Genomic DNA, 56,972 nt, shown 5'->3' with positions numbered 1-56,972 from the left:
GTGACCTACGGGCTGCTGGGCACGATGATCGTGATGCTGGCGATGCTTGCGCAGCCGGATCCGTGGATCGCGATCCCGATCCTCGACGACATCGTGCACTTCTCGGTCCGCTGATCCGGACGTCCGGTAATCCCGACGTCCGATAATCTCTGACTTCCCGTCAGCTTCTGTCGCCCGCGGCCGCGCGCGACACCTCGGCTCGCTCCTCATGCGGCGGCCGGACGGCCATCGGGTGGCAGACTGGGCGGGTACGCGCACGGCCGGTGATCCGGGACGCATCCGTGCGGCTTCCGGTCTGGACCGCGATCCCGGCTTTCCGTATCCCCCCTGTGAGCCGGAGACGCGGATCCGGGGGACCGGCACCAACCTGGGGGACGAGGGGGACAGATGCCTCGCTGGAAGGCGCTACCGGACGAACTGGATCCGCAGATCCGCGAGTTCACCAGCCAGCTGCGCCGTCTTGTCGACCGCAGCGGGCTGAGTCTCGCCTCGATCGCGGACCGTACCGGCTACAGCAAGTCGTCCTGGGAGCGCTACCTCAACGGACGGCTGCTGGCGCCGCGTGGCGCCACCCAGGCGCTCGCCGATGTGACCGGCACGGAGGTGCGGCATCTGGCGACCATGTGGGAACTGGCCGAACGGGCCTGGAGCCGCAGTGAGATGCGTCACGACATGACGATGGAGGCGCTCCAGGTCGATCAGGCACGCGCCGCGCTGGCGGAGGCGGAGGCGGCCGCCCCGGCCAAGGGCCGCCGGTGGGGCCTGGGCCGCGACCGGGATGCCGAGAGCGAGCCGCTGGTGCCGCCCGAGGGCGCGGTGGGCGTCGCCCCGCAGCATCCGGTTGCTGGAACCGCTGGAACCGCTGGAACCGCTGGACGTGCTGGGGCTGCACCGGTGGTGCCCGAGGAGGCGGCCGTGCCGACGGATCCGGGGACCACTCGGCTCAGCAGGCAGGCGATCGCCCGCGCGGGTGATGCCACGGGCACCCGTGCCCTCGACGCCTCCGCTCCCGCGGTTCCCGCCCCTCCCGTGGCTGCCCCCACGGGGCCGCCCGTCACCGTCAGTCCCGGAGTCGGTCCTGGTCCCGGTCCCGGTCCTGGTCCCGGAGCAGGGCGCGGCAGACGCGGACCCGGCCGTGGCAGAGGCGCGATGGCCGTCGGTGGAGCCGCTGCCGCGCTCGTCGTGCTCGCGACTGCCGTTTTCGCCCTCGATCTCACCGGTGAGGACTCCGCCGCCGAATCTCCCCCGCCTTCCCCCGCCGCGAAGGCCCCGAAACTGCCCGCAGGCGTCAAGTGCACCGGGGCGGACTGTCACGGCAAGGACCCGGAGAAAATGGGCTGCGGCGGCCAGCACGCCCGCACCGCGGGGACGGGCATGGTCGGGCCGAGCTTGGTCGAGGTCCGCTACAGCAAGGTGTGCGGGGCGGCCTGGGCCCGGATCGCCGGGGCGGCCGACGGCGACATGCTGAAGATGTCCGGCGAGAAGCGGACCACGAACGTACGGGTGGAGAGCGCGACCGACGCCTACACCTCGATGGTGCCCGTCAGGAAGCTGACGCGGGCGCGCGCCTGCGCGACGCTCGCCGTCGGCACCGAGGGGTGCGTCAAGGGCTCCCCGGCGGCGTCCAGCGACACGCCGTGAGCCCCGGCCGTAACCGTTTCGAGATTTCCGGCATGCCCGGCGTGATATCGGGGCAGGCGTCCCACTAACCCCCCACGGGTGTGGCAGCACACCCGGGCAGTCGCCCGTCCGTCCCCCCTCCTTGAGCGGGCGGCTGCCCATGGTGATCGCCCGTCCGATAGCCTGGCGGTGGGGTCTCTTGATGTAGAGAGATCTTCGCGCAGTGGCATGTCGCCACGCGTCAGCACAACGCCCCAGAGCCCAGAGCCCGGGTCCCGTTCCTGGGGAGACCCACCGCCACCGTCAGGTACTACGGAGACCGCCATGACCCGCACTCCCGTCAATGTCACCGTCACCGGCGCCGCCGGACAGATCGGCTACGCGCTGCTCTTCCGTATCGCCTCCGGCCATCTGCTCGGCGCGGACGTGCCGGTCAAACTGCGCCTGCTGGAGATCCCGCAGGCCGTGAAGGCCGCCGAAGGCACCGCGATGGAGCTCGACGACTGCGCCTTCCCGCTGCTGCGCGGCATCGAGATCACCGACGACGCCGAGGTCGCCTTCGACGGCACGAACGTCGCCCTGCTGGTCGGCGCCCGTCCGCGCGCGAAGGGCATGGAGCGCGGTGACCTCCTGGAGGCAAACGGCGGCATCTTCAAGCCGCAGGGCAAGGCGATCAACGACCGCGCGGCGGACGACGTCCGGGTGCTGGTCGTCGGCAACCCCGCCAACACCAACGCGCTGATCGCCCAGGCCGCCGCGCCCGACGTACCGGCCGAGCGCTTCACCGCGATGACCCGGCTGGACCACAACCGCGCGATCTCGCAGCTGGCCAAGAAGACCGGCAGCGCCGTCTCGGACATCCGGAAGCTGACCATCTGGGGCAACCACTCCGCGACGCAGTACCCGGACATCTTCCACGCCGAGGTCGCGGGCAAGAACGCCGCCGAGACCGTGAGCGACGAGCAGTGGCTGGCCGACGAGTTCATCCCGACCGTCGCCAAGCGCGGCGCCGCCATCATCGACGCCCGCGGCGCCTCCTCGGCCGCCTCCGCCGCCAACGCGGCCCTCGACCACGTCTTCACCTGGGTCAACGGCACGCCGGAGGGCGACTGGACCTCGATGGGCATCCCCTCGGACGGCTCCTACGGCGTGCCCGAGGGCCTCATCTCGTCCTTCCCGGTCACCTGCGCGGGGGGCGCGTACGAGATCGTCCAGGGCCTGGAGATCAACGACTTCTCGCGCGGCCGCATCGACTCCTCCGTCAAGGAGCTCTCCGAGGAGCGCGACGCGGTTCGCGGTCTCGGCCTGCTCTAAGAGCCAGGACGCCTGCGGCGGGTACCGGCCACGTGGCCGGTACCCGCCGCAGGCATGTGAGGCAGTCCGTGCTGTCGTGCGCCGTCAGTACTGGAACCCGTCGGTGGCGAGTGTGATCTCCGCCGGGGTGCCGCCGAGGTCCATGGTCCGGCCGTACTTGACGGTGAGGTCCGATGCGTAGCCGCTGAGCAGCCGGTCGTCCTCCGACTCGGTGTTCGGGCTCCGTGTATAGGTGGCACAGCCTACGCAGGGATACCGGACACGGCCGCTCACCAGCAGTTACGTCGCATCTGGAAACTATCTGAAAAATGCACGGCATGTCCTGGTAAGGACGCTTAAATGCCAGTGAGGAAGGCCACTTATTGGCCTCGCCGGACATACACCTGCCCGACCAGGGCAGGGAGATGCTTCTGCCGCCCATCGAGAAATGGCGCGGCGCCGAACATCTCGCACATGGAAGGCAGAGACCGCGGTGTCCGTAAGAGAGAGCATTCACATCGACGGCGTGTGGCAAACGGCCGCATCCGGTGGCACGCGGGAGGTCCTCGACCCCGCGGATGCCACGACTCTCGCGGTGGTCGCCGAGGGTGGCACGGCGGACATCGACGCGGCCGTGCACGCGGCGCGCCGCGCGTTCGACACCGGCAGCTGGCCCGGCACCCCCGCCGCGGAACGTGCCGCGCTGCTGCGCCGCGTCGCCGTACTCCTCCAGCGTGACCGCGAGGAGATCGCGCTGACCGAGTCCCGTGACACCGGCAAGACGCTGGAGGAGGGCCGGGTCGACGTGGACGACGTCACCGCCGCCTTCCGGTACTTCGCGGACCTGGTGGGCAACGAGTCCGCCGGACGGGTGATCGACGCGGGCACCCCGGACGTGCACAGCGTCGTCGTGCACGAGCCCGTCGGCGTCTGCGCCATGATCACGCCCTGGAACTACCCCCTTCTCCAGGCCAGCTGGAAGGTCGCCCCCGCGCTCGCCGCGGGCAACACATTCGTCCTCAAGCCCAGCGAGGTGACCCCCCTCAGCACGCTCCGGCTCATCGGGCTGCTCGCGGAGGCCGGTCTCCCGGCGGGTGTGGCCAACGTGGTGACCGGCGCGGGCGACCCGGTCGGTGCCCGCATGGCGGAACACCCCGGAGTCGACCTGGTGTCCTTCACCGGCGGCCTGGCCAGCGGTACGAAGGTCGCGCAGGCCGCCGCGCCGACCGTCAAGAAGGTCGCCCTGGAGCTGGGCGGCAAGAACCCGAACGTCGTCTTCGCCGACGCGTGTGCCACCGAGGAGGGCTTCGACCTCGCCGTCGACCAGGCCCTCAACGCCGCCTTCATCCACAGCGGCCAGGTCTGCTCCGCCGGTGCCCGGCTGATCATCGAGGAGTCCGTACGGGACCGCTTCGTCGCCGAGCTGGCCGCCCGCGCCCAGCGCATCCGGCTCGGCCGGGGCACCGAGGACGGCGTCGAGTGCGGCCCGCTGGTCTCCGAGCAGCAGCTTGCCAAGACCGAGGCGTACGTGGCGTCCGCGCTTGCGGAGGGCGCGGTACTGCGCTGCGGCGGTGAACGCCCCGAACCTTCGGACGTGCGTCCGGCGACCGGCTACTTCTACGCGCCGACGGTGCTGGACGCCTGCCACCGCGGCATGCGGGTCGTCCGGGAGGAGACCTTCGGGCCGATCCTGACGGTCGAGACCTTCCGCACCGAGGCGGAAGCCGTCGAACTGGCGAACGACACCGAGTACGGCCTCGCGGGCGCGGTCTTCTCCTCGGACACCGCACGGGCCCGCCGGGTGGCCGGCCGGCTGCGGCACGGGACCGTATGGATCAACGACTTCCACCCGTACCTCCCGCAGGCGGAGTGGGGAGGCTTCGGCAAGTCCGGCGTCGGGCGCGAACTGGGCCCGCACGGGCTGGCCGAGTACCGCGAGACCAAGCACGTCTACGAGAACCTCCGTCCGGCACCCGTGCGCTGGTTCGCGGGATGACCGTCCCGTGAACAGCGGCCGCTCGCCCGCAGGTCACCGCAGAAGCTCACAGCCGGGCGGGCGTATCCGCTGCCGCACTCCGCGATTCGCATGTCCGCGCGCCGGGGTTCCCACAATCCGGCCGACTTCACCCCCAAGGAGCAGTACCCCCTATGGCCACCTATGACTACGTCATAGTCGGCGGCGGCACGGCCGGTTCCGTGATCGCCTCCAGGCTCACCGAGAAACCCGGCGTCCGTGTCGCCCTCATCGAGGGAGGCCCCTCGGACATCGACCGCCCCGAAGTACTCACGCTGCGCCGCTGGCTGGGCCTCCTCGGCGGTGAACTCGACTACGACTACCCGACAACGGAGCAGCCCCGCGGCAACTCCCACATCCGGCACAGCCGGGCCAAGGTGCTCGGCGGCTGCTCCTCGCACAACACGCTGATCTCCTTCAAGCCGCTCCCCTCCGACTGGGACGAGTGGGAGGAGGCCGGGGCCCGCGGCTGGAACGCCGAGGCGATGGACCCGTACTTCCGAAAGCTGCGCAACAACGTTGTCACGGTGGACGAGAAGGACCGCAACGCCATCGCCCGCGACTGGATCGAGGCCGCCACCACCGCTCTCGGCGTGCCCCTGGTCGAGGGGTTCAACAAGCAGCCGTTCACCGAGGGCGCCGGATTCTTCGACCTCTCCTACCATCCGGAGAACAACAAGCGCTCCTCCGCCTCCGTCGCCTACCTGCACCCGCACATCGAGGCCGGCGACCGTCCCGGCCTGGACATCCTGCTGGAGACCTGGGCCTACCAGCTCGAACTCGACGAGAACCGGGTAACGGGCGTGCGCGTGCGGACGAAGGACGGCGAGGAGCAGCTGCTGACGGCCTCCCGCGAGGTGCTGGTGTGCGCGGGCGCGGTGGACACCCCGCGGCTGCTGCTGCACTCGGGGATCGGCCCGGCGAACGACCTGGAGGCCCTCGGCATCCCGGTGCGGCACGACCTGCCGGGTGTGGGCGAGAACCTGCTCGACCACCCGGAGTCGGTGATCGTCTGGGAGACGGACGGACCCATCCCCGAGAACTCGGCGATGGACTCCGACGCAGGCCTGTTCCTGCGGCGGGACCCCGCCGTACCGGGGCCGGACCTGATGTTCCACTTCTACCAGATCCCGTTCACCGACAACCCCGAGCGGCTCGGCTACCAGAAGCCCGAGCACGGCGTGTCGATGACCCCGAACATCCCCAAGCCGCGCAGCCGGGGCCGCGTCCACCTCACCTCCGCCGACCCCTCGGTCAAACCGGCTCTCGACTTCCGCTACTTCACGGACGAGGACGACTACGACGCCCGCACCCTCGTGGACGGGATCAAGGCCGCCCGCGAGGTCGCGAAGGCCGAGCCGTTCGCCAAGTGGCTCAAGCGCGAGGTCTGCCCCGGCCCGGAGATCACCTCGGACGAGGAGATCAGCGAGTACGCGCGCAAGGTCGCGCACACCGTCTACCACCCGGCCGGTACGTGCCGGATGGGCGACGCCGACGACGGCCTCGCGGTCGTCGACCCCGAGCTGCGGATACGCGGGCTGGAGGGCGTCCGGATCGCTGACGCCTCGGTCTTCCCGACGATGCCCAGCGTGAACCCGATGATCGGCGTGCTGATGGTCGGGGAGAAGGCGGCCGATCTCCTCCGGTCGGATCCGACGACGGCACCGGGAGGTGTGGCGTGAAGACAACCGCCGAGAACCCTGAACAGCACTCCGAAACCGCGGCAGACACCGCCGTGGAGACTGCCGAGCAGTCCGCGACCGGTCCCGTGTTCTCCGTCAAGGGGTTGTGGAAGGTCTTCGGCCCGAAGGCCGAGAAGGTGCCCGGCAACAAGGAGTACCAAGGTCTGAGCGCCTCCGAGCTGCGCGCCAGGACCGGTTGCACGGCCGCCGTCCGCGATGTCTCCTTCGACGTGCACAAGGGCGAGGTCTTCGTCGTCATGGGGCTGTCCGGCTCCGGCAAGTCCACCCTGGTGCGCTGTCTGACCCGGCTCATCGAACCGACCTCCGGCTCCCTGGTGATGGACGGCGAGGACGTCCGGGCCATGGACGGGAACCGGCTGCGCGAGCTGCGCCGCCACCGCGCCGCGATGGTCTTCCAGCACTTCGGCCTCCTGCCGCACCGCAGCGTGCTGGACAACATCGCCTACGGGCTGGAGATCCAGGGCGTCGGCAAGCTCGAGCGCCGTGCGAGGGCCGCCCAGATGGTGGAGAAGGTCGGACTCGACGGCCTCGGCGAGCGCCGCCCCCGGCAGCTCTCCGGCGGCCAGCAGCAGCGTGTCGGGCTGGCCCGCGCACTCGCCGTCGACCCCGAGGTGCTCCTCTTCGACGAGCCCTTCAGCGCCCTGGACCCGCTGATCCGGCGGGACATGCAGGAGGAGGTCATCCGCCTGCACCGGGAGGAGGGCCGCACGATGGTCTTCATCACCCACGACCTCTCCGAGGCGCTCCGCCTGGGCGACCGCATCGCACTGATGCGGGACGGCGAGATCGTCCAGCTCGGCACTCCCGAGGAGATCGTCGCCCACCCGGCCGACGACTACGTCCGCGACTTCGTCCGTGACGTGCCGCGCGAGCAGGTCATCTCGGTGCGCCGCGCGATGCGCCCCGCGGTCGGCGGCGAGGCTGCGTCCGGCCCCGTGCTGGCGCCCGGTGCGCTGGTCTCCGAGGCGATCGAGACCGTGGTCCGCGAGGGCGGCCCGGCGCGGGTGATGGACGGCGACGAGCTGCTGGGCGTCGTCGGCGTCGAGCAGCTGCTCGCGGTGGTGGCGGGCCTCGACGAGGAGGCGCCCGCCCCGGACGGCCCGTCCCGCGCCGGGTCTCCCCGGGCCCGGACCGGCGGAGGACGCGAATGAGCTCCCCGGCCACTCTGGAGAAGAGCGCCGCCGCCACACCGGAATCCGCCCCCGAGGGCGGCCCCGACCGGGGTGCGCGGGTGCGGTCCTGGCTCGGCGTGAATCCGCGCACGGCCCTGGCGCTGGCCGCCCTCCTGCTGGCGGTCGTCAGCGCAGTCGTCGTGGGGGAGAGCAACTGGCCCTCCGCGTGGACGGTCGACGTGGAATCACCGCTGGACGATCTGAACGTCTGGCTGGTGGACAACCGCGACACCCACTGGATCTTCCTCTACTTCCTGCTGCACATCAGCAACACGGCGCAGAGCTCCGTGGACAGCATGGTCGAGCTGTTCGACTCGCTCGGCTGGATCGGCGTCACCCTCGTCGGCACGCTGGCGGCCTGGACCGCGGGCGGCGCCGACCTCGGCCGCCGCGCGCTGCGGGTTGCCGGCACCGCTCTCGGCGTCTTCGCCGTCTGCGGGCTGCTGGGCATGTGGGAGCCCACCATGGAGACGCTGGCGCTGATGACGGTCGCCGTCTTCTTCGCCGCGCTCGTGGGCGTGCTGCTGGGCCTTGCCTCCGGTCTCTCCGACCGCTGCGAACGCCTGCTGCGCCCGGTGTTCGACACCATGCAGGTGATGCCGGCGTTCGCGTACCTGCTGCCGTTCCTGCTGCTCTTCGGTATCGGGGTGCCGTCCGCGCTGGTCGCCACCATCATCTACGCCGCCCCGCCGATGGCCCGGCTCACCTCGCTGGGCCTGCGCGGTGCCGATCCGGCCGCCCTGGAGGCCGCACTCTCCCTCGGTGCCGGTCCCTGGCAGCAGCTGCGTACGGCCCGGCTGCCGCTGGCCCGCAAGGAGATGATGCTCGGCCTGAACCAGACGATCATGATGTGCCTGTCGATGGTGGTGCTCGCCTCGCTGATCGGTTCGGGCGGCTTGGGCGACAAGATCTACCAGGCTCTCGGCGACATCGACGTGGGCGACGCCCTCACCGCCGGTATCGCCATCGTCCTGATGGCCGTGCTGCTCGACCGTACGACCGCCGCCGTGGGCGAACGGCTGGACGCGGACGCCGCGCCCCGCTCCGGTTGGCGGGCGCGGCTGCGCGGCTGGCAGGTCTGGGCCGGTCTCGCGGTGCTCACCGGCCTGCTGTCGGCGTTCGGCTCCAGCATGTGGGCGCGGGCGTGGCCCGAGAACTGGACGGTGGACTTCGATGATCCGGTGAACACCGCCGTCGACTGGTTCGTCGCGCACCTTGGCAGCGGCATCCCGCTGCTGGGCGGAACCATCACCTGGGCGGACGGCTTCACCAGCTACGCGCTCAACCCGCTGCGCAGCGCGCTGCTCGCCACCCCCTGGTGGGCGGTGACCCTGGTGGTCGCGGTGATCGGCTGGGCCGTCGGCACCTGGCGCGCGGCGCTGAGCAGCGTGCTGGCACTGGGATTCATCGGAGTGATGGGCCTGTGGGACCAGTCGTTCGACACTCTCTCCCAGGTGCTCGCGAGCCTGGTGCTGACGCTGGTGTTCGGCTTCCTGATCGGCATCTGGGCCGCCCGTGTGGAACGGGTGGAGCGGATACTCCGGCCGGTCCTCGACACGATGCAGACGATGCCGCAGTTCGTCTATCTGATCCCGGTGATCGCGCTGTTCAGTCTCAGCCGGTCGGCCGGTATCGCCGCGGCGGTGGTGTACGCGCTGCCCGCCGTGGTCCGCATCACCACCCAGGGTCTGCGCCAGGTGGACCCGGCCGCGCTGGAGGCCGCCCGGTCGCTGGGCGCCACCACCAGTCAGCAGTTGCTTCAGGTGCAGCTGCCGCTGGCCCGCCGCGCGCTGCTCGTCGCCGTCAACCAGGGCGTGGTGCTGGTGCTCTCGATGGTCGTCATCGCCGCGCTCGTCGGTGGTGGTGCACTCGGCATCGACGTGGTCACCGGCCTGGACAGGGGCGATCTGTCCCTCGGGCTTCCCGCCGGTGTGGCCGTCGTCTGCCTCGGCATCGTCCTCGACCGGCTCACCCAGCCCGCCTCGCGCGAGCGCAGTCGCGGCTGAGCAGTCGCCCTGCCCCCAGCTCTTCTCCATTCCCCCAGAAAGGTTCCGGCACCTCCCCCGTCGGAACACCACAGCAAAAGAAGGCACTTTCCCTCATGTACAGAAACGCACGGATACGCAACTCACTCGTCGCCGGCGCCGGTGTCGCCGGGATGCTGGCGCTCAGCGCCTGCGGAGCGGCCGAAACCGAGTCCGGCGGCGGTGACACGGTCAGGCTCGCGCAGCCCACCTGGGTCGGCGCGCAGGCCAACGTCGCGGTGGCCAAGAAGCTGCTGGAGGACGAGCTGGACGCCAAGGTCAAGGTCCAGCAGCTGGGCGAGCCCGCCGCCTGGGACGCTCTGAACAGCGGCAAGGCCGACGCCATCCTCGAGGACTGGGGCGGGGTGCCCAAGAAGGAGAAGCTCTACATCGAGGACAAGAAGACCGTCGTCAAGGGCGGCAACCTCGGTGTCAAGGGCCACATCGGCTGGTTCGTGCCCAAGTACTACGCGGACAAGCACCCGGACATCACCGACTGGAAGAACCTCAACAAGTACGCGAAGGACTTCAAGACCTCCGAGAGCGGCGACAAGGGCCAGTTCCTGGGTGCCGCGCCGTCGTACACCACGCACGACAAGCACCTCATCAAGAACCTGGACCTGGACTTCAAGATCCTGCCCACCGGCAATGAGGCGGCGCAGCTCAAGGAGATCGAGCGGCTGTACAAGGCCAAGGAGCCGTTCCTCTCCTACTGGTGGGACCCGCAGTGGATGAACGCCGAGATCGACATGGTGGAGATCAAGCTCCCGGCGTACGAGGAGGGCTGCCTCGAGCCGGTCGAGAAGGCCGAGTGCGGTTACGACACCCTTGACCTGCAGAAGTACTTCAACGCCGACTTCGCCGACGAAGGCGGGGACGCGGCAAAGTTCCTGAAGAACTTCGAGTGGACGACCGAGGACCAGAACAAGGTCGCGCAGATGATCGCGGGCAAGGACATGGACCCGGACGAGGCCGCCGCGGAGTGGATCAAGGGCAACAAGTCCGTCTGGGAGAAGTGGCTCCCGAAGAAGTAACCCGCCTCACGCTGTCGAGCGCCGCCCGCGGCGGTGAACTGTGACAGAAAGTAGTGGACTGGTTTCCGGCGCCATCGCGCCGATCTGCCGTGACCGCCCCCGGAACAGATGATGTTCCGGGGGCGGTTACGATTCATTTCAGCAGTTCAGCAGTGTTGGACGCGCCCCAGCCACCATCCCCCACCCGATTGTCACGCACCTTCATGTCTGCCATATCCAGGAGTCGAGCCGCCTTCGCTGCGCTTGCTCTCCTCACGCTCAGTGCCTGCGGTTCCGTTTCCGGAACCGCTTCTTCCGGTGACGGCGAGGCCGTCACCCTGATTGCCCCCACCTGGGCCGGCGGGCAGGCCAACGTCGCCGTCGCCAAGTACATCCTGGAGAACGAGCTCGGCTACGACGTCTCCGTGAAGGAGATGGACGAAGGGGACGCCTGGAAGGCGGTCGGCACGGGCAAGGCCGACGCCCTCCTGGAGGACTGGGGCCACCCGGCCTTGGAGAAGGAGTACGTCGACCAGGAACAGACCGTCGTCTCCGGCGGTGACCTGGGAGTCAAGGGGAAGATCGGCTGGTACGTACCCGAGTACCTGGCGGACGAGCACCGGGACATCACCGACTGGCGGAAACTCAACAAGTACGCGGATCTCTTCGCCACCTCCGAGATCGGCGGCAAGGGAAGGCTGATCGAGGGCTCCCCGGAGTTCGTCACCCGCGACGAGGCTCTCATCAGGAACCTCGACCTGGACTTCGAGGCTGTCTATGCGGGTAGCGAGGAAGCCCAGATCCAGGAGATGCGGAAGCGGGCCGCGAAGAAGGAACCTTTCCTCACCTACTGGTGGCGCCCGCACTGGCTGGAGACCGAGCTGGAGCTCAAGGAGGTCCGGCTTCCCGCGCACTACGGCGGCTGCGACGCCGACGAGACGACCTCCGAGTGCGGCTACCCGGAGACCGAGCTGCAGAAGTACCTCAACGCTTCTTTCGAGGAGGACGGCGGCAAGGCGGCCGAATTCCTCAAGAACTTCCAGTGGGGCGAGGAGGACCAGAACGAGGTCGCGAAGATGATCGCCCGCGACGGCCTCGCGCCCGAAGCCGCGGCCAAGCGGTGGGTCAAGGAGAACCCGAACACCTGGGAGCTCTGGCTCTGGGGGCTCTGACCTCTTTCCCGCCGCCGCGCCGGGCCGTCGGTGCTCGACGGTTCCGGCGCGGCAGCGGGACGAGGCGGCAGCGGGACGAGGTCAGCCTTCGCGCAGCCGCCGCGCCAGGGTCTCGACCGCCGCCACCGCGCGCGCGTGCAGGTCGCCGCCGAAGGTGACGCGCGAGGCGCCCGCCTCACCCAGCTCCCGTACGCCCGGACCGTGCGGGCTGCCCGGCTCGCCCGGCCCGCCCGTGGCGCAGTAGGCGTTCACCGGCATGCCCGACTCCTGCGCGATCAGGCCCACATCCTTGGGCGGCGCCCCGATCGGGTACAGGCACTCCGCCCCCGCGGCGGCGTACAGCCGCCCCCGCTCGACCGCCTCGGCCAGCGGATCGGCGGCCCCGCGCACGTAGGTGTCGATGCGCGCGTTGAGGAACACCCGCCCGCCCGCTGCCGCGTGCACCTCCGAGAGCCAGTCGGCCTGCCGCTGCGGCTCCAGCAGCACGCCGTCCGCCGAGTCCTCGAGGTTGCAGCCGACCGCGCCCGTGGCGAGCAGCCGTTCGACGATCTCCTCGGGAGGCAGGCCGTAGCCGCGCTCGATGTCCGCCGTGACGGGTAGTCCGCTACCCACCGCACGGACGATCCTGGCCACCGCCGCGAACATCTCGTCGGCCGGAGCCTCGCCGTCCCGGTAGCCGAGGGACTCCGACACGCCGTGGCTAGGCGTCGCCAGACCCTCGAAGCCCGCCGCCGCGAACACCCGCGCACTGGCCGCGTCCCACGGGCCGGGCAGTACGAGGGGGGAGCCGTCGGCACGGCCCCGGTGGAGTGCGCGCAGCCGGTCGACGCTCACTCGGGCCTGCCGTTGACCAGGCTGGCCGGGGTGGTGCGGGTGGTGACCGCGAAGCGGTTCCAGGCGTTGATCGCCACGATCTGCGCTATCAGCTGGGCCAGCTCCGCCTCCTCGTACTGTGCCGCCGCCCGCGCATAGACCTCGTCGGGGACGAATCCGTCGGTCAGTACGGTGATGGCCTCGGTGAGGGCGAGCGCCGCCTGCTCCCGCTCGGTGTAGAGGCTTCCGGCCTCCTCCCAGGCACAGAGAAGGTCGATGCGCAGCTGGGTGACGCCCGCCTTGCGGGCGGCGGTCGTGTGCATGTCGAGGCAGAAGGCGCACTTGTTGATCTGTGAGGCGCGGATCTTGACCAGCTCGGCCACCACCGGGTCGAGCCCTTCCGACGCCGCGCTCTGGAAGGCGGACATGCCCTTGTAAAGGGCAGGCGAAGCCTTCCAGACGTTCATCCGGGGACCGTGTCCATCACTCGTCGTCATGATCCGAGCTTACGACCTGGTGCACGACAGCCAGCGGGCTCCCGGCATCAGTGCGACTCCGCGAACCGGTCGGTCGAGCGCGTCGGCGCGCTGCCCGCGGAGCTGATCGCCGAGCTGGACGAGAGGCTGCGGCGGCACCTGGCGCTGTGACCAGGGACCGCCTCGCCTCTCGCCCGGGCGGCGGGCGGCGGGCGGTCAGGCCGTCAGGCTGTGGTTCCCAGGACGGCGCGGAGCTGGTTCAGGCCCCAGTCCAGGTCCTCCTTGCTGATCACCAGGGGTGGCGCGATGCGGATCGTCGAGCCATGGGTGTCCTTGACCAGCACGCCCCGCTCCATCAGCTGCTCCGAGATCTGCCGCCCCGTGCCGCGCGCCGGGTCGATGTCGACGCCCGCCCACAGGCCCCGCCCGCGTACCGCCCGCACCGGGCCCTCGCCCGCCAGTACGCCCAGCTCGCGGTGGAGGTGCTCGCCCAGCTCCGTCGCGCGCTGCTGGTACTCGCCGGACCGCAGCATGTCGACGACCTCCTGGGCGACCGCGCAGGCGAGCGGGTTCCCGCCGAAGGTGGAGCCGTGCTCACCGGGCTTGAACACGCCCAGTACGGCCCGGGAGGACACCACAGCCGAGACCGGCACGATCCCGCCGCCCAGCGCCTTGCCGAGCACGTACATGTCCGGCACGACGTCCTCGTGCTCGCAGGCGAAGGTCGCACCCGTACGCCCCAGACCGGACTGGATCTCGTCGAGGATGAAGAGGGTGTTCCGGGAGCGGGTCAGCTCCCGTACCGCCGGGAGGTAGCCGGGCGGCGGCACCAGTACGCCCGCCTCGCCCTGGATCGGCTCCAGCAGCACCGCCACCGTGTTCTCGTCCACCGCCGCCTCCATCGCGGCGAGGTCCCCGTACGGCACGATCTCGAACCCCGGGGTGTACGGCCCGAAGGAGGCGCGGGCCTCCTCGTCGGTGGAGAAGCTGACGATCGTCGTGGTGCGGCCGTGGAAGTTGTTCTCCGCGACCACGATCTTCGCCTGGCCGTCCGGCACGCCCTTGACCTGGTAGCCCCACTTGCGGGCGGTCTTGACCGCGGTTTCCACCGCCTCGGCCCCGGTGTTCATCGGCAGCACCATCTCCATGCCGCACAGTTCGGCCAGCGAGGAGCAGAACGCGGCGAAGCGGTCGTGGTGGAAGGCGCGCGAGGTGAGCGTCAGCCGGTCCAGCTGGGCCTTCGCCGCGTCCACCAGCCGCCGGTTGCCGTGCCCGAAGTTCAGCGCCGAGTAGCCCGCGAGCATGTCCAGATAGCGGTTGCCCTCGACGTCCGTCACCCAGGCGCCGTCCGCCGACGCGACGACGACCGGCAGGGGGTGGTAGTTGTGCGCGCTGTACGTGTCGGAGGCGGTGATCAGCTCAGACGACGAGGACGACGACGAAGACGAGGGGGAAGCTTTCGCCATGGGTGGGCGCTCCATTCTTCTTGCCAGACTGACAGGCGGTGCCTCTTTCTACCGCCGACCGGCGGCTTTGTGCAGAACCTTGCGGAATTGGGCCGCCATCCCGGGCAGAACGCCTCCGCCCCGGATCGGAAAGAGTCGAGTGGGTCAGTGTGACCTGTATGACACTGTAGAGGTGAGCTTGTCCGGATACGGGCCCCTGGCGCCATCGCTGCGCGGAGGCTCTGCGAGAATGTGCGCATGGCCAACGATCGTCGCCCCCGCGTGTTCTCCGGAATCCAGCCCACAGCCGGGTCGTTCCATCTCGGGAACTACCTCGGTGCCCTGCGCCAGTGGGTGGACCTCCAGAACAGCCATGACGCCTTCTACGCGGTCGTCGACCTGCACGCGATCACCATCCCGCAGGAGCCCGAGGGGCTGCGCCGCAGCACCCGCTTCGCGGCTGCCCAACTGCTCGCGGCCGGCGTGGACCCTGAGCGGTGCACGCTCTTCGTCCAGAGCCATGTGCCCGAGCACGCGCAGCTCGCCTGGGTGATGAACTGCCTCACGGGCTTCGGCGAGGCATCCCGGATGACGCAGTTCAAGGACAAGTCCGCCCGTCAGGGCAGCGACGGGACGAGCGTCGGCCTCTTCACCTACCCGGTGCTCCAGATCGCGGACATCCTGCTCTACCACGCCGACCGTGTCCCGGTCGGTGAGGACCAGCGCCAGCACATCGAGATCACCCGCGACCTCGCCCTGCGGTTCAACGGCCGCTACGGCGACACCTTCACCGTCCCGGAGCCGTACATCCTCAAGGACACGGCGAAGATCTACGACCTCCAGGACCCGTCGATCAAGATGAGCAAGTCGGCGTCCTCGCCGAAGGGCATCGTCAACCTGCTGGACGAGCCGAAGGCCGCCGCGAAGAAGATCAAGAGCGCGGTTACCGACACCGGGACGGAGATCCGGTTCGACGAGACGGAGAAGCCGGGCGTGAGCAATCTGCTCACCATCCACTCCACGCTCACCGGCACCGGAATCGCCGAACTGGAGGAGAAGTACGCGGGCAAGGGCTACGGTGCGCTGAAGACCGATCTCGCGGACATCGTCGTCGCGTGGGTCGAGCCCTTCCGGGCCCGCACTCAGGAGTATCTGGACGACACGGAGACGCTGGACGCCATCCTGGCCAAGGGTGCCGAGAAGGCGCGGGCCGTGGCCGCCGAGACGCTGGCGGTCGCGTACGACAAGGTGGGCTTCGTGCCCGCGAAGCACTGACCGCAGACCCACTGACCGCAGACCTGACCGCAGACCCCTGCCCCGACCGGGCCGGGAGCCCCCACACTGTGACGGGCGCACCGGCGTCCGGAGCCGCGGGCGGGCACGCATGCTTGGACACCCGGGTGAGCACGCATGTGAGGACGCACAGAACCGGCAACGAGAACACGGGGAACTGAGGAGGGAGAACGACGTGGGGACCGTCACACTCGGTGTATCGATCGCGGTACCGGAGCCGTACGGCAGCCTGCTCCAGGGACGACGCGCGGGCTTCGGCGATCCGGCCGCGCACGGCATCCCCACACACGTCACCCTCCTCCCGCCGACTCAGGTCGACGCCGCCGCCCGGCCCGCGATCGAGCGGCACCTCGCGGGCGTGGCGGCGGCGGGCCGCGCCTTCCCCATGCGGCTCAGCGGCACCGACAGCTTCCGGCCGCTCTCCCCGGTCGTCTTCGTGCAGGTGGCCGAGGGCGGCTCGGCCTGCGGCTGGCTCCAGGAGCGGGTACGGGCCGCGGACGGTCCGCTCGTCCGCGAACTCCAGTTCCCGTATCACCCGCATGTCACCATCGCCCACGGCATCCCCGAGGAGGCGATGGACCGGGCGCACGCCGAGCTCGCCGATTTCGAGGCGGCCTGGACGGCAACCGGATTCGCGCTCTACGAGCAGGGCGCGGACTGCGTCTGGCGCCTCCAGCGCGAGTACACCTTCGGGGACCAGGGCAGCCCGCCGCCCGCCCGCCGCGTCCTGGGCGCATCCCGTCAGGCGGACCACCTCTCCCGCCCGCCTGCTCCTTCGGTCTGACCGCTGTCCGTCTGACTGCCCGGTCCGTCTCACCCTTTCAGGGGCCGACCGGGTGCGGGGCAGTGAGCTCTGGGCGCAGGCGGGTAGGCGGTGCTGATGGACTGGCTCACCAAGCTGCCCGTGATCGGCCCCGCCGCCGCCTGGTTCTTCCGTACCCGCGTCTGGCGTGTGTACGAGCACCTCGACGCGCGCAAGTGGCAGCGGCTGGCCGCCACCCTCACCTTCACCAGCTTTCTCGCGTTCTTCCCGATGCTGGTCGTCGCGGTCGCCATCTCCGCCGCCGTGCTCTCACCGGCCCAGATGGACGACGTCCGGGACGCGATCGCGGATCAGGTGCCCGGCATCTCCGACGAGCTGGATCTCCGGGGGCTGGCCGACAACGCGGGCACCATCGGACTGATCGCCGGGGCACTGCTGCTGTTCACCGGCGTCAACTGGGCCGGAACGCTCCGCGAATGTCTGCGGGCCCTCTGGGACCTGGAGGAGGACCCGGGCAACCCGGTGCTGCTCAAGGTGAAGGACCTGGCGGTGCTCTTCGGGCTGGCGGTGGCCGGGGCACTGTCGATGGCGGCCTCGGCCTTCGCGCTCACGGTCGTCGGCTGGCTTGCCGAGGAGATGGGCCTCGCCGAGGGCGGCCTCGGCAGCTGGCTGCTGCGGGCCGCCGGTTACGCGGCGGCCATCGGGGCGGACTTCCTGGTGCTGCTGTACCTGCTGGAATGGCTGCCCAGGGTCAAGCCGCCCCGCCGGGCCCTGTTCGCCGCCGCGCTGATCGGTGCCGTCGGCTTCGAAGTGCTGAAGCTGGCGCTCGGCGGCTATCTTCAGGGCGTCGCGGCGAAGAGCATGTACGGCGCGTTCGGGGTGCCGATCGCGCTGCTGCTGTGGATCAGCTTCATGTCGAAGCTGCTGCTCTACTGCGGGGCCTGGACCGCCACGGCCGAAGGCGCGGCGCGCGACCTGGAGGGGTCCAGGAGCGACGGGGACGAGGAGGGCGGCCCCGGGCTCAGTCCTGGCCCGGGCGGCGGCGCAGCCCTCGGGGCAGGTCCGGCAGCGGCCAGCGGCGGTGCACCACGTAACCCCCCGCCGCGAGAACCACCAGAGCGCCGCCCGTGATGCCGAGCGCGACGCTCGCGCCTCCCGAGGAGTCCTTGCTGGAGGCGGCCGACGTGTGCGCGGACCGCTCGCCCGGTGCGCTGTCGCCGTTCTTGCCGGGCCCTCCGGCCTCACCGGGGCCGCCTGCGGGCTCCTCACCGGCGGGCGGGACGAGTTCGCCCACGGGGCGTACCTTGTCCGCAGCCGCGAACCCCCAGTCGAACAGCTTCGCGGCCTCCTTGTAGACCTCCAGCTGCTCGCCCTCGGGGTGCATGACGGTGGCCAGCAGCACCCGGCCGTCGCGCTCCGCGACACCGGCGAAGGTGTTGCCCGCCTTCGAGGTGTAGCCGTTCTTCACCCCGGCGATGCCCGGGTACGGTTCGAGGCCGACGTCCCCGGTGAGCAGCCGGTTCGTGTTCTGGATCTCGAAGTACTCGCGCTCCTTCGCGTCCTTCTCGCTCTTCTTGCCGCCCTTCTCCTCGTCCTTCTTGTCGTCCTTGTCGCCCTTGTCGTCCTTCTTCGCCTTGCCGGGGAACTTCGCCCGCACCGTCGAGGCGTAGTCGCGGAAGTCCTCGTTCTGCATCCCGGAACGGGCGATCAGCGACAAATCGTAGGCCGAGGACATCTGACCCGGCTGGTCGTACCCGTCGGGGGACACCACATGGGTGTCGAGGGCGCGCAGCTTCTCCGCCCTGGCGTTCATCTCCCGCACCGACTTCGCCTTGCCGTCGTTCATCGCGGCCAGCACATGCACCGCGTCGTTCCCCGAGCGCAGGAAGACGCCGCGCCACAGGTCCTCCACCGTGTACGTCAGCCCCTCCTTGACGCCGACCAGGCTGCTGCCCTGGCCCATCCCCTCCAGGTCACTGCGCTCGACCTTGTGCTTCCGATCCTTGGGGAACTTCGGCAGCAGCGTGTCGGCGAAGAGCATCTTGAGGGTGCTGGCGGGCGGCAGCTCCCAGTGGGCGTTGTGCGCGGCCAGCACATGGCCGGATTCCGCGTCCGAGATGATCCACGAGCGTGCGGTCAGCTTCTTGGGCAGGGCGGGGGCGTCCGCTCCGGCTCGCGGGTCGACCTGGGTGCCCGGGTTCCCGAGCTTCGCACCGCCGAGGGTGGACATCTGCGCGGGCGGTTCGGGCGCGGGCTTGTCGTCGTCGGGAGCCGCGTGCGCGCCCGGCATCAGCAGAAAGGGCGTCAGGAATGCGGCGGTCGCGGCAGCGAGAGGCAGGGCACGGCGCGGGCGGCGTACGGCAGATGAGGTCGTCGGCACCCGTTGAACGTACAGGCACACAAGTCCGGACGGGATGCTGCGGGGTATCCGGACGACACAGTAGCCCCCGCCAGCGATCAGATTAGGCCGATAGCCATACTTGCCCTTATGCACCGGTCTTCCGGGGAGCCCTCCCCGAATCCACGAATTCTTACCCGTCCCGTTTCGTGGTTTCTGCTCTGCTTCGGGGTGTGGTCGTGGTTCGTGTGGATCACCTTCGTCAAGAACCTCTGGAAGGACGGCAGCGGGCTGGCCTTCGACGACGCGGGTGACCCGACCGGGTACTTCTGGGTGCATCTGGTGCTCGCGGTCACCTCCTTCGTGCTGGGCACGGCGATCGGCGTGCTGGGCTGGCGCGGGCTGAGCGCACTGCGCGGCGGCGGCACCCGTGGCGGGGCCGGGGCCTCCGAGGACGCCGTCCAGGAGAGGGAGCGGACATGATCGCCTTCTATGTGCTGATCGGGCTGACGGTCCTGTCCGTGCTCACCGGGGTGCACTGGTACCTGTGGCGGCGGCTGGTTCGCGACGTTTCGCTGCCGGGCGGCTGGTGGCGCCGCACGGGGACGTTACTGATCATCGCGCTGCCGCTGACCACCGTGGCGACGTTCGTCGCGGAGGGCACCGGCGCTCCGTTCCTGATGCAGCGGATCCTTGCCTGGCCGGGCTTCCTGTGGCTCGCGATGCTGCTGTACCTGCTGCTGACACTGCTGGTGGGCGAGCTGGTACGACCGCTGCTGCGGCGCTTCCTGCCGCGCGCGAGCGTGGCGGCAACCCCGGCTGGGACTTCCGCCGGCGTGGCTGCGGAGCCGTCCGGCGAGCAGGCGCCGCGCAGGCCGGAAGAGGACGTCACCCCGGAGGGGAAGGCGGGCGGCGGCGCGGAGGACGGCGCGGCGCGCCAGGCCACGGCGACCAAGCCCAGCACAGCCGAATCGGCCGAATCGGCCGAATCGGCCGCCCCCGCCCCCGCCCCCGCCCCCGCGCCTGCGCCGGCGCCCGCGCCCGGGGAAGACGGGGACGACGGGGAAGACGAGGCCGGGGAGACCGCGGAGCCCTCACGTCGCCTCTTCATCGCCCGGACCGTCGCGGTCGGCGCCGCCGCCGTCTCCGCGGTGACCGTCGGGGCGGGCGCGTACAGCCTTCTCAACGGCCCCACCGTGAAGCGCGTGACCGTGCCGCTCGCCAAGCTGCCGAGGAGCGGGCACGGCTACCGCATCGCCGTCGTCAGCGACATCCACCTCGGCCCGATCCTGGGCCGGTCACACGCGCAGCGTGTCGTCGACACGATCAACGGGACGCAGCCCGACATGGTCGCCATCGTCGGCGACCTGATCGACGGCAGCGTCGAGGACCTCGGACCCGCCGCCCGCCCGCTCGCCGGGCTCCGCTCGCGGGACGGCACGTACTTCGTCACCGGCAACCACGAGTACTTCGCGGGCGACCCCGCCGAGTGGCTCGAATACCTCCGTGACATGGGCATCCACACGCTGGAGAACGCCCGCGAGGAGCTGCCCGCGTTCGACTTGGCCGGAGTCAACGACCTGGCCGGTGAGAGCGAGGGGGAGGGGCCGGACTTCAAGAAGGCGCTCGGCGGCCGGGACCGGAAACGCGCCTCCGTGCTGCTCGCCCACCAGCCCGTGCAGATCCACGACGCGGTCGACCACAAGGTCGGCCTCCAGCTCTCCGGCCACACCCACGGCGGCCAGATGTGGCCCGCCAACCATCTGGCCGCGCTCGCCAATCCCACCGTCGCCGGGCTGGAGCGCTACGGGGACACGCAGCTGTACGTCAGCCGGGGCGCGGGCGCGTGGGGGCCGCCGGTACGGGTCGGGGCGGACTCCGACGTCACGGTCGTGACGCTGGCCTCGCCCGCGGCCTGACGGGCCGCCGCCCGGCCTCCGGCACGCCTGCCTCCCCCTGCCCTCCGCTTCACCCTCCTCAGCGCGGAGGGAGGGGCCGCGCGAGGCCGGACCGGTAGGCGAAGACGACGAGTTGGGCACGGTCGCGGGCGCCCAGCTTCGTCTTGGCGCGCTGGACATGTGTACGGACGGTCAGCGGGCTGACGAACAGTTCCTCGGCGATCTCGGTGTTGGACTTGCCCTCGGCGGCGAGCGCCGTCACCTCGCGCTCGCGGGCGGTGAGGGCGGCCAGGTGTCCGAGGAGTGCCGTGTCGGGGGCGGCGTCGGGCGTGGCGAGGAAGCGGCTGATGAGGGAGCGCGTTGCCGCGGGGGACAGCAGCGCGTCACCGGCGGCCACCGTGCGGATGCCGTCGAGGAGTGCGTCGGCGGAGACGTCCTTGCCGAGGAAGCCGCTCGCCCCGACGCGCATGGCCCGTGCGACGTTCTCGTCGGTCTGGAACGTGGTGAGGATGAGGATACGGGTGGCCCGCAGGCCGGGGTCGGCGCAGATGGCGGCGGTCGCGGCGAGGCCGTCCGTACGAGGCATGCGGATGTCCATGAGGACGAGGTCCGGCCGATGGACGCGGGCCAGTTCGACGGCTCTCCCGCCTTCGTCGGCCTCGTCGACGACCTCCATGTCCTCACAGGAGTCGATCAGCATCCGGAAGGTCGCCCGCAGCAGGGTCTGGTCGTCGGCGAGCAGTACGCGGATGGTCATCGGGCCCTCTCGGGGGTCAGGAGTGGATGGGGAGTTCGGCGGTGACGGCGAAGCCGCCTCCGGGCCGGTGGCCCGCCTCGAAGCGGCCCCCGACGGTCTGGGCGCGCTCCCGCATGCCGATCAGGCCGAACCCGCCGCCGGGAGCCGGCGGTGGCGAGGTGCCGTCGCCGTCGTCGCTGACCGTGAGGACCAGCAGGTCGCGGGTGTACGCGAGCCGTACCTGTGCGTGGTGCGCGGCGGCGTGCTTGGCGACGTTGGTGAGCGACTCCTGCACGATACGGAAGGCCGTCAGATCCCCTCCGGGCGAGAGGGGCCGCTCCTCGCCGTCGACGGTGACGGTGACCTGGAGCCCGGCGGAGGCGAACGCGGAGACCAGTTCGGGGAGCCGGCCCAGTCCGGGGGCCGGTGCCAGGGTGTCGTCGGGGTCGTCGGGCTGCCGCAGGAGGCCGACCGTGGCCTGGAGTTCGCGCAGGGCGGAGGCGGTGGTGCCGGTCAGCTCGCCGAGGATCTTCTCGGCCTGCTCGGGGCGGCTGCGGGCGAAGTGCGCGGCGGTACCGGCCTGGGCGTTGGCCAGGGCCATGTGATGGGCGACGACGTCGTGCAGTTCGCGGGCGATGCGGACGCGTTCCTCGGCGACGCGGTGGCGGGCCTCCTCCTCGCGGGTGCGTTCGGCATGCTCGGCGCGGGTCTGCACGGCGCCCAGGTAGGCGCGTCGCAAACGGACCGCCCCGCCCAGGACGACCGGAAGCATGCACCAGAAGGCGGTGAGGATCGCGCTCTCCGCCCAGGGCTGGCTGCCCTGGCCGGAGAGCACCGCCATGAGGAACACCAGCGCGATGACGGCGAAGCCGTGGGTACGCGCGGTCCGCTCGGGCGTGCGGACGGCCAGCTCGTAGAGCGCGACGATGACCGGCAGCAGCAGCTGGGGCGAGAGCTCGTAGCCCAGACCGCCGGAGACGCCGACACAGACGGCGGTGAACACGACGACGGCGTGCGGGCGACCGCGACGCCACGGCAGGGAGAGGCACGCGGCGGTCGCGAGGGGCAGTCCGATCCACCAGCTGGGCCCGGGCCCGGCTATGAGGTACTGCCCGCCGGCGGCGGCGTACACCAGCAGCAGGAAGGCCGTCTCGATGAGGCGGGGGTGATGGTCGGCGAACCGCCGCCAGCCGGTGAACATGGGCCGCTCCCTCGGGTGCTGACGCGGACTGGACCCATCGTGGGCCACATGGCCCGCGTCCGGACAGGCCCTGAGGGCTGTCCGGACGCGGGCCGGAAACGGATCAGACGCGCACCGGGTCGTGCCGGTCATCGCCGGCCGGTGCAGGGAGCGCGGCGGTCCGGCGGGTGAGGGCCTCGCCCTCCACGTCGACACGCGGCAGCAGCCGGTCCAGCCAGCGCGGCAGCCACCAGGCCCGCTTGCCGAGCAGCGCGAGGACGGCGGGCACGAACACCATGCGGACGACGATTGCGTCGAACAGGACGGCGGTGGCCAGTCCGAAACCGACCATCTTGACAATGGACTCACCGCCGGTCATGAACCCGCCGAAAACCCCCATCATGATCACCGCTGCGACCGCCACGACCTTGGCGCTCTGGCGGAACCCGGAGACGATGGCCTGGCCGGGCGACTCCCCGTGGACGTGCGCCTCACGGATCCGGGAGACCAGGAAGACCTGGTAGTCCATGGCGAGGCCGAAGACGATGCCCACCAGGAAGATCGGCATCATGCTCATGATCGGCCCGGTCTGCTCGACGCCGAAGAGCCCGGCTCCGTGGCCCTGCTGGAAGACCGTGACGACCAGCCCGAGCGAGGCGAGGACCGAGAGCAGGAAGCCGAGAGCGGCCTTGAGGGGTACCAGCACGGAACGGAAGACGAGCAGCAGGAGCAGGAAGGCGAGACCCAGCACGACCGACAGGTAGGGGACCAGCGCGTTCTGCATCTTCTGCCCGACGTCGATGTTCAGCGCGGTGGTGCCGGTCACCTCGAAGGTCGCGCCCGTGGCCGCCTCGGCAGCGGGGCGCTCGCCGCGGATGGTGTGGACCAGGTCCTTCGTCTGCTCGCTGGTGGGTGCGGTGGACGGCGTGGCGGAAAGCACCGCGGTGTCCTCCGCCTCGTTGAACTCGGCCGGAGAGACGGCGGCAACACCCTCGGTGCCGGCGAGCTTCTCGGAGACCACCGTCACCGCCCCGCGCGGGTCGTCGGCCTGCCGGGCGTCCACGACGACGGTCAGCGGACCGTTGAAGCCGGGGCCGAAGCCGTCCGCGAGCGCGTCGTAGGCGCGGCGCTCCGTGGCCGAGGTGGGCTTCGCCTCGTCACCCGGCATGCCCAGCCGCAGATCCGTCACCGGCATGGCGAGTGCGCCCAGACCGGCGACCGAGACGAGCAGTACGGGCAGCGGACGGCGCAGAACGAACCGGGCCCAGCGCGAGCCCCCGCTGCCCGCACCCTCGGCCGGACCGCTCGACTCGCGCCTGCGGAGACTGCCCGGGAGGCCCCCGCGGACAGGAGGCGTGCCCTTGCGGTCACGGCGCGCCAGCACGGCGTTCGGCCAGAAGCCGAGCAGCGCCGGGACCATGGTCAGGGCGATCAGCACACCGACGACCACCGCTCCCGCGGAACCCAGACCTATCTTGGTCAGCATCGGGACGCCGACCACCGACAGCCCGGCCAGCGCGATGACGACGGTGAGCCCGGCGAAGACGACCGCGGAACCGGCGGTGCCCAGGGCGAGCCCGGCCGCCTCCTGGGGGTCGTGCCCCTTGGCCCGCTCCTCGCGGTAGCGGGAGACCACGAACAGGGAGTAGTCGATGCCGACCGCGAGCCCGAGCATCATGGCCAGCTCCCCGGTCGTCGAGGACAGGCCGAAGACGGTGGTCAGGGCGATGATCGAGGAGAGACTGATGGCGACGCCGACGATCGCGGTGAGTAGCGGCAGCCCGGCGGCCGCCAGCGAACCGAAGGTGATCAGCAGCACCACCGCGGCGATGCCGACGCCGATCACCTCGCCCAGCCCGGCCGCGGACTCGGTCTCCAGCACGCCCCCGCCGGCTTCGACGGTCAGGCCCGTGTCGCGGACCTCCTCGATGGCGCCCTCGAGCTCCTCCTTGCTGGCGTCGGTGACGTCGTCGTCCTTCACCTCGTAGGTGACGGTGGCGTACGCCGTCGACGCATCCTTGCTCACCCCCGGTCCGTCGAAGGGATTCGTCACGCCGGCCACCTGCGGCCCGTCGGCCACCCCGGCCACCAGCGCGTCGACGGCCGCGCGGTTCTCGGCCGCGGTGACCTTCTGGCCGTCCGGTGCGACGAAGACGATCCGGGCACTCGCCCCTTCCGCCTCGGCACCAGGGAACTGCTCGTTGATGAGGTCGAACGCCTGCTGGGCTTCGATCCCCGGCATGGAGTCCGAGTCCTCGGGTGCTTCGCCGGCGTTGAGGGCGCCGAAGCCGACGACGGCCAGGACAGCCGCCCACGACAGCATCACCCACCGACGCCGCCGGAAGGCGCCGCGGCCCAGCCGATAGAGGAAAATCGCCATGGAAGAGGTCTCCGTATCTGCTCTCGGGAACCTCACCAGGCTTTCCCGGCGACCCCCCTCGCGGCGTCCTCGGTGCCAACCTTCCGGGCTACTCACTATCACGTACGTGCCCGCCCGGAGCGTCCTCCTCCACGGGTACGACGGCTCCTCCCGGAGGCCCCTGTCACATGCTGAGCGAGCGGGCGTAGTTGACGTGGCCCATCACCAGAGCGACGCCCTGCGGGCTGTCCACCGGCACCATCGTGGTGTGGTAGCGGCCGCCGCTGCTCACCGCGACCTGGACGAAGCCGATCGTCACCTTCTCCTTCATCAGCAGGAACAGCAGCCCCAGCAGGCAGAAGAGGAAGAAGACGACGGCCAGGACGATCGCGTGCGGCGGAATGCGTTCGTCCGTGCGGGACAGGTCGGTGGCCGTCCAGACGGCCCCCTTGAGCGGGAGCGCGCCACCAGGGGTCATCACCTTGTCGTCGATGACGGCGATGTCTCCGAGGGCCAGCAGCACCGGGCCGCCGCCGGGTCCGGCGCCGGGGCCGTGCCCGTGGCCCGGCGGGGGAGCGTCGTACGGCTGCCCGTACCCAGGCCCGTGCCCGTACCCATATCCGTACCCGGGCTGACCGGGAGGGGGCTGCGGAGTGCCGTAGCCCGGCGGGCCATAACCGGGTGGGCCGTATCCGGGCGCGCCGAAGGGGGTTTGATCGGTCATAGAGGCATGGTGTCACCGGCAATGCGGTGTGTGACCGTCCGCACCCCCATTGTGCCGGGAGTGTGACGTCACCCCACGGTCTCCTCGGCACGCTTCTCGCCACGCACGTCGGCGGGCGGCAGCGTGAAGTGCCGTACGCCCGGCACCGCCGCCGTGGCCAGGCAGGAGGCCCCCACCAGCACCGCACAGGCCACCAACGGCACGCCCGTGCCCCAGGCTTCCGCGGCGACGGGCGCCAAGGCGTACCCGAGCGGCATCGCGCCGAGCGAGAGCAGCCAGTCGTAGGAGGTCACCCGCGCCTGCGCGGAGAGCGGGATGGAGCTCTGGACGGCGGTCTGCCAGACCGGGTTGAGGAAGCCGAGTCCGACCATCGCCAGCGCGTATCCGCCGATGAGCAGCGGCGCGGACGCGGAGGCGGCAAGCAGGGCGAGGGGGAGAGCGAAGAGGGTGCCGCCCAGGTTGGCCGCCAGCACCGGACGCCGGGGCTGGACGCGGCCCGCGAGCAGCGAGCCGAGCAGCAGCCCGACGGCCCCCGCCTGCAGCACCGTTATCCATACGCCCTCGCCGCCCAGTTCGCGGATGGCGATGGCCGGGCCGAGCACCATCATTACGCTGGCGGTGAAGTTCCACACCGCGTGCACGATCAGGCTGCTCCAGTACCAGTCGCGGGAGCGCACCTCGGACCAGCCCTCGGTCAGATCCGCGCGGAACGACCGCTTCGGCAACTGCACATGACGCACCTTCAGCAGGGTGAAGAACAGTGCACTCAAGGCCAGCACCAAACCGTCCAGCAGGAACGCGCCACCCGGTCCCACCGCCCAGATCAGCAGCCCGCCGAGGCCCGGACCGCCCAGCCGTGCGACGCTACCGGCCGCGCCCAGCAGGGAGTTGGCCTGCTGCCGGGTGCCCTCCTCGATGGTGCCGGTCACCAGCGGCGTCACCGAGGGCATGGCGAACGCCGCCGCGATCCCGCTCACCACCTCGGCTCCCGCGATCAGCGCGAGTGACGGCTCACCGCTCAACAGCTGTACACCGACGAACAGTTGCGCGGCGCTCCGGACGAGAGCGCTGGCGAGCATGACCGTACGGGCGTTGAGCCGGTCGGCGACGACGCCGCCGACCGGCAGCAGCAGCAGCTTCGGCACCATCGCGCATGCCAGTACGAGCGCGAGGGCGGAGGGCGAGTCGGTGACGCGGAGGACGGCAATGGCGAGGGCGACGGGGATCACGGCCTCGCCGAGGAGTGCGAGGGAGCGGCCCGCGAAGAGCAGGCGGAAGTTGTGATCCCGCAGGGGTGAGGGAGGCATGCCGGGAACATATTTTGGCATCAAACTATTCGTCAACGAAATTTCCCTGCGAGCGAAGTACGATGCCTGGCATGAAGCACCAGCGGGACGCCGAGCCGGACGACGCCGGGCCGGACGACGAGGGACAGCCGGTGGCCGCGGACCAGGACTGGACGGACGACCATGTCGCCCGCTGGAGAACAGCGCTGCCCGACCTCGACCCGGACATCGAGGGCGCCGTCACCCGCATGCAGCGGCTCGTCACCCACCTCAAGAGGGTCCACGAGCAGTCCCTGGCCGACTTCGGCCTCCAGAAGCACGAGTACGACACCCTCCAGGCCCTCGTAGCCCGCGGCGGCAGCGCCAGCCCCTCCGCGCTGGCGGCCGACCTCGACATCGCCCCGGCCTCCGTCACTGGCCGCCTCGACGGCCTGCACCGCCGCGGCTTCGTCCGGCGTACGCCCTCACCGACCGACCGCCGCCGGGTCGACGTGGAGCTGACCGAGGCCGGACACGCGGGCTGGCTGGGCGCGGTCGGCGCCGTCGGCCACGAGGAGCACCGCCTCCTCGCCCCCCTCACCCCGGCCGAACGCCACACCCTCTCCAGCATGCTCCGCCGCGTCATGCTCCCCGCGGAGGCGCCCCACGGCCACCCCTGACGCGGTGGTGGCCGGGCCGCCGCCGGTGAGGCGGCCCATCTTGATCTCGTTCAGGAGCGCGGCGGAATGCTGCCCGCGGCATAGGTGGAGCCGGAGTCGACGGACGTGTGTACCTCCTGATAAGCGGCGCGGTGGCCCACCCCCGCGTCGCCCCTGAACGAGGAGACGGCGACCGTCTGCGGTACGGGCGGCGAGGACGGGGCGGGCGCCGCGATGGCGACGGGCGCGGCGATGGCGGCCACGATGGCGAGGACGGCGGTGGCGCGCAGGATCCACTTGAGCATGCGGGACTCCGATCGGAGGCGTTGGGATACCCCCTCATCGTCGTCAGAGTGCCTTCCCCGGGCATCGTTCGCAGGCACGGCCCGTCTCCGCCGCACGGGGGATACGGGGCCATGCCCAATCCCGGGAAGGCGGCCAGTACGAGACTTCGGTCGGCAGCGGCCCGGCAGGAAAGGGTTTGCTTCGAGGCCGTAGCTCACGTTGGCTGGGCAGCATGACCGAACTGCGTACCGAGCGCCTCACCCTCCGCCGATGGCGTGACTCCGACCTTGAACCATGGGCGGCGATGAACGCCGATGCGGAGGTCCGGGAGCACTTGGGCGAACTGCTCACCCGCGAACAGAGCGATGCCTCCGTGGCGCGGTTCCAGGCCGAGTTCGACCAGCGGGGCTACGGGTGGTGGGCGGTCGAGGTGCGGGCCACCGGTGAGTTCATCGGCTTCGCAGGCTTGGACCAGGTGGACGACGACGTGCCGTTCACCGGTGTGGAGATCGGCTGGCGGCTCGCCCGCCCGGCCTGGGGCCAGGGCTATGCCACCGAGGCGGCCCTGACAGTCCTTGCCCACGGCTTCGACACGCTGGAACTTCCCGAGATTCTTGCGCTGACCACGGCCACCAACCTCCGCTCACAGGCGGTCATGCAGCGAATCGGCATGACACGGGACCCGGCCGACGACTTCGAGGACCCCACCGAGCCCGAAGGGCCACTGCGTTCGACCGTGCTGTACCGCATCGCCCGTGGTGCGAAGACCTGATTCATCCGGAGTCCGGGCAGCCGCCCACCGGTGTCAACCGGGGGGCGGAGTCGCGGACGCGAGGCGCGCCGGGTCGTTCACGGTCAGGATGTCGACGATCCGCCCATCGGCCACGGTGCACGCCATCACGCCCACCAGTTTGCCGTTCGCGCCCCACACCACGATCCCGGCCTCACCGTTGACAAGGGCGCGACGCGCGGTCACCGCGGTATGTGCCCCGAGCCGGGCCCTGCCTGCCACCTCGGCAGCCCCCAGCTTGACCACCACGCCGTGCGCGGTGTGGGCGCGCCAGGTCACCTCCGGGTCCAGCAACCGCAGCAGTCCCTCGAAGTCTCCGCTCCGCGCCGCCGTGAGAAACGCGTCGACCACCGCGCGCTGCTGCTGCGGCTCATCGGCTGGACGATGCGTGTTCTGTACCTTTCGGCGGGCCCGGCTGGCGAGCATCTTCGTGGCGTCGGTGGACCTGCCGATGATCTGACCGATCTCCGCGAACGGCACCGCGAACATGTCGTGCAGCACGAACGCCAGGCGCTCGGCGGGGCGGAGGGTGTCGAGCACCACCAGCAGCGCCAGCCCGACCGATTCGGTGAGCAGCGCGTCGTCCACGGGTGCCGCGCCGCCGTCCTCGGTCACGACGAACTCGGGCAGCCGGTTCTCGTACGACACCTCGGACTGGGCCCTGCGCGAGCGCAGCATGTCCACGCAGATCCGGCCGACCACGGTGGTCAGCCAGCCGGCAAGGCTGCCGATCGCGGCCGCGTCCTGGCGCGCCAGCCTCAGCCATGCCTCCTGCACGGCGTCCTCGGCGTCCGCACGTGAGCCGAGCATCCGGTAGGCCACCGCCACGAGGCGCCCGCGCTGCTCCTCGAACGCTCCGGCCAGGACTTCATCCGGGCCTGGTCCGGCCATGTCGTTACCTTCCTCGAGCGAATCCCGTCATGGCTATGACGAACCCGCAAGGGCCGAGGTAACGCGACCGGTGAGGCGGTCGTGGCGGGAGCGTGGCGTATTACGGCCGCTCAGTGGCCGTAATACGCCACACTCCCCCCACGGGTGGGTCAGAAGCGGCGGGTGATCAGGGCGCGCTTGACCTCCTGGATGGCCTTGGTGACCTCGATGCCGCGCGGGCACGCGTCCGTGCAGTTGAACGTCGTACGGCAGCGCCAGACGCCGTCCTTGTCGTTCAGGATCTCCAGGCGCTGTTCGGCGGCCTCGTCGCGGCTGTCGAAGATGAAGCGGTGCGCGTTGACGATCGCCGCCGGCCCGAAGTACTGCCCGTCGTTCCAGAAGACGGGGCAGGACGAGGTGCAGGCGGCGCACAGGATGCACTTGGTGGTGTCGTCGAAGCGCTCGCGGTCCTCGGCCGTCTGGTGGCGCTCACGCGTGGGCTCGTTGCCGCTGGTGACCAGGAACGGCATGACGTCCCGGTACGCCTGGAAGAACGGGTCCATGTCGACGATGAGGTCCTTGAGCACGGTCAGGCCCTTTATCGCCTCGACGCTGATCGGCTTCGAAGGGGAGAGGTCCTTGATCAGTGTCTTGCAGGCCAGCCGGTTGCGGCCGTTGATCCGCATCGCGTCCGAGCCGCAGATGCCGTGCGCACAGGAGCGGCGGAAGGTCAGCGTGCCGTCGACCTCCCACTTGATCTTGTGCAGGGCGTCCAGGACCCGCTCCTTCGGATCGATCTCGATCCGGAAGTCCTCCCAGGAGGCTTCGGCCGAGATCTCCGGGTTGAAGCGGCGGATCCGGAAGGTCGCCGTGATCAGGTGATCGGCGGCGGCCTTCGCGGCCCGCTCCTCTTTGTCCATGACGGGGGTGCTCATCAGTACTTACGCTCCATCGGCTGGTAGCGGGTCTGGACGACCGGCTTGTAGTCGAGCCGGATCGACTCGGCGCCGTCGTCGCCGACCTCGCGGTACGCCAGGGTGTGGCGCATGAAGTTCACGTCGTCGCGGGTGGGGAAGTCCTCGCGGTAGTGACCGCCGCGCGACTCCTTGCGGGCGAGCGCCGACACCGCCGTCACCTCGGCCAGGTCGAGCAGGTTGCCCAGTTCGAGGGCCTCCAGCAGGTCGGTGTTGAACCGCCTGCCCTTGTCCTGGACGCTGATGCTCTTGAAGCGCTTGCGCAGCTCGCCGATCACCTCGACGGCCTCTTTGAGAGTCTGCTCGGTGCGGAAGACCATCACGTTCTTGTCCATGGTCTCCTGGAGCGCCTTGCGGATCTCGAAAACCCGCTCATCGCCGGTGGCGTCCCGCAGGTTCTCGACCTCGTCCTCGACGAACCGTGTCGGGTCCTCGGGAAGGTCGACGAACTCGGCCGTGGCCGAGTACTCCGCCGCCGCGATGCCCGCGCGCCGCCCGAAGACGTTGATGTCCAGCAGCGAGTTGGTGCCCAGCCGGTTCGCGCCGTGCACGGAGACGCAGGCGACCTCGCCCGCCGCGTACAGGCCCGGCACCGGGGTGCTGGTGTCGGAGAGCACCTCGCCCTGGACGTTCGTCGGGATGCCGCCCATCGCGTAGTGCGCCGTCGGCTGGATCGGGATCGGGTCGGTGTACGGCTCGATGCCCAGGTAGGTACGCGCGAATTCGGTGATGTCCGGCAGCTTGGCGTCCAGCTGCTCCGGCGGCAGGTGCGTCAGGTCCAGGTAGACGTGGTCCCGGTCGGCGCCGCAGCCGCGGTTCTCGCGGATCTCCGTGTAGATGGCGCGGGAGACGACATCGCGGGAGGCGAGGTCCTTCATGACCGGGGCGTACTTCTCCATGAAGCGCTCGCCGTCGCGGTTGCGCAGGATGCCGCCCTCACCGCGGGCGCCCTCGGTGAGCAGGATGCCCATCTTCCAGATGCCGGTGGGGTGGAACTGGAAGAACTCCATGTCCTCCAGCGGCAGTCCCCGCCGGTACGCGGCGGCCTGGCCGTCGCCGGTCAGGGTGTGCGCGTTGGAGGAGACCTTGAAGAACTTGCCACTGCCGCCGGAGGCGAAGACGACGGCCTTTGCCCGGAAGATGTGGATCTCGCCGGTCGCCAGCTCGTACGCGACAACGCCGGCGGTCTTGCGTACCCCGTCGACCTCGGTGAGCAGCAGGTCCAGGACGTAGAACTCGTTGTAGAACTCCACGCCCTCCTTCACACAGTTCTGGTACAGCGTCTGAAGGATCATGTGACCGGTGCGGTCCGCCGCGTAGCAGGACCGGCGCACCGGCGCCTCACCGTGGTTGCGGCTGTGACCGCCGAAGCGGCGCTGGTCGATCGTGCCGTCCGGGGTGCGGTTGAACGGCAGGCCCATCTTCTCCAGGTCGAGGACCGAGTCGATCGCCTCCTTCGCCAGGATCTCGGCGGCGTCCTGGTCGACCAGGTAGTCGCCGCCCTTGATCGTGTCGAAGGTGTGCCACTCCCAGTTGTCCTCCTCGACGTTCGCGAGTGCGGCGGCCATGCCGCCCTGCGCTGCGCCGGTGTGGGAGCGGGTCGGGTACAGCTTGGTCAGCACCGCGGTCCGGCTGCGTTTCGTCGACTCGATGGCCGCGCGCATCCCGGCACCACCCGCGCCGACAATGACGGTGTCGTACTTGTGGATCTTCATAACGGTTACCTCAGCCCGGTGCTCTAGCGGATGTCCGGGTCGAAGGTGAAGATCACCAGCGTGCCCAGCAGAACGGTGAACACCGTGGCGGTGTACAGCAGCATCTTCAGCCACATGCGGGTGTTGTCCCGCTCGGCGTAGTCATTGATGATCGTGCGCAGGCCGTTGCCGCCGTGCAGCATCGCCAGCCAGAGCATGACCAGGTCCCAGGTCTGCCAGAACGGGGAGGCCCAGCGGCCGGCGACGAAGGCGAAACCGATCTTCGTCACACCGCCGTCCAGGACGAGCTGGATCAGCAGGTGGTACAGGACCAGGACGAACAGCAGGATTCCGGACAGCCGCATGAACAGCCAGCCGTACAGCTCGAAATTGGTCCTGGTGGACTTCGGCGTCCGCGCGGTACGGGCCCGTGGGGGCTCGATCACCGGTGCGGGGCTGTCGGGGCTGTAGCCGGCGGTGTCATCGGTGGGGATGCCGGCGCCCGTCGTCTCGGTGTCAGTTGCCATGTCGATCAGCTCCCGAACAGCTCGCGCAGAGTGTGCTGCAGGACGGGGTAGAAGGCACCGGCCATCAGTACGGCCCAGATGCCCACTGCGGTCCACAGCATCTGCTTCTGGTACTTCGCGCCCTTCGACCAGAAGTCCACGGCGATGACCCGCAGGCCGTTCAGCGCGTGGAAGAGCACGGCGGCGACCAGGCCGTACTCCATCAGGTTGACGAGGGGCGTCTTGTAGATCGCGACTGTGTCGTCGTACGCCTCAGGGGACACGCGCACCAGGGCGGTGTCCAGGACGTGCACGAACAGGAAGAAGAAGATGAGGACGCCGGTGACTCGATGAGCCACCCATGACCACATTCCTTCCCGGCCGCGATAGAGCGTTCCAGCCGGCACGGAAAATACCCTCCGGGAGCGGGGATAGCGGGGACAGGGCCTGCCGCCATCTCCTACTCGAACGTTTCAGCGGTGTCGGTCGGGCCCGGCCGGGTACGGTCCTCCGGCCGCGGCCATCGTAGCGACGCTCGGGCGTGCTCATGGTCCCGGGGGCTCAGGTGTGATCAAACAGGCACGTACGGCGTAGCCGCAGGCCCGGCACCGCGGTGCCGTCGCCCGTCCGCCGAGGCCGACACCCCGAACGCGCCTGCCGGGTCACTACGCGGGCGCCAGGATCAATAACGTAGCCGCATGGGACCTCACTGGCCGAAGATCCTGGTCATCTCCACAGCCGTGCTCGTCGCGGGCGGCGCTGCGCTGGGGATCACCCTGTCCGTACTGCCGGACGATTCGGGCGAGGCGAAACCGGGTGCCTCCCCGAGCAGCTCCGCGCCGTCCTCCCCCTCACCCAGCGCGCCCAAGGGGCCGCAGCGGCTCGGCCCGGCCCCCTCGGTCATTCCCGCCGTACGCGACTGGCAGCCGGTACGCGGTCCGGGCTGGAAGCCCGGCGACGGCACCCGGATCGTCGCCGACCCGGACGGCTCGCTGGCCGACGAGGCGCGGCTGCTGGCCCGCGAGCTGAAGGTCTCCTTCCACAAGGGCCCGGCCCGCACCGGTGACGTCGAACTGCGACTGGCCGGCGACTCGAAGATCAAGCGCGAGGGTTATCTGCTCTCCAGCAGGGACGGCCAGGTGCGGATCACCGGCTCCTCGGACGCCGGGGTCTTCTACGGCACCCGCACGCTGCTCCAGACCGTACGGGCCCGGGGCGCCTTCGCCGACGGTGTCGTCCGCGACCACCCGGACCGGGCACAGCGCGGCTTCATGCTGGACATCGCGCGCAAGCACTTCAGCGCGGACTGGATCGAGGCGCGGATCAGGCAGATGGGCGATCTCAAGCTCAACCAGTTCCAGCTGCACCTCTCCGACGACCAGGCGTTCCGCGTGGAGAGCGACTCGCATCCCGAGATCGTCTCCAACCCGCGGCTGACCAAGAAGGAGATCCGCGGGATCGTGAAGCTGGCCGCCTCGCGGCACATCACGGTGATCCCGGAGATCGACTCGCCGGGTCATCTGGGCGCGGTGCTCAAGGCGCACCCCGGACTCCAGCTCAAGAACGCCTCGGGCACCCCGGTCCCGGGCGCGGTGGACATCGCGGACCCGGCCGCCGGGAAACTCATCGACGAACTGCTGAACGAGTACGCGGATCTGTTCCCCGGCAAGTACTGGCATCTGGGCGGCGACGAATACCGGGCGCTGACGGCCGAGGACCCGGAAGCCGCCTACCCGCACCTCGCCGCCACCGCCCAGCGGCGGCACGGCGGGAACGCCGACGTACAGGACCTGGCCACCGCCTGGCTGAACGACCGTGCGGAGACCGTCCGCAAGCACGGGAAGACGCCGCAGGTGTGGAACGACGGCATGCATCCGGGCGGCACCGTCCGCCCGAGCAAGCCGCGCGAGGTGACCTACTGGACGGGCAAGGAGATCGGGGCCCGCGAGCCGGTCGAGTACCTGAAGGAGGGCTGGCCGGTCCTCAACCTCAACGACGAGTACCTGTACTACGTACTCGGCGAGCCCAACGAGTTCACCTATCCGACCGGCGAGCGGATCTACCGGGAGTGGACCCCGGCCGTCCTGCGCGGCACCGAGCCGGTGCCCGCCAAGCTGGCCGGGCCGGAGCGCATCCTCGGCGGCCGGTTCGCGGTCTGGTGCGATCTGGCGGATTCCCAGACGACCGAGCAGGTCGCGGACGGCATCAGGCTTCCGCTCTTCGCGACCGCGCAGAAGCTGTGGGATCCGCGCCCGCCCAAGCCGAGCTGGCAGCAGTTCACGAAGCTGGCCGACCGCGTGGAGGGGTGAAGCGGGCCCGGAAAGGACGACGGCCGAGGTCGCCACCCCCCACAGGAGAGACCTCGGCCGTCATCGCGTACGGACATACCGACCAGCAGCAAGTCCGTACTCCCCTCAGCGTCGCCGCGCAGCTTTCTGTTACGCCCCGACCACCCAAGGGGGGAGCACACCGCTCACCGCGGGAAGAACGGGGGTGCGGGGGAGGGCCCGGAGCTCCCGGCGGCGGACCCGACGGCGGACCCCGCGGCGCCCCCGGCTGCTCATCAGACGGGGCGTCGGCCGGGTCATCCGCCGGGTCATCCGCCGGTGCATCCGCCGGTGCATCAGGTGGGGCTCCAGGGGGGACATTGGGGACCATCGGCCTCGGCATGGACGCGGACGCACTCTTGGTCGTAGCGTGTTGCCAAACATCGATGCGGATCGATTCAGACCGGTGAGTACGGCCGGGACCGATCGCGTATCGGAGGGCACCGGTCAGCCATGGACCGGTGTGGACGACCAAGCAGCGGCAGGACACTGCGCCCGGCCAGGGGCGCGGTGCGTACGCATTTCATCGGGATGTCGCGGAGTTGGGGCGGGGACACGGGCGTGCACGGGGATGACGCGGAGCTGACAGCCGCGGTGTGCGCGGCGCAGGGCGGGGACGAAAGTGCTTTCCGCGTTGTGTACCGCACCGTGCACCCCCGGCTGCTCGGATACATCCGGACCCTCGTCCAGGACGGAGACGCCGAGGACGTCGCCTCGGAGGCGTGGCTCCAGATAGCCCGCGATCTCACCCGCTTCCACGGCGACGCCGACCGCTTCCGCGGCTGGGCCGCCCGCATCGCCCGCAACCGCGCGCTGGACCACATCCGGATGCGGGGACGGCGGCCCGCCGTCGGCGGCGACGACAGCGAACTCGTCGCGATGCCCGGCGCCGCGGACACCGCGGGCGAGGCGCTGGAGGCACTCGGCACCGGCCGGACCATGCGGGCCATCTCCGCGCTCCCGCGCGATCAGGCGGAGGCGGTGGTGCTGCGGGTGGTGCTCGGGCTGGACGCCAAGAGCGCCGCCCAGGTGCTGGGCAAGCGGCCCGGAGCGGTGCGTACAGCCGCGCACCGGGGGCTCCGGAAACTGGCCGAACTGCTCGACGCGGAAGCGGAAACGGATGCCGACGCGGGTGGGGGAGCCACTGGGGGAACAGCGGGGGGAGCGCAGTCCGGTGACGGGGAGAGACCGGCCGGAGCTGACGAGCGGGACGGCGGGGCTTCCGCTTCACCGCGCACACCGCAGCAGCGTGACCTGCCGCCCGGTGTGACGCACAACGCCGCGCGAACGCTGAGGGAAACGTGATGGCCGACGACCGGTATGGATGGCTGGACGAGGAGACCGCGGAGCGTCTGCTGCGCGGTCTGTCGGCCGACGGCCCACACCCGGACGGCCACCCGGACGGCCGTACCGCTGGTCAGGACCGTCACCCGGACGCAGGTGCGGTGCCCTCCGACGGTGCCGTGCCTGCCGCTGGTGCCGGGAGTGCGAAGGGTGCCGAACGGCTGGCGGAGGCGCTCGGCGCGCTGTCCGCAGCTCCCGCCGAAGGACTTCTGCGTCAGGTCACCGACAGCGAGACCGGGGCACCGAGCGGTGAACTGGCGGGCGAGGCCGCCGCCGTCGCAGCATTCCGCAGCGCGCAGGCGGGCGTGCTCCGCAGCGGCTCGATCGCTTCGGTCCGTTCCTCCGGATCGCCCCGAGTCCCCGGCCGCCGCGTCATCCGCGCGCTGCCCGGCCTCGCCGGGCGGCCGCTGCGTGCCGGGCTCGCGATGGCGGTCGCCGGTTGTGCGCTCGGCGGCGTCGCGGTGGCGGCCGGGGCGGGCGTACTGCCGACCCCCTTCAGTACCGGAAGCGGAGGAAGCCCGGCCAAGCCGGGAGTGAGCGTCTCGCCGTACGAGAGCGGGGACGGCGAGTCGACGGACCGGGACCGCCGCAAATCCGGTTCCCCGAAGGATGAGAGCACCTCCCCCGGAGGGCCCGGCAGCACGCCTGCCGGTCCGGAGGGCCGCGACGGCACCGACGCGCCCGGCGGGGACGAGGGGCGGCGGGGCTCCGGTGAGGGCGAGTACAGCCCGCAGCCCGGCGAGTGGAACCGCGGGGACCTGCCGGACGACGCGGAGTCGAAGGCCGTCATAGCCGCGCTCTGCAAGGCGTACGCGACCGGGAAGCTGGACGCGGAGGACCGTCGCAGGCTGGAGCGTGCGGCGGGCGGCAAGTCGGCGGTACGGCGGCACTGCGCGCAGCTCGGCAGCTCCGCGGTCTCCGGCGGCGTCACTGGTTCCGGCGGCTCGGGCGGCATCGACGGCTCCGGCGACTCCGCCGGCTCCCGAGGGGAGGGCGGCGACGGGGACACCGGCGAGAAGGGCAACGGGTCCACGGACGGTGCGGGCCCCGGCGGCGGCACTCCGGGCGGCGGCGGTGGTACCACCCCGGGCGGTGGCGGCGGTCCGGGCGGTTCCGCCTCACCGGGCGGCACCGACGGCGCGGGGTCCGAGGGCGGCGACGGCGGTGCCCAGCCCACCGAGGGCGGCGACGGAAACGCCGACGCCGGCACGGGTGACGCGAGCACGGCGGGTAGCGCGGGCGACACGGGCGAGACCGGCGACGCGACCGCCACCGGCGAGCCGGGCTCGGGCGATGCCACCGATCCGGCCACACCGGACGGCTGAGAACGGCCGGTGTGACACTTTCGCTGCGCGTGACGCAGTAGTAGTTGAGCCGACTGGTCATCGGCGGCGCGGTACACCCGAGGTTCCCCCCGTACCTCTGGGTTCGCGCATACGGCGCGGGCGGGGCACGTTCCCCCGGCCCCGCTCGCGCCGCTCGGGGGTTACGGGGGTCGCCCCCCGGATGGTTGCAGTCCCCGGCCCCGCTCGCGCCGCTCGGGGCTATGTCCCGCTCGGGGTCTCGCGCCCTTCCCCGCCGCTCCGCTTCGCTCCTCTCCGCCCCGGCGCGCGCATGCCTCGTGTCGTTTCGGGGGGCATGCTGTGAGCAACGTCCCAGCCGGTGGGTCTCCCACGGCGCGCATGCCGATAGCTACAGTCCGTGGCGGCTGCACCCTCATTCCCGCGCGACAGACGGAGGCACACTCCATGGCACGCCACTCAGAATCCGGCCGCCCGATCGAGCCGGTCTACGGCCCGGAGGCGCTCCAGGACTGGGATGCCTCCGGGAAGCTGGGCGAGCCGGGCTCGTACCCTTTCACCAGGGGCGTTTATCCGTCGATGTACACGGGGCGGCCCTGGACGATGCGCCAGTACGCGGGTTTCGGGACCGCCGTCGAGTCCAACGCCCGCTACAAGCAGCTCATCGAGAACGGCACGATGGGCCTTTCGGTCGCCTTCGATCTGCCGACCCAGATGGGTCACGACTCCGATGCGGCGATCTCGCACGGTGAGGTCGGCAAGGTCGGGGTCGCCATCGACTCCATCGACGACATGCGTGTGCTCTTCGACGGCATCCCGCTGGACGAGGTGTCCACCTCGATGACGATCAACGCTCCGGCGGCGCTCCTGCTGCTGCTGTATCAGCTCGTTGGTGAGGAGCAGGGCGTTGATCCGGCCGAACTGACCGGCACCATCCAGAACGACGTGCTCAAGGAGTACATCGCACGCGGTACGTACATCTTCCCGCCGAAGCCCTCGCTGCGGCTGATCGCGGACATCTTCAGATACTGCAAGGCCGAGATCCCGAAGTGGAACACCATCTCGATCTCCGGCTACCACATGGCGGAGGCGGGGGCGACGCCCGCGCAGGAGATCGCCTTCACGCTGGCGGACGGCATCCAGTACGTCCGTACGGCCGTCGCGGCGGGCATGGAGGTGGACGACTTCGCGCCACGGCTGTCGTTCTTCTTCGTCTCGCGCACCACGATCCTGGAGGAGGTCGCGAAGTTCCGTGCGGCCAGGCGGATCTGGGCGAGGGTGATGCGTGAGGAGTTCGGCGCGCAGAATCCGAAGTCGCTGATGCTGCGCTTCCACACGCAGACCGCGGGCGTCCAACTCACCGCGCAGCAGCCCGAGGTGAACCTCGCGCGGGTGACCGTGCAGGGTCTGGCGGCCGTCCTTGGCGGCACCCAGTCGCTGCACACCAACTCCTACGACGAGGCCATAGCGCTGCCGACCGACAAGTCGGCCCGGCTGGCGCTGCGTACGCAGCAGGTGCTGGCCTACGAGACCGATGTCACCGCGACCGTCGACCCGTTCGCGGGTTCCTATGTCATCGAGGCGATGACGGACGACGTGGAGGCGGCGGCGCTGGATCTGATGCGCCAGGTCGAGGACCGGGGCGGCGCGGTCGACGCGATCGAACAGGGCTTCCAGAAGGGCGAGATCGAGCGCAGCGCCTACCGGATCGCGCAGGAGCAGGAGTCCGGCGAACGGGTCGTCGTCGGCGTCAACCGCTTCCAGAGCCCGGACGGCGAGCCGTACGAGCCGATGCGGGTGGACCCGGCGATCGAGGCGCAGCAGGCCGAACGGCTGGCCAGGCTGCGGGCGGAGCGTGACCAGGGGGCGGTGGACGCGGCGCTGTCGGAGCTGCGCAAGGCGGCGGAGGGCACGGAGAACGTGCTCTACCCGATGCGGGACGCGCTGCGCGCGCGGGCGACGGTCGGCGAGGTCTGCAACGCCCTGCGGGAGATCTGGGGCGCCTACGTCCCCACCGACGTCTTCTGAGTCTCCGAGTCCTCAATCGCCGGACGGGCTGCATTCTTCCAGCCCGTCCGGCGGTCCCGGCCGACCTTGGCCCGGCCGCCGCGTCAGCGCTCTCCCACCGCCGTGAGTGAACGCGTGATCACGGCTTCACTGGTGCGTAGTGCGGCCGAAAGATCGCTGTGCAGCTCGGCTGGGACCGTGCCCGCTCCCAGGGCGCAGACACGGACCACCTCCTCGCAGTTCTGTGCCTGCCGCTCCGTGGTAAGCGCGACGGCCAGTGGGTGGCCGAGGATCTCGCGAGCCGCGTAGCCGTCCCGGGCCTCGGTGGTGCGGTGCACCAGGCGTTCGGCAAGGCGGGAGGATGCGGCGTGATCGGCTGAGCCGATTGCGTCGAGGACTGTGAGGCCGAGGCGAATGTCGAAGACGGTGAAGCCCGCCTCCGCTTCGCGGCCGAGATAGATCTCCACTAACTCGGTCAGGTGGTCGTCGACCGGCTGGCCGGCTTCGCGGCGGCACAGTGCGACCAGGCAGGTGGTGACGATCTGTTCCCATGGGTCTCCGGCGGCCGTGTCGGCGAGGAGCCCGTCGGCGCGCTCCGTGTCTCCCGTGGTGAGAGCAGCGAGAACGGCGACCTGGCGACCGTCCAGCATCCGCATGCCCACTCCTCGGTGCTTCTCGATGTGGGCCAGGGCTTCACTCCAGCGTCCTGTGGTGGTGAGAGTCCGGGTGCCGTCGGCAAGGAGCACACGCCACAGCCAGGCGCGCACCTCCTGGCGATCCTCTGACGTCGCTGTGAGGCCGGCCGGCACGGCGATGCCCTCGAAGACCGCGGCAGCGCCTGAGTCAACGGCTTCGTACAGGTCCAGGAGTCGCCGACGAGCGTCATCGGTGCGGCCGGCCCGGATTTGCAGGCGGGCGAGATTGACGACGGGTTCCAGCGCACGAATAGCGCTCATGGCGGGCAGCGGGCTGGAGTGCAGGTAGGCGGCAGCGTGCTGATGGCACATTTCGCGGGCGAGTTCGGGAAGCCCGAGATCCGAAGCGATCAGCGCCGATTGGTTGTAGACGGCGGACGCAAGGCCTTGGTCGCTCTGGCCTAACCCCTTGGCCGCGAGATCGACCATGTTCTGGACGCGGTCGGGCAGTGGCAGGCAGGCCGGCCGGAATCGGGCGATGAGGGGGAAGCGCTTCGCTATCGGGTCGTGCTGGTCCACGTGTCCTCCCAGACGATGGTGCGGGTGGGAAACGAGCCGGTGGCCCCACCAGGTGCTGGACGCAGCTGGCGGGACCACTTGCCGAGACGGTACGGGCTCACTGCCAGTCGACGACGATGCGGTTCAGTGGGGTGTCGATGGCGAACAGGCCGGGCCTTTGCTCGATCGCGGGGGCATCGAGGGACTGGATCTCGAAGGCGGCCTCGCGCTCGCGGAAGTCGCGGTCCCAGCTGCGGATCAGATCGGCGACCTTCGCGGCCAGCTCGTCGCTGCCGGGCCCGTGGCCGATGACACCGAATTCCCAGAGCTTCCCGCCCTCGGGGGTGGTCTTCTGCGACAGGCGGCGGGCAAGGTAGGTGATGGCGCCCTTGTCGACGGCCGCGGTGGACGAGGGGTAGGGGTCCTCGGTGAGGAGGGTGCCCTTGGCTTCCTTCGGGAACAGCATGCGGATCAGACCGCTGGGCAGGGAGCAGGAGACGAACAGCTCCATCCACTCCGGCGACTCCATGGCGCGGACCATCATGCCGGTCCACTCCTCGGTGCGCGGCTGCTCCAGCACTCCGGCCAGGGCCTCAGCGTCGATGTGCTGTCCGGCGGGAGCCTGGAGCCGTACGGTGCCGTCTGTGCTGAGCGGGATGACGCGGCGGTCGTCGTCCGCGATGCCACTTCTGAGCGGCATGAAGGTGTTCATCTTGCTGCTGACGCTCGTCCAGCGGCCGTCGCGCTGCGCGTAGGCGATGGAGCGTGACACGCTGCCCTTGAGGCGCTGAGGGACCAGGAGCCGTCCGTTGGGGGCCAGGTGCTGCATCCAGGCGTGCGGCACGCCGTGTGCGCCGACGGTGGCGATGATCCGGTCGTACGGGGCGCCTTCGGGGTAGCCGAGAGCCCCATCGAGAGTCAGTGCCTCGACGTTGGTGAACCCGGCAGCGGCCACATGCTCGCGGGTACCTTCCACGAGGTCGTCGTCCACGTCGATGGTGGTGACATGACCCGTCTCGCCGGTCAGGTAGGTGAGCAGGGCAGCGTTGTAGCCGGTGCCAGCGCCGAGTTCGAGAACGCGATCACCGGGCCGGACCTCCAGTTGGTCCAGCATGAGGGCGACGATGCTGGGTTGGGAGGCGCAGGAGATCGACGTGCCGTCGATGTCGTACTTGATGTTGACCGGCGTGTTGGCGTAGGCGTCTTCGAGTGGCGTGTCGGGCACGAACAGGTGGCGGGGGACGGTGCGCAGCGCGGTCTCGACGGCGGGTGTGAGGGCGTGCCCGGATTCGCGGATCTTGTCGACCAGGGCGTTGCGGAGCCGTTCGGCGTCGGCCTCGGGGGTGGCGAGCATGTCAGTGTTCACCATTTTGACGCTATCGGTCTCGGCCGTGGCCTTGCTGGGCGACGCGGTGTTGCCACTCGATCCCATGACTACCTCTCGTGCGATGTGGGAGATGGCGTGCTGGTCATCCCGGAGGAGACCTGCGCGGTTGGCGTGAAAGATCACGTGGTGGGTGATGACGGCTCGCAGGCCGCGTGTCAGGCCGTTGCCCGCGGCGAGGTTCGCGAGCGTGGCTCCGGCGCGCTCGAAAGCGGCCACCCACTCGGCGTGCCCGTCGAGCGGGCCGTCCGGTCGGCACAGGCTGTGGGCATCGGTGGTCATCAGCTTGCGCATGGCCGGGGCATGAGCGGTCGCCTTCTCCGGGGTGAGCGGCTCGGCGCTGGCCGGGCGGAGTTCGGCGACCTTCGCCCAGACGTCGCCCTGCTCGAACCAGTCCAGGCCAGCCGCCCGCATCATCGCGCTCAGTAGGAGTACGGCGGTCTCCCGGCGCCCCAGGTGTCCTGGGCCGGGCTGGTAGGTGAGCAGGTGCTGGCTGTCCTCGTGGAACAGCTCGTGCGCTGCGTCCATGGCCCTGGGGCCGCCGAACGCGGTGGTCTCTGGTTCGTAGATGCCAGGTAGCCACGAGTGGGCGGCGCCCTGGTCGACGAGGTCTGTGAGCAGCGACTCGACCAGCGGCGACGGTTCGGCGGCGCGATAGCGCAAGGGCCACGGCTGCTTGTTCATGAACCACCAGCCAGCGAGCTGCCCGGCGTCCTGGGCCGCAAGCAGAGCGGGACCGAGGCGCTCGGCGATGACGCGCTTGGCGGTCTCGCGGTCGGCGAAGGTGATGTTGTGCTGATGCCAGTCCGGGGGCATGACGGCTCCTTTGGCGGCGATGGTCAGGCGATGAGAAGGCAGGCGTCCCACGCCGAGTGGGGCGGGACGGCGGTGGCCGGTGCTTGCAGCGCCATCGCGGTGCCAGCGGCGCCGTTGAGGAAGCCGGGACCGGCTTCCTCGTCGTGGAGCATGGTCAAGGCGATGCCCGCTGGACCGGTCCCTGGCGGGCACATACTGCTCAGGAGCGCCGGAGCCGTGGCGCGGAGCTGCCCGGCGGTCGAGGGGTGGGCGTCGGAGGACATCCGAGCGGCGATGTGGGCGAGGCCAGCGGTGCCGTGACACAGGCCATGGTCGGTGGTGGCCTTGAGCTGCGCTGCATCGGTCAGGGCTGCCACGAGCGCCTTCTCTGCCTCGATCTGCCGCTGGGTGTCTCCCAGGGCGAGGGCGGCGAGTTGTTGGGCGCGGGCAAGCCCGGCAGTGCCGTAGCACCACGACGGCCGGCGCGGGGCGGACGGAGTGGGCCGGCCCTCGCGCAGTTCGGCGCGGGTAATCCAGTACGGCCATGCGGGGCTGTGTCCGACTTCCTCCTGCCAGTGGTCCAGCCACGCCAGGATGGTGCGCATGGCGCCGTGGTGGCCGTCGACGAGGGGGCCTTGCCGGGCGGCCAGCGCCAAGAGCGCGAGAACGCCGCCGATGCCGTGCGCGAGACCGGTGTTGGCGTGTCCGTCGCCGAACCTCTCATCCGGCAGGCCGGACGGCCCGCTCACCGTCCACCACCCCGGCAGGACATCGTCGCGGTCGGTGATCGGTTCGGTGAGGCGGACGCAGTAGTCGAGCACGGTTCGCATGTCAGCGCTGCCGGGGTCGCGGCGCAGGAGATAGGCGCCGTAGCCGGAGAGCCCACGGATTACGTCAAGCTCCGCGAGCTGCGGCAGGAGGCCGGCGTCGATGCGGCGGTGCGCAGCGCCGAGGCGCCGACCGATGTCGGTGGCGATCTGCGCGTCCAGGGTGTCAAGAGCGCGCTGGTAAGGGCCGGGGAGGTGCTCGGCTGCGCAGGCCACGGTGTGCGCAAGGGCGGGCGCCCCGTAGAAGGGGTGGCTGTCCGGTCCGCTGGTGAACGGCTTCCGGGCAGCGACGGCGAGCCAGTCGTGGGCGCGCTGCCATGGCCCGAGGCCCCGTGCGGCCCGTTCGATGTGCATGAGGGCGATCCCGGTCGGCCCGTACGCGAGGTGCTGTCGGTGCGTGGTTGTCGTGCGAGGACTCACGTGAGCCGTGTCGGGCTCGGCGAGAAGGTCTGCGACGGCGTCCGCTACCTTGAGCGCGAGAGAGTGGGTCACTGTGCCCTCCGGGAGGTCCAGGCCAGCGCGGCGGCGCGCGTCAGATAGAGGCAGATTTCTTCCTCGGGGAAATCGACCGCGACGTGCCGTACGAAATGGACGTGCAGCAGCGAGGAAAGGACGTCGTCCAGGGCGACACCCTCGGTGTCCGGCCCGGGAAGATGAGGGAGGTAGGCGGCCAGGGCCGCGTCTCGATCCGCCCACGCTTCCACGATGGCCTGCCCGCCAGAAACGCTGCGCAACGCCGCCCAATCGTTGGACGGATCGGCCAGCCATACGGTCTCGGTGAACTGCGGTCGCGGCACCGGTGCTGGCGCAGTGGGGGGAATGTGTTCGATGAGCCAGCGCATCCCTTTCTCGGTACTCCCGAGGAACGTGGTGGCTATGGCGACGGTGTGCGCGGCCACCAGGGCACGTTGATGCGGACGCTGAGGCTGGGAGAGCTGTGCGAGGACGGCGCGCGAGTCAGCGCGGAACACCTCCTCGGCGGCGTCCCACGCTGCGCCGGAGCCCCAACGGCCCATCTCGCGGTACGAGGTGGGAAACCGTAGGTCTGACAACAGGCCGACGGCACGCAGCTCATCGGCCCACGTGCTGACCGTGCGGGCGGTCTCGGCGAAGGCATCCGGAGTGGGCAGCCCGATGCGCAGCCGCAGGTGCTGGTGAGGATCGCGGAAGCGGATGAACCACCACAGCGGACCGCCAAGTCGATCCAACAGGTCCGGGAGGTGCTGGCTGAGCAAGGTGTCCTGACGGCGCAGGTCGCCGTACAAGGTGGCCAGGAGGAGGGACGAGACACCGGGGGTCTGGATCTGGGCCGGAGAGAAGACGCGTGTCGGCGCGGGCGCCGGCAGGGTCGGCCACGCCGGTGGCCGCGTCGCCTTGACGGGCACGACGACCTCGTGCGCGCGGCCTGCGCACCAGTTGTAAGCGTCGGTGTCCGGGGCCTCGACAAGGACGGCCAGCCGGGCGCGGTTGAGGTGCTGGCGCAGCAGGGCCTGGTGCCCGGCCTGGTCCAGGTCGAGGAGCAGGCGGCGGTCGCCCTCCGCCACGCAGACCCGCCGAGGCATCCGCCGTCGGCTCCGCCACTCCTCCAGGCCCGCTTGCCACTCCGCCCGAGGGCGGTCGCTGGCGGGCAACTCGGATGCCTCCAGCCGCCACCGTGCAGGAGTCAGCACCGTGCGCCCGTAGCGCAGCCGAGGCAGAAACGGCATCGCTCCTGCGGCACCCCAGTCGAACAAGGTGACTTGCGCGCACTGAGCGCGGGACAGCTCGGTGACGAACCGCACCAGCGGCGGGGTGTGCTCCTTGAGGTTCAACGCGTGTATCCCCACGGCCTCGATCCGGTGCCCGCGTTCGGGAGCAGCCAGGTACATGCGGCGACCGTCGCACGCCACTGCCAGGTCGCTCGGCGTGAGCACATCGCCATCAGGTGCCCGGTGTTCCTGCACGCTGATCACGGTGGGCAGAACCCGTGGAGCGCGGGTGACGTGGGCACTCGTAGGAAGCAGCGGCGGGAAGGACAACTGAGCGGGCACGGTGCCGACATCAGCGGTCGGCAGGTCGGCCAGCTCCAGGGCCAGGCGCTCACGATCCTCGGGGGCCAGCACGCTGAGGAACCGGCCTGTGGTGACCCCGATGCCACGGGACACGCTCACGACCTCCAGGCGGAACCGTCCGTGTTGCAGATCCTCGGTGCTTCCGGCATGCACCCGGACACCGATCTCCAGGTGCGGGGGAACCCTTGGGTGGACGGGTCCCAGATCCATCGCCGCGATTAGTTCGTCAGTGAGAACCACCTCTTCGCGGCCGTCGAGTACGGCGGCCTGCGCGAGATGCACCAAGGTGTCGTCCCGTGCGGAGATCCGCGAGCGGCGTCCGTCAGTCGGGGCGGCCGGGTATCCGTCGGGAAATCCGGTGCCGCTGTCTGCGACGACTTCCTTGAGCGGCACCATCGTGCCGATGCCGTACCGCTCGTAAAACCGCCGCTGATACGCCTTCCATGCGGCAGTCCCGTACGGGTGGGCACTGACCCGGCTCAGGACGGCGGCTGCACGCTCGATCTCGCGAGCAATCTCCTTGGGCAGCTCGATCCGAGCGTCCAGGCGCATGTCGAGAGCGAGGGGATGGTGGTGAAGGTCCGGGATCAGAGTCCGCATTCGTGCCGTGACGCAGTCACGGCCACCCGGGGTGTCGCAGCGCCGCAATCCCTCGTGCACATCGCGGAGTTCGCGAATCGTGGCGGCAAGCGACGGCACGCTGCCGGCGTCCATGGTGTCGAGCTGGCCGAGCACGTAGCCCAAGGCGTCGGTTTCGGTGCTCGGTGCGCGCAAGTTGGTGATCAGCACTTGGTGCCCGATCAGCTCCTGCACCAGACGAAGCACCTTGTCCCGTCCCGCTGCGGGGAATTCCGCATTGAGATTGTCTGCGAGATCACCGATGCGGGTCGGCGCGCGGGTCGCATTCAGGACCGCCAGGACTGGCACGGTCAGGCCGATGGACGCCTCGACTGCACGTGTCCGGTCGCCTTGGGGGTTGGACTTGTACGGCACGATGAGCCGATCACCGCGCATTGCGACGGCGTTGTTGACGACCACCAGGAGTCGGCCCAGGAACTCACGGTGCGACTCAAGCTGTTCGACGACGGCCGCCAGCCACTCCGCGCTCGCACGGCCGATCACCGTATGATCTGAGCCCCACATCGCGCACGCTCGTGACCCGAAGGTGGCCGAGGCCACGCCGGCGAAGAGACCGAACGGTGTCGCCCGGTGCTCAGCGCGCAACATGTAGCGGACCACGGAGGTGACCGCGCGGCGCACGTCACGTGCGGCCGGTGCGCCGGAGGAAATCAAGGTGCCTACCTGCGAGGCGAGAGCAGGGCTGGCATGTTGCAGAGCCTCAGAAATGCGTTTGTCGGACCACGCTTCCCGCAACCACGCGAGTCGGGCTGTCTCACCGTTCGGAGAAGCGTCATCGAGGTCGGGACACGGGGAATCGGGAAGCTCCACCCTGGCGACCGCACGGATGAGAGCGGTCTCACCGACGTGGAACGAGGTGCTCGAAGCCATCACTACCTCCGTGGTCCAGGCGACGGCCGGTGTCTTCGCGGACCGCACCGCGAAGACACCGGCCTGGAATGACGTGCCTTGGGTCAGGCGACGTTGGTGGTGCAGGCGCCGCAGGTCTCGCCGCAGCCGTCGTCCGTCAGGTTGATCAGACCGGCAGTGTCGGCCACCTCCAGCAGAGCGACATCCAGTTCGAAGCCGTCGGTCGGCTTCGACTGCGGGTGAGCTTGCGTGGTACCCGGAGCATTGCTGAGTGTCATGTCAACTCCTATGACTCGTAGGGTTGTTACGGACATACACCGCGCGCCTCTGGTGACGCCAGGCGCACGGCGGGGGTGTGGGACCCCTGCATCCGGTTGGCCCGTTGCTTTGCCAGCCGGATGCGCAGACACCACACTCAGGTGCTACGTCGAAGCCAGTCGTGGTCGCTGCCATGCCACGGGCACGCCGCACGGAGAAAAGGCCAGTCACTATCGCCGTTGCGCGGTTCTCCTCTGTGAGCGCGAAGCCCTTCGTCTCGGCGCTCATTCCCACCGCCGAGGTAGGAAGCGCACTTCCTTTCCGCCCCGAGTGGTGTCCTGCACCACCTGGTAGCCGGGGGCCAGCATCTCCAGCAGTTCGATGCCGCGACCGAACGTGGAGTCGACTGCGTGGGCGCGTCGGTGCGGCAACTCCGGTGCCTCGTCCCAGACTTCGATCCACAAGTCGGGGCAGACCACTACGACGTACTTCTCTCCCTTGCCGTGGACCACGGCGTTCGTCACCACCTCGCTCACCAGGAGTGCACATACGTCCACCACCTCCTTTGAGGCGTCGAAGTCGGCGTAGACGCTCGTGACCCAACTACGCGCCATGGGCACGGTGTTGGCCTCGCGGTCGAATTCTCTCGCCGCTGAGGTCTGGCCTGGCTTGTCGGTCGTGCGCATGGCAGCCTCCAGCGCGCGGCTACGGCCAGCCACGCATGACGATCACACACCGCAACGTGTATCGGTCGGTGCGTGATGATGAGTGTGGTGCGTACGCATCTGCGTACGCAACCCCGTTCTCCGGATTACCCTCGAAAGTGCCGTCACCGTGCGTGCTCGCGCTACGCTGCACGTGACTGGTCAGGGGCAGAGGGAGGAAGCCGTGGGAGTGAACCTGGCGGCTGCGGCTGCCCGCACCCGCTTCGGCAAGGCGCTGCGAGCCGCTCGTGAGGCCAGTAGCGTCACAGGCAAGAAGGTGCAGCAGATCGACGTCGCGCGGGCGCTCAAGCAGAAGTCGTACAACCGGTACTCCCGCCTGGAGCGTGGGCTTAGCTGGCCGACCGATGCGGAATGGCCCATCATCTGCCGGACCCTGTCCATGGACGAAGTTACGCAGGCGACCCTCTCTGCCATGCGTAGTGAAGGCATGGCCATCACGGGAGCGTGGTGGGACGCATTCAGGGGCGTCGTATCCGACTCGCTGATCAAGTTTGTGGCGCACGAGGACGCTGCGACCAAGATGACGACGTTGGCAGGCAACGTTCTGCCCGGACTCATCCAGACTCCGGCTTACGCGCAGTCCCAGGTGCTGCCGTTCTCTGGGACCGTGATGACGCGGGACGACGCCGGCCGTTCAGCGTCGATGCGGTCTCAGCGTCGAAAGATCTTCGACAAGGAGCCGGCTCCTCAGGTTGAGGCCATTTTCTCCGAGGGTGCCCTGGCGCAGATGGTTGGTGGGCCAACCGTCATGCTCGAACAACTCGATGCCCTGGCCGAGGATGGTCGTTCGGGGCGAGTGCAGTTCCGCATCATCCCGTTCACAGCGCCTACGACCCTGACCTACATGTTCACCTTGCTGGAATTCGCGGGTGAGGGTGGGAGTCCCGTCGTCGCTTTCGATCAGATGACTGGGATGGACTTCAAGGACAAGCCTGGGGAGGTCCGAGAGATCCGCGTTGCGGTGGACTCCCTCCGGAGCGTGGCGCTGGATGAGATGTCCTCGCTAGAGCTGATCGCCAGCAAGCGAAAAGAGACAGCACGTGACTGACAAGATCAAGACCCTCGAAGCCCTGCTGGCCGCAGACCTCTCAGAGGCTGAGTGGACCAAGTCCACCTTCTCCGGAGGGAGTCCCAATGACTGCTTGGAGGTGACCCGAGTCAAGGGACTGGGCTATGTACTGCGGCACTCCGTCCTGAAGGATCGGATAATTCCTCTCACGGACTCGGAGTACGACGCCTACTGCAGGGGAGTTCAGGACAACCAGCCGGGCCTCATACCTGGCGAATGAGAAGAGCACCTGGGGTGCTCAACGGGCATTTGCCTGACGCTGAGTTCCGCGTGCTCACTCTCATTGAGTAGCCCTGCTGCCTCCCCGCCCTCGGCGGAGGCAGCGGAACTTCGCCGTGGGCTGGTCTGCGAACAGGTCTGATATCTCAATGTTTTCGGTCCACCGTGACCGACTGGTTCTCCGTCGGCATGGGCGTCGGCGTGGACAAGGCAGCATCAGGGGACTGCGGCCGTGTCCAATGCCAGGTCGGCGACGACCGCGGTGTGGTCTGAGGGCCATGCCTCACCGACGGGAGCATCGCCGGCGCGTCGCACTGAGCAGACACGTCCGAGGCCATCGGGACCGGGCAGTCCGACATGGATGTAGTCGCATCGCACGTTCGGTTCGAAGGTGCGGGCGGCGAGAGGGTTCGCCGCGTCCCAGGTGGCTGACGGCGCCGCCGGATCGGCGTATTCCCAGGCGTCGATGAGGACCTGACCGGCGACGGCGGGTGCGGTCTTGTAGCCGCCGAGCAGACGCATCTCGTCCGAGTCCGGCCAGGCGTTGTAGTCCCCGGTGACCACCGGGGGAAAGGATCCCGCGCTGCGGCGGGCTGCTACGAACTCGGCCAGGACGGCGACCTGCCGGGCATCGCACCGCCGACTCGTGGACGGCGTGGTTCAGGTGTGTGGTGAAGAACGGCACCCGCTGCCCGGGGGCGTCCAGCAGTGCGTGCAGGGCGAGCCGTCCGTCGTCCTGCCCGCCTGCCGACGGCAGCCGCACGACGTCACGGCCCACGATGGGCCACTTGCTCAACACCGCGTTACCGATACCGACCGTGGAATCCCCGATGCGCTTCTGCCACCGCTCCGGCGTGTCCGACGCGGCCCAGGTCCAGTGCATGCCGAGCCGCTCGGCCAGCCACGCAGCGAGGTTCTCCTCACCACGGGCCCACACCTCCTGCAAGCCGACCACATCGGGCCGCAGACCGTCGAGGACCGACAGGATCGCCTCCCGCCGCTGCTCCCACGGCCCGAACCGCCACCACAGATTCCACGTCACCACACGCATCCGCAATTCCCCTCTTCCATGAAGCCGCCAGCATGCCGGGGCGTGATCCGCAGGGAAAGGAAGCAACTGGATCTCGTCTCGTTCCCGCCTCTTGATGACCGGCGCCGATTGCTGACCAGGGGCGCACCCGGAGCACCGGAAGCGGATCGGGCAGGCAGGTGCGCACGGGCATTGCGGGCACACGCCAACGCCGCCAGGATGAATGCACTTACCCGCGAGTAGCTGGGATGGTGCACCGTGCCCGCGCCCGTACCCCCGCCCCCACCGGAAGAGCCCCGCACCCTCGTCTCCCAGGCCCGTGCCCTCGCCGCGGGCGAGGTGACCTCGCGCGCCCTCACCGAGCGTGCCCTCGCCCGCATCGACGCCGCACAGCCCGCGCTCAACGCCTTCCGTGTGGTGCGCCACGAGGCCGCCCTCGCCGAGGCGGACGCCGCCGACCTGCGGCTCGCGGCGGGCGAGCGGGCGCCGCTGCTCGGGGTGCCGGTAGCGGTCAAGGACGACACGGACGTTGCCGGTGAGCCCACCGCGTTCGGCTGCCCCGGCGACTTCCCGCGCCGCACGGCGGACGCCGAGGCGGTGCGGCGGCTGCGTACGGCCGGGGCGGTCATCGTCGGCAAGGCGAACACCCCGGAGCTGGGCCAGTGGCCGTTCACCGAGGGCCCCGCCTTCGGCGAGACCCGCAATCCGTGGGCGCGCGGGCACACGCCGGGCGGCTCGTCCGGCGGTTCGGCGGCGGCTGTGGCGGCCGGGCTGGTCGCGGGGGCGCTCGGCTCGGACGGCGCGGGCTCCGTACGGATACCGTCGGCCTGGACTCATCTGGTCGGTATCAAGCCGCAGCGCGGCCGCATCTCCAGCTGGCCGGATGCCGAGGCGTTCCACGGCATCACGGTGCACGGCACGCTCGCCCGTACGGTCGCCGACGCGGCGCTGCTGCTGGCCGCCGCGAGCGGCAGCGCGGCGGGTGATCTGCATCGTCCGCCGCCGGTGGACGTGGCGGCGGCGGCGGGCCGTGATCCGGGGCGGCTGCGTGTCGCGCTGTCCTTCCGGATGGCCTTCACCGGCACCCCGAAGACGCTGGCCCCGGTCGTACGGGCGAAGGTCACCGCGCTCGCGGAGCGGCTGGCGGGGCTGGGGCACGAGGTGGCGGAGGCCGATCCGGCGTACGGGATGGTGGGTCTGAGCTTCGTGCCGCGCGCCACGGCGGGTGTGCGGGAGTGGACGCGGCGGGTGCCCGACCGTGCGCTGCTGGATGTCCGGACGCGGGGCGCCGCGCGTACGGGTGGGCTGCTCGGCGGCCCGGTGCTGCGGCTGGCGCGGGGCGCGGAGGCGCCGCTGCGGCGGCGGGTGGGTGCGCTCTTCCGCCGGTACGACGTGCTGCTGGTGCCGACCACGGCGACTCCGCCGCCGCGGATCGGTGACCTGGCCCGCCTCTCCCCGTGGCAGACGGACCGGGCGATGATCGCGCACTGCCCGTACGCCTGGCCGTGGAACGTGCTGGGCTGGCCGGGCGTCAACGTCCCGGCGGGCTTCACCCGATCCGGGCTACCGCTGGGCGCCCAGCTGCTCGGACCGGCGGGCAGTGAGCCGCTGCTGATCTCGCTGGCAGCCCAGCTGGAGGCTGACCAGCGCTGGTTCACGCGCTGGCCGGAAGCTTCGGCGGAGCGTCTCTGAGCGCGTGCGGGTGCTTCGCCGACCGCCGGAAGGCGCGGTAAGCGACTGCGGTACGCGTGATCAACAGCGCTATCGTATGACGTTTTCTGCTCACCTCTTGAATAGGTACTACCTGTGGGCGTAACTTCCGTCGGACGTCCGGTTCAGGCCATCGGTATGGAGAGTGCGTATGGAAGCGATAGAGCCGGTCTACGGCACGGCCACACTGTTGTCGATCGCCGCGGGTGCCGTGGTGCTGCTGCTGTTCCTGATCATGAAGGTGAAGCTGCACGCCTTCGTATCGCTCGTGCTGGTCAGCGTGGTGACCGCCATCGCGGTCGGCTTCCCCCTCGCTGACATCCCCGATGTGCTGATGTTCGGCTTCGCCGACACGCTCGGCTCGGTGGCCCTGCTCGTCGCCTTCGGCGTGATGCTCGGCCGGCTGCTGGAGGTTACCGGCGGCGCCCAGGTGCTGGCCGACACGCTCATCACCCGCTTCGGGGAACACCGGGCGCCGCTCGCGCTCGGCGTGGCCGCGCTGCTCTTCGGCTTCCCGATCTTCTTCGACGCCGGGCTCGTGGTCTTCCTGCCGATCATCCTGACCGTCGCCAGACGGTTCGGCGGGTCGCTGATCTTCTACGCGTTCCCGGCGGCCGGAGCCTTCGCGGCGATGCACGCGATCGTTCCCCCGCACCCGGGGCCGGTCGCGGCGGCCGAGCAGCTGGGCGGCGACATCGGGGTCACGCTGCTGGTGGGCCTCCCGATCGCGGTGGTGGCCTGGTATGTGGGCGTGTATCTGGTCTCCCGCTTCCTGGGTGCCCGGGTGGACGTGCCGGTGGCCAACGTCGTCTTCGGTGAGGCACGGGACGAACTCGGCCGCACCCCGGAGGCGGCGGAATCCGCCGAGAAGGGTGGAGCCGCAACCAAGGGCGGAGCCGCAACGAAGGGCGGAGCCGCAACGAAGGGCGGAGCAGCCAAGAAGGGCGGCGGCGCCCCCACCGCTCCGGCCCTCGGTGAGAGCCCGCCCGAGTTCCTGACCGTCCTGCTCCTGCTGCTCATCCCGCTGCTCCTGATCTCCGGCGACACCGTGCTGGACACGCTGGTCACGGCCGGAGCGCTGGAGGAGGGCCAGGGCTGGGTCTCCTTCTTCGGCCTGCTGGGCGCGACGCCGGTGGCGCTGATGATCACCGTCATCGTGGCGATCCTCGTGCTGGGGCGCCCCCGTACCTCGATGGCGGGCGTACAGAAGATCATCGACGAGGCTCTGGGGCCGATCTGCACGATCATCCTGATCACGGGCGCGGGCGGCATGTTCGGCGGTGTGCTGGAGCTCAGCGGCATCGGCAGCGCGCTCAGCTCCTCGCTCTCGGACCTGGGGATCTCGCTGATCCTGCAGGCGTTCATCATCGCCACGCTGCTGCGGGTCGCGCAGGGCTCGGCGACGGTGGCGCTGACGACGACCGGCGGACTGATCGCCGCCGCGGCGAACGAAGCCCAGCTGGGCGACTTCAAGATCGCGCTCCTGGTGGTGGCCATCGCCGCCGGTGCCACGGTGCTCTCGCATGTGAACGACTCGGGCTTCTGGCTGGTCAGCAGGTTCTTCGGGATGGACGAGAAGACCACCCTGAAGACCTGGACGGTCATGGAGACGACACTCGGGCTCTCCGCGTTCGTCCTCGCACTGGGGCTGTGGGCGGTTGTCTGACCAGGGCCGCCCTTTCCGTCCCCAGGGGCGGCCCTCCCGTGCACCCCTGCCCCCGCCCCGGGGCGGGGGTGCACCCCTGCCCGAGTACCGCGTGAAGCCGCGGGCGCAGCGTCAGGGCGCGAGTACGTCCAGCTCCGCCATCGCGCCGACGGCGATGCGCCGGGTCAGCTCCTCGGCACGCGGCGCATCGCCCTCCCGTACGGCCTCGGCGACCTGGACGTGCAGGGTGACCGCGGGCGGGTCGGGGTCGCTGAACATGACCTGGTGCTCGGTGCGTCCGGTGAGCACGGCGGCGACCACATCGCCCAGCCGTGCGAACATCTCGTTGCCCGAGGCGCGCAGCACCACGCGGTGGAAGGCGATGTCGTGCACCAGATAGGCGTCAAGCTGCTGGCCGCGAGAGGTGGCGACCATGCCGAGCGCGTGCTCGGTCAGCTCGGCGCACTGCCCGGCGGTCGCATGCTCGGCGGCGAGCCGGGCGGCCACCGGTTCGACGGCGGAGCGCAGCATGGTCAGTGAACGCAGCTGGCGGGGCCGTCCCTCACCCTGGAGGCGCCAGGTGATCACCTGGGGGTCGAAGACGTTCCACTCCTCGGTGGGGCGCACCGTCACGCCGACCCGGCGCCGCGACTCGACGAGGTTCATGGATTCGAGCACCCGTATCGCCTCGCGCATGACGGTCCGTGAGACCTGGAAGTGCGCCTCCAGTTCGTCGGTGCGCAGCACGCTCCCCGGGGGGTACTCGCCCCCGGTGATGGCGGGCCCGAGGGACGCGAGCACCTTCCCGTGCAGACCCCGCCGCTGAGTTTCCATGTCCTCAGCCTACGGGGGCGGCCCGAATCAGTAGCAGCATTATGTATTACTTTTCTACTACCTCATGTTAAATACATCGTACGTATATCCGCCTGGCGGTTCAGCCGGTGGAGGAGAGAGCAGAGGGGTGAGGATGTCCGCTAGCCGGGTCGTTGTCGTGATGGGAGTTGCCGGTACGGGCAAGACCACCGTCGGACGTCTGCTCGCCGCCGAACTGGGCGTTCCGTACGCCGAGGCCGACGCGTTCCATCCGCCGGCCAACATCGCCAAGATGACGGCCGGTACCCCGCTCGACGACGCGGACCGCGCGCCGTGGCTGGACGCCATCGGCGACTGGGCAGAGCGCCACGCCTCCGGCGGCGTGGTGAGCTGCTCGGCGCTCAAGCGCGCCTATCGCGACCGGCTCCGTGCCGCCGCGCCCGAGCTGTTCTTCCTGCACCTCACCGGGCCGCGTGGGCTGATCGCCGAACGCCTGGCCGCCCGGCGCGACCACTTCATGCCCAGCGCCCTGCTGGATTCGCAGTACGCGACGCTGGAGCGGCTGGAACCGGACGAGCAGGGGGCCGAGGTGTCCGTCGAGGCCGAACCGCACACCCTGGCCGCCGCCGCACTGGAGGTCCTGCCGCCGCTCAGCGCGTGAACTCGCGTTTCAGCCAGGGCGTCATCCGCTGCTCCACCAGCCGGTGCAGCAGCCAGGCGAGTACGAGCAGCCCGCCGATCGTCAGCGGCAGCACAGCCCAGGCGGGCATCCCGAACCCCCGGTGCAGGAACCGCACGACGACCCAGCCCAGATGCTCGTGCACCAGATAGAACGGGTAGGTGAGGGCGCCCGCGACGGTCAGCCAGCCCCAGTTCGCCCACTGGAGCCTGCCCAGTGCGATCGCGCCCACCACCGCATAGCCGAGGGTGACGATGGCGATGATGCCCGCCGAGCTGCGGTAGGCGAAGCCCGCTTCCTCCACCGGGCGCCACAGGTTCGCCACCGCGTAGTGCTGGCCGATCAGCCAGCTGGCCACCACCAGTCCCCAGGCCGTCGCGTCGTGCCCGAATCTGTGGATCAGATACAGGCCCATCCCGCCGATGAACAGCGGCGCGTACTCCGGCATCACCACCAGCTCCAGCGGCGGCCAGTCCGCCGCCTCCCCGACCACTGCCGTGATCAGCCACGCACCCGAGAAGATCACCACCCGGCGCCGGGTGACGCCGGGGAAGACGACGAACACCAGGAAGAGCACGTAGAAGCGCATCTCGACCCAGAGCGTCCAGCACACCCCCAGCACCCGCTCCGCGCCCAGCGGCTGCTGGAGCATCGTCATGTTCACCAGCAGGTCGCTGGGAGTCACCGTCTCGAAGACCACCCAGGGCAGTCCGAACACCAGTGCCACCAGCAGCACGGCCGCCCAGTAGGCGGGCAGCAGCCGGGAGACCCGGGAGGCGACGAAGGCACGCGGGCCGCGCCCCCAGGCGCTCATGCAGATCACGAAACCGCTGATGATGAAGAAGATGTGCACGCCCAGCGGGCCGTACGCGAACAGCTTGTGCAGCGACGGGAACTGCTGCGCGGGCGAGCTGCCCCAGGCCACCGATATCTCGCCGTTCCGCCCGCCCAGATGGTAGAAGGCCACCATCAGCGCGGCCACCAGGCGCAGCCCGTCCAGCGCGCGCAGCCGTTTGTGCGCCGGGCGG

General features: G+C 70.2%; 49 protein-coding genes and 1 pseudogene (2 of these 50 cut by a window edge). 25 read left to right on the top strand and 25 right to left on the bottom strand.

Features of this window, described 5'->3' with window-relative positions:
* The 3 genes from LHJ74_RS32340 to LHJ74_RS32330 all read left to right on the top strand — a co-directional run.
* Positions 1 to 114: the end of a DUF3017 domain-containing protein gene (locus LHJ74_RS32340; RefSeq protein WP_260221866.1), read on the top strand. 315 nt of this gene lie to the left of the window's left edge; the window shows 114 of its 429 coding nt (coding positions 316-429); its start codon lies off the left edge, out of view; it ends in the stop codon at positions 112 to 114.
* Between the two features lie 273 nt (positions 115 to 387).
* The gene (locus LHJ74_RS32335; RefSeq protein WP_260221865.1) at positions 388 to 1,641 is read left to right on the top strand and encodes a helix-turn-helix domain-containing protein; all 1,254 of its coding nucleotides are present in this window, start codon (positions 388 to 390) and stop codon (positions 1,639 to 1,641) included.
* 303 nt (positions 1,642 to 1,944) lie between these two features.
* Entirely contained in the window at positions 1,945 to 2,934 is a 990-nt protein-coding gene (locus LHJ74_RS32330) for a malate dehydrogenase (RefSeq protein ID WP_260221864.1), read from the top strand.
* Between the two features lie 84 nt (positions 2,935 to 3,018).
* On the opposite strand, the gene LHJ74_RS32325 is transcribed toward LHJ74_RS32330, so the two are convergent.
* Positions 3,019 to 3,207 (bottom strand): hypothetical protein, encoded by a 189-nt coding sequence (locus tag LHJ74_RS32325; RefSeq protein WP_260221863.1) that lies wholly within the window; start codon positions 3,205 to 3,207, stop codon positions 3,019 to 3,021.
* A gap of 199 nt (positions 3,208 to 3,406) precedes the next feature.
* On the opposite strand from LHJ74_RS32325, the gene LHJ74_RS32320 reads away from it, so the two are divergent.
* The 6 genes from LHJ74_RS32320 to LHJ74_RS32295 all read left to right on the top strand — a co-directional run bounded on the left by LHJ74_RS32320 (position 3,407) and on the right by LHJ74_RS32295 (position 12,011).
* Complete coding sequence (locus LHJ74_RS32320; protein ID WP_260221862.1) at positions 3,407 to 4,909, top strand: aldehyde dehydrogenase family protein; 1,503 nt, start codon at positions 3,407 to 3,409, stop codon at positions 4,907 to 4,909.
* A gap of 152 nt (positions 4,910 to 5,061) precedes the next feature.
* On the top strand, positions 5,062 to 6,609 hold the full coding sequence (locus LHJ74_RS32315; protein ID WP_260221861.1) for a GMC family oxidoreductase: 1,548 nt from the start codon (positions 5,062 to 5,064) through the stop codon (positions 6,607 to 6,609).
* A gap of 53 nt (positions 6,610 to 6,662) precedes the next feature.
* Complete coding sequence (locus LHJ74_RS32310) at positions 6,663 to 7,781, top strand: quaternary amine ABC transporter ATP-binding protein (RefSeq protein WP_260221878.1); 1,119 nt, start codon at positions 6,663 to 6,665, stop codon at positions 7,779 to 7,781.
* Positions 7,778 to 9,808, top strand: a complete 2,031-nt coding sequence (locus LHJ74_RS32305) for an ABC transporter permease (RefSeq protein WP_260221860.1) — start codon at positions 7,778 to 7,780, stop codon at positions 9,806 to 9,808. The genes LHJ74_RS32310 and LHJ74_RS32305 overlap by 4 nt, the downstream gene beginning before the upstream one ends.
* Before the next feature lie 95 nt (positions 9,809 to 9,903).
* Positions 9,904 to 10,860, top strand: coding sequence for an ABC transporter substrate-binding protein (locus LHJ74_RS32300; protein ID WP_260221859.1), 957 nt, complete (start codon positions 9,904 to 9,906; stop codon positions 10,858 to 10,860).
* Between the two features lie 203 nt (positions 10,861 to 11,063).
* Complete coding sequence (locus tag LHJ74_RS32295) at positions 11,064 to 12,011, top strand: ABC transporter substrate-binding protein (RefSeq protein ID WP_260221858.1); 948 nt, start codon at positions 11,064 to 11,066, stop codon at positions 12,009 to 12,011.
* Positions 12,012 to 12,092: 81 nt separating this feature from the next.
* On the opposite strand, the gene LHJ74_RS32290 is transcribed toward LHJ74_RS32295, so the two are convergent.
* From LHJ74_RS32290 to rocD, 3 genes are all read right to left on the bottom strand, one after another.
* Positions 12,093 to 12,845, bottom strand: a complete 753-nt coding sequence (locus LHJ74_RS32290; protein WP_260221857.1) for an isocitrate lyase/PEP mutase family protein — start codon at positions 12,843 to 12,845, stop codon at positions 12,093 to 12,095.
* Positions 12,842 to 13,321, bottom strand: a complete 480-nt coding sequence (locus LHJ74_RS32285) for a carboxymuconolactone decarboxylase family protein (RefSeq protein WP_260221856.1) — start codon at positions 13,319 to 13,321, stop codon at positions 12,842 to 12,844. The genes LHJ74_RS32290 and LHJ74_RS32285 overlap by 4 nt, the downstream gene beginning before the upstream one ends.
* 203 nt (positions 13,322 to 13,524) lie before the next feature.
* The gene (rocD, locus tag LHJ74_RS32280) at positions 13,525 to 14,766 is read right to left on the bottom strand and encodes an ornithine--oxo-acid transaminase (RefSeq protein ID WP_260221855.1); all 1,242 of its coding nucleotides are present in this window, start codon (positions 14,764 to 14,766) and stop codon (positions 13,525 to 13,527) included.
* 237 nt (positions 14,767 to 15,003) lie between these two features.
* Here rocD and trpS point away from each other — a divergent pair, with 237 nt between their 5' ends.
* The 3 genes from trpS (at position 15,004) to LHJ74_RS32265 (ending at position 17,932) form a co-directional block, all read left to right on the top strand.
* Positions 15,004 to 16,020: a tryptophan--tRNA ligase gene (gene trpS / locus LHJ74_RS32275; RefSeq protein ID WP_260221854.1), complete on the top strand. Its 1,017-nt coding sequence runs from the start codon at positions 15,004 to 15,006 to the stop codon at positions 16,018 to 16,020.
* A 193-nt stretch (positions 16,021 to 16,213) separates the two neighbouring features.
* Entirely contained in the window at positions 16,214 to 16,822 is a 609-nt protein-coding gene (locus tag LHJ74_RS32270) for a 2'-5' RNA ligase family protein (RefSeq protein ID WP_260221853.1), read from the top strand.
* 96 nt (positions 16,823 to 16,918) lie between these two features.
* Positions 16,919 to 17,932 carry a YihY/virulence factor BrkB family protein gene (locus LHJ74_RS32265; RefSeq protein ID WP_260221852.1) on the top strand — a complete coding sequence of 338 codons (1,014 nt, stop codon included), beginning with the start codon at positions 16,919 to 16,921 and terminating at the stop codon, positions 17,930 to 17,932.
* On the opposite strand, the gene LHJ74_RS32260 is transcribed toward LHJ74_RS32265, so the two are convergent.
* Complete coding sequence (locus LHJ74_RS32260) at positions 17,823 to 19,181, bottom strand: D-alanyl-D-alanine carboxypeptidase family protein (RefSeq protein WP_260221851.1); 1,359 nt, start codon at positions 19,179 to 19,181, stop codon at positions 17,823 to 17,825. The two genes, LHJ74_RS32265 and LHJ74_RS32260, sit on opposite strands and share 110 nt — an antisense overlap.
* 108 nt (positions 19,182 to 19,289) lie before the next feature.
* Between LHJ74_RS32260 and LHJ74_RS32255 the strand changes: the two genes are divergently transcribed.
* Positions 19,290 to 19,622: an SCO4848 family membrane protein gene (locus tag LHJ74_RS32255; RefSeq protein ID WP_260221850.1), complete on the top strand. Its 333-nt coding sequence runs from the start codon at positions 19,290 to 19,292 to the stop codon at positions 19,620 to 19,622.
* The gene (locus tag LHJ74_RS32250) at positions 19,619 to 21,058 is read left to right on the top strand and encodes a metallophosphoesterase (protein WP_260221849.1); all 1,440 of its coding nucleotides are present in this window, start codon (positions 19,619 to 19,621) and stop codon (positions 21,056 to 21,058) included. Before LHJ74_RS32255 ends, LHJ74_RS32250 begins: the two co-directional genes overlap by 4 nt.
* Positions 21,059 to 21,116: 58 nt before the next feature.
* On the opposite strand, the gene LHJ74_RS32245 is transcribed toward LHJ74_RS32250, so the two are convergent.
* The 5 genes from LHJ74_RS32245 to LHJ74_RS32225 form a co-directional block, all read right to left on the bottom strand.
* Positions 21,117 to 21,794, bottom strand: a complete 678-nt coding sequence (locus tag LHJ74_RS32245; protein ID WP_260221848.1) for a response regulator transcription factor — start codon at positions 21,792 to 21,794, stop codon at positions 21,117 to 21,119.
* Positions 21,795 to 21,810: 16 nt separating this feature from the next.
* Entirely contained in the window at positions 21,811 to 22,974 is a 1,164-nt protein-coding gene (locus tag LHJ74_RS32240) for a sensor histidine kinase (protein ID WP_260221847.1), read from the bottom strand.
* Positions 22,975 to 23,077: 103 nt separating this feature from the next.
* Positions 23,078 to 25,333: an MMPL family transporter gene (locus tag LHJ74_RS32235; RefSeq protein ID WP_260221846.1), complete on the bottom strand. Its 2,256-nt coding sequence runs from the start codon at positions 25,331 to 25,333 to the stop codon at positions 23,078 to 23,080.
* Positions 25,334 to 25,496: 163 nt separating this feature from the next.
* Positions 25,497 to 26,036 carry a hypothetical protein gene (locus LHJ74_RS32230; protein WP_260221845.1) on the bottom strand — a complete coding sequence of 180 codons (540 nt, stop codon included), beginning with the start codon at positions 26,034 to 26,036 and terminating at the stop codon, positions 25,497 to 25,499.
* A 68-nt stretch (positions 26,037 to 26,104) separates the two neighbouring features.
* Positions 26,105 to 27,343: an MFS transporter gene (locus LHJ74_RS32225; protein WP_260221844.1), complete on the bottom strand. Its 1,239-nt coding sequence runs from the start codon at positions 27,341 to 27,343 to the stop codon at positions 26,105 to 26,107.
* A 71-nt stretch (positions 27,344 to 27,414) separates the two neighbouring features.
* Between LHJ74_RS32225 and LHJ74_RS32220 the strand changes: the two genes are divergently transcribed.
* Positions 27,415 to 27,981, top strand: a complete 567-nt coding sequence (locus LHJ74_RS32220) for a MarR family winged helix-turn-helix transcriptional regulator (protein ID WP_260221843.1) — start codon at positions 27,415 to 27,417, stop codon at positions 27,979 to 27,981.
* Between the two features lie 50 nt (positions 27,982 to 28,031).
* On the opposite strand, the gene LHJ74_RS32215 is transcribed toward LHJ74_RS32220, so the two are convergent.
* Positions 28,032 to 28,265 (bottom strand): hypothetical protein, encoded by a 234-nt coding sequence (locus LHJ74_RS32215; RefSeq protein ID WP_260221842.1) that lies wholly within the window; start codon positions 28,263 to 28,265, stop codon positions 28,032 to 28,034.
* A gap of 212 nt (positions 28,266 to 28,477) precedes the next feature.
* On the opposite strand from LHJ74_RS32215, the gene LHJ74_RS32210 reads away from it, so the two are divergent.
* Positions 28,478 to 29,017, top strand: a complete 540-nt coding sequence (locus LHJ74_RS32210) for a GNAT family N-acetyltransferase (RefSeq protein WP_260221841.1) — start codon at positions 28,478 to 28,480, stop codon at positions 29,015 to 29,017.
* 33 nt (positions 29,018 to 29,050) lie between these two features.
* On the opposite strand, the gene LHJ74_RS32205 is transcribed toward LHJ74_RS32210, so the two are convergent.
* The 5 genes from LHJ74_RS32205 to sdhC form a co-directional block, all read right to left on the bottom strand.
* Entirely contained in the window at positions 29,051 to 29,926 is an 876-nt protein-coding gene (locus LHJ74_RS32205) for a sigma-70 family RNA polymerase sigma factor (protein WP_260221840.1), read from the bottom strand.
* Positions 29,927 to 30,075: 149 nt separating this feature from the next.
* Positions 30,076 to 30,840: a succinate dehydrogenase iron-sulfur subunit gene (locus LHJ74_RS32200; protein WP_260221839.1), complete on the bottom strand. Its 765-nt coding sequence runs from the start codon at positions 30,838 to 30,840 to the stop codon at positions 30,076 to 30,078.
* A complete protein-coding gene (gene sdhA / locus LHJ74_RS32195) occupies positions 30,840 to 32,594 on the bottom strand; it encodes a succinate dehydrogenase flavoprotein subunit (RefSeq protein ID WP_260221838.1) in 1,755 nt (584 codons plus the stop codon). Before sdhA ends, LHJ74_RS32200 begins: the two co-directional genes overlap by 1 nt.
* 23 nt (positions 32,595 to 32,617) lie before the next feature.
* Positions 32,618 to 33,100, bottom strand: coding sequence for a succinate dehydrogenase hydrophobic membrane anchor subunit (locus tag LHJ74_RS32190; RefSeq protein WP_260221837.1), 483 nt, complete (start codon positions 33,098 to 33,100; stop codon positions 32,618 to 32,620).
* A 5-nt stretch (positions 33,101 to 33,105) separates the two neighbouring features.
* Positions 33,106 to 33,486 (bottom strand): succinate dehydrogenase, cytochrome b556 subunit, encoded by a 381-nt coding sequence (gene sdhC / locus LHJ74_RS32185; protein ID WP_260221836.1) that lies wholly within the window; start codon positions 33,484 to 33,486, stop codon positions 33,106 to 33,108.
* A gap of 291 nt (positions 33,487 to 33,777) precedes the next feature.
* On the opposite strand from sdhC, the gene LHJ74_RS32180 reads away from it, so the two are divergent.
* From LHJ74_RS32180 to LHJ74_RS32165, 4 genes are all read left to right on the top strand, one after another.
* Positions 33,778 to 35,388, top strand: a complete 1,611-nt coding sequence (locus tag LHJ74_RS32180; RefSeq protein ID WP_260221835.1) for a beta-N-acetylhexosaminidase — start codon at positions 33,778 to 33,780, stop codon at positions 35,386 to 35,388.
* 579 nt (positions 35,389 to 35,967) lie between these two features.
* Positions 35,968 to 36,711, top strand: a complete 744-nt coding sequence (locus LHJ74_RS32175) for an RNA polymerase sigma factor (RefSeq protein ID WP_260221834.1) — start codon at positions 35,968 to 35,970, stop codon at positions 36,709 to 36,711.
* Positions 36,711 to 38,075 (top strand): hypothetical protein, encoded by a 1,365-nt coding sequence (locus tag LHJ74_RS32170; protein ID WP_260221833.1) that lies wholly within the window; start codon positions 36,711 to 36,713, stop codon positions 38,073 to 38,075. The genes LHJ74_RS32175 and LHJ74_RS32170 overlap by 1 nt, the downstream gene beginning before the upstream one ends.
* Positions 38,076 to 38,498: 423 nt before the next feature.
* Positions 38,499 to 40,079 carry an acyl-CoA mutase large subunit family protein gene (locus LHJ74_RS32165; RefSeq protein ID WP_260221832.1) on the top strand — a complete coding sequence of 527 codons (1,581 nt, stop codon included), beginning with the start codon at positions 38,499 to 38,501 and terminating at the stop codon, positions 40,077 to 40,079.
* Positions 40,080 to 40,162: 83 nt separating this feature from the next.
* On the opposite strand, the gene LHJ74_RS32160 is transcribed toward LHJ74_RS32165, so the two are convergent.
* From LHJ74_RS32160 to LHJ74_RS32135, 6 genes are all read right to left on the bottom strand, one after another.
* Complete coding sequence (locus tag LHJ74_RS32160; protein WP_260221831.1) at positions 40,163 to 41,272, bottom strand: hypothetical protein; 1,110 nt, start codon at positions 41,270 to 41,272, stop codon at positions 40,163 to 40,165.
* A 97-nt stretch (positions 41,273 to 41,369) separates the two neighbouring features.
* Positions 41,370 to 43,451, bottom strand: coding sequence for a methyltransferase, FxLD system (gene fxlM / locus LHJ74_RS32155; protein WP_260221830.1), 2,082 nt, complete (start codon positions 43,449 to 43,451; stop codon positions 41,370 to 41,372).
* A 23-nt stretch (positions 43,452 to 43,474) separates the two neighbouring features.
* Positions 43,475 to 44,749, bottom strand: a complete 1,275-nt coding sequence (locus tag LHJ74_RS32150) for a lanthionine synthetase C family protein (RefSeq protein ID WP_260221829.1) — start codon at positions 44,747 to 44,749, stop codon at positions 43,475 to 43,477.
* On the bottom strand, positions 44,746 to 47,817 hold the full coding sequence (locus tag LHJ74_RS32145) for a lantibiotic dehydratase (protein WP_260221828.1): 3,072 nt from the start codon (positions 47,815 to 47,817) through the stop codon (positions 44,746 to 44,748). Before LHJ74_RS32145 ends, LHJ74_RS32150 begins: the two co-directional genes overlap by 4 nt.
* Positions 47,818 to 47,900: 83 nt before the next feature.
* On the bottom strand, positions 47,901 to 48,074 hold the full coding sequence (locus tag LHJ74_RS32140) for an FxLD family lanthipeptide (RefSeq protein WP_260221827.1): 174 nt from the start codon (positions 48,072 to 48,074) through the stop codon (positions 47,901 to 47,903).
* Between the two features lie 264 nt (positions 48,075 to 48,338).
* The gene (locus tag LHJ74_RS32135; RefSeq protein WP_260221826.1) at positions 48,339 to 48,740 is read right to left on the bottom strand and encodes an ATP-binding protein; all 402 of its coding nucleotides are present in this window, start codon (positions 48,738 to 48,740) and stop codon (positions 48,339 to 48,341) included.
* A 202-nt stretch (positions 48,741 to 48,942) separates the two neighbouring features.
* Between LHJ74_RS32135 and LHJ74_RS32130 the strand changes: the two genes are divergently transcribed.
* Both LHJ74_RS32130 and LHJ74_RS32125 read left to right on the top strand, forming a co-directional pair.
* Positions 48,943 to 49,827, top strand: a complete 885-nt coding sequence (locus LHJ74_RS32130; protein WP_260221825.1) for a DUF5753 domain-containing protein — start codon at positions 48,943 to 48,945, stop codon at positions 49,825 to 49,827.
* Positions 49,820 to 50,068 (top strand): DUF397 domain-containing protein, encoded by a 249-nt coding sequence (locus LHJ74_RS32125; RefSeq protein WP_260221824.1) that lies wholly within the window; start codon positions 49,820 to 49,822, stop codon positions 50,066 to 50,068. Before LHJ74_RS32130 ends, LHJ74_RS32125 begins: the two co-directional genes overlap by 8 nt.
* A 215-nt stretch (positions 50,069 to 50,283) precedes the next feature.
* On the opposite strand, the pseudogene LHJ74_RS32120 reads toward LHJ74_RS32125, so the two are convergent.
* Positions 50,284 to 51,118, bottom strand: a pseudogene (locus LHJ74_RS32120) (endonuclease/exonuclease/phosphatase family protein).
* Between the two features lie 237 nt (positions 51,119 to 51,355).
* On the opposite strand from LHJ74_RS32120, the gene LHJ74_RS32115 reads away from it, so the two are divergent.
* Together LHJ74_RS32115 and LHJ74_RS32110 are read left to right on the top strand one after the other, a co-directional pair.
* Positions 51,356 to 52,789 carry an amidase gene (locus LHJ74_RS32115; RefSeq protein ID WP_260221823.1) on the top strand — a complete coding sequence of 478 codons (1,434 nt, stop codon included), beginning with the start codon at positions 51,356 to 51,358 and terminating at the stop codon, positions 52,787 to 52,789.
* 169 nt (positions 52,790 to 52,958) lie between these two features.
* Positions 52,959 to 54,473: a GntP family permease gene (locus tag LHJ74_RS32110; protein ID WP_260221822.1), complete on the top strand. Its 1,515-nt coding sequence runs from the start codon at positions 52,959 to 52,961 to the stop codon at positions 54,471 to 54,473.
* 111 nt (positions 54,474 to 54,584) lie between these two features.
* Here LHJ74_RS32110 and LHJ74_RS32105 read toward each other — a convergent pair whose 3' ends face one another.
* A complete protein-coding gene (locus tag LHJ74_RS32105) occupies positions 54,585 to 55,286 on the bottom strand; it encodes a FadR/GntR family transcriptional regulator (protein ID WP_260221821.1) in 702 nt (233 codons plus the stop codon).
* Between the two features lie 133 nt (positions 55,287 to 55,419).
* Between LHJ74_RS32105 and LHJ74_RS32100 the strand changes: the two genes are divergently transcribed.
* On the top strand, positions 55,420 to 55,926 hold the full coding sequence (locus tag LHJ74_RS32100; RefSeq protein ID WP_260221877.1) for a gluconokinase: 507 nt from the start codon (positions 55,420 to 55,422) through the stop codon (positions 55,924 to 55,926).
* Here the strand turns inward: LHJ74_RS32100 and LHJ74_RS32095 are convergent.
* Positions 55,916 to 56,972: the 3' portion of an acyltransferase family protein gene (locus tag LHJ74_RS32095; protein ID WP_260221820.1), read on the bottom strand. 104 nt of this gene lie beyond the right edge of the window; the window shows 1,057 of its 1,161 coding nt (coding positions 105-1,161); the start codon falls outside the window, past its right edge; it ends in the stop codon at positions 55,916 to 55,918. The genes LHJ74_RS32100 and LHJ74_RS32095 overlap by 11 nt on opposite strands.

This window comes from Streptomyces gossypii, assembly GCF_025165795.1.
GTDB lineage: Bacteria > Actinomycetota > Actinomycetes > Streptomycetales > Streptomycetaceae > Streptomyces > Streptomyces gossypii.
The sequence above is the reverse complement of the archived record's forward strand: the minus strand, read 5'-3'. Positions and strand labels throughout refer to the sequence as shown.

Excerpts from the sequence above, each read along its gene's own strand:
- LHJ74_RS32335 (WP_260221865.1), top strand. The coding sequence starts at position 388 with ATGCCTCGCTGGAAGGCGCTACCGGACGAACTGGATCCGCAGATCCGC.
- LHJ74_RS32330 (WP_260221864.1), top strand. The coding sequence starts at position 1,945 with ATGACCCGCACTCCCGTCAATGTCACCGTCACCGGCGCCGCCGGACAG.
- LHJ74_RS32315 (WP_260221861.1), top strand. The coding sequence starts at position 5,062 with ATGGCCACCTATGACTACGTCATAGTCGGCGGCGGCACGGCCGGTTCC.
- LHJ74_RS32305 (WP_260221860.1), top strand. The coding sequence starts at position 7,778 with ATGAGCTCCCCGGCCACTCTGGAGAAGAGCGCCGCCGCCACACCGGAA.
- LHJ74_RS32300 (WP_260221859.1), top strand. The coding sequence starts at position 9,904 with ATGTACAGAAACGCACGGATACGCAACTCACTCGTCGCCGGCGCCGGT.
- LHJ74_RS32295 (WP_260221858.1), top strand. The coding sequence starts at position 11,064 with ATGTCTGCCATATCCAGGAGTCGAGCCGCCTTCGCTGCGCTTGCTCTC.
- LHJ74_RS32285 (WP_260221856.1), bottom strand. The coding sequence starts at position 13,321 with ATGACGACGAGTGATGGACACGGTCCCCGGATGAACGTCTGGAAGGCT.
- rocD (WP_260221855.1), bottom strand. The coding sequence starts at position 14,766 with ATGGCGAAAGCTTCCCCCTCGTCTTCGTCGTCGTCCTCGTCGTCTGAG.
- trpS (WP_260221854.1), top strand. The coding sequence starts at position 15,004 with ATGGCCAACGATCGTCGCCCCCGCGTGTTCTCCGGAATCCAGCCCACA.
- LHJ74_RS32265 (WP_260221852.1), top strand. The coding sequence starts at position 16,919 with ATGGACTGGCTCACCAAGCTGCCCGTGATCGGCCCCGCCGCCGCCTGG.
- LHJ74_RS32255 (WP_260221850.1), top strand. The coding sequence starts at position 19,290 with ATGCACCGGTCTTCCGGGGAGCCCTCCCCGAATCCACGAATTCTTACC.
- LHJ74_RS32250 (WP_260221849.1), top strand. The coding sequence starts at position 19,619 with ATGATCGCCTTCTATGTGCTGATCGGGCTGACGGTCCTGTCCGTGCTC.
- LHJ74_RS32245 (WP_260221848.1), bottom strand. The coding sequence starts at position 21,794 with ATGACCATCCGCGTACTGCTCGCCGACGACCAGACCCTGCTGCGGGCG.
- LHJ74_RS32240 (WP_260221847.1), bottom strand. The coding sequence starts at position 22,974 with ATGTTCACCGGCTGGCGGCGGTTCGCCGACCATCACCCCCGCCTCATC.
- LHJ74_RS32235 (WP_260221846.1), bottom strand. The coding sequence starts at position 25,333 with ATGGCGATTTTCCTCTATCGGCTGGGCCGCGGCGCCTTCCGGCGGCGT.
- LHJ74_RS32230 (WP_260221845.1), bottom strand. The coding sequence starts at position 26,036 with ATGACCGATCAAACCCCCTTCGGCGCGCCCGGATACGGCCCACCCGGT.
- LHJ74_RS32225 (WP_260221844.1), bottom strand. The coding sequence starts at position 27,343 with ATGCCTCCCTCACCCCTGCGGGATCACAACTTCCGCCTGCTCTTCGCG.
- LHJ74_RS32220 (WP_260221843.1), top strand. The coding sequence starts at position 27,415 with ATGAAGCACCAGCGGGACGCCGAGCCGGACGACGCCGGGCCGGACGAC.
- LHJ74_RS32215 (WP_260221842.1), bottom strand. The coding sequence starts at position 28,265 with ATGCTCAAGTGGATCCTGCGCGCCACCGCCGTCCTCGCCATCGTGGCC.
- LHJ74_RS32210 (WP_260221841.1), top strand. The coding sequence starts at position 28,478 with ATGACCGAACTGCGTACCGAGCGCCTCACCCTCCGCCGATGGCGTGAC.
- LHJ74_RS32205 (WP_260221840.1), bottom strand. The coding sequence starts at position 29,926 with ATGGCCGGACCAGGCCCGGATGAAGTCCTGGCCGGAGCGTTCGAGGAG.
- LHJ74_RS32200 (WP_260221839.1), bottom strand. The coding sequence starts at position 30,840 with ATGAGCACCCCCGTCATGGACAAAGAGGAGCGGGCCGCGAAGGCCGCC.
- sdhA (WP_260221838.1), bottom strand. The coding sequence starts at position 32,594 with ATGAAGATCCACAAGTACGACACCGTCATTGTCGGCGCGGGTGGTGCC.
- LHJ74_RS32190 (WP_260221837.1), bottom strand. The coding sequence starts at position 33,100 with ATGGCAACTGACACCGAGACGACGGGCGCCGGCATCCCCACCGATGAC.
- LHJ74_RS32180 (WP_260221835.1), top strand. The coding sequence starts at position 33,778 with ATGGGACCTCACTGGCCGAAGATCCTGGTCATCTCCACAGCCGTGCTC.
- LHJ74_RS32170 (WP_260221833.1), top strand. The coding sequence starts at position 36,711 with ATGGCCGACGACCGGTATGGATGGCTGGACGAGGAGACCGCGGAGCGT.
- LHJ74_RS32165 (WP_260221832.1), top strand. The coding sequence starts at position 38,499 with ATGGCACGCCACTCAGAATCCGGCCGCCCGATCGAGCCGGTCTACGGC.
- fxlM (WP_260221830.1), bottom strand. The coding sequence starts at position 43,451 with ATGCCCCCGGACTGGCATCAGCACAACATCACCTTCGCCGACCGCGAG.
- LHJ74_RS32145 (WP_260221828.1), bottom strand. The coding sequence starts at position 47,817 with ATGGCTTCGAGCACCTCGTTCCACGTCGGTGAGACCGCTCTCATCCGT.
- LHJ74_RS32140 (WP_260221827.1), bottom strand. The coding sequence starts at position 48,074 with ATGACACTCAGCAATGCTCCGGGTACCACGCAAGCTCACCCGCAGTCG.
- LHJ74_RS32135 (WP_260221826.1), bottom strand. The coding sequence starts at position 48,740 with ATGCGCACGACCGACAAGCCAGGCCAGACCTCAGCGGCGAGAGAATTC.
- LHJ74_RS32110 (WP_260221822.1), top strand. The coding sequence starts at position 52,959 with ATGGAAGCGATAGAGCCGGTCTACGGCACGGCCACACTGTTGTCGATC.
- LHJ74_RS32105 (WP_260221821.1), bottom strand. The coding sequence starts at position 55,286 with ATGGAAACTCAGCGGCGGGGTCTGCACGGGAAGGTGCTCGCGTCCCTC.
- LHJ74_RS32100 (WP_260221877.1), top strand. The coding sequence starts at position 55,420 with ATGTCCGCTAGCCGGGTCGTTGTCGTGATGGGAGTTGCCGGTACGGGC.